Raw genomic sequence first — 56,799 nt, forward strand, 5'->3', positions numbered from 1 at the left:
AGCGAGGGAATAATCTCGTTGAGTTCGTTTGCTATTTGATTTCATTACACTCTCCAAATTAAGTTTGAAAAGTGTCAACGCTATTTAGGACGGGTCAGAAGAGTTAAAAAAAGCGCCTAACGGCGCTTTTTTATTGCTTGTCGAGGTAATCAAACACCAAATTGGTCATCGCTTTGACCCCTAATGGCAACGCTTTCTCGTCGATGTAAAAGTGCGGCGAGTGGTTGCTTGGCGCCGTTTTGGCATCCTGATCCTTTGGCGTCACTCCCAAAAAGAAGAACAGTCCAGGGGTTTCCAGGGCATAGTAGGAGAAGTCTTCAGCGCCGGTGATCAAATCTGTAGTGATGACATTGTCGCTGCCTGCGGCCTGTTGCAGCGTGGGGGTCATCATGTTTGTTAACTGCGGATCATTCACGGTGACCGGGTAACCATGGTCGATATGGATATCAGCCTTTGCCCCGGCTGCCTGGGCGGTTAACTCCACAGTTTTTTGCAAGCGCTGCTTGATGTCGGCGCGCATTTGCTGATCAAAGGTGCGAATAGTGCCCACCATCTCCACCTCATCAGGGATAATATTACTGCGTACCCCACCATTGATGGCACCAAAAGAAATCACCGAAGGCGCTTTGGTGACATCGACTTGGCGCGAAGCAATGGTTTGTGTAGCCATAATGATTTGGCTAGAAGCGACAATGGGATCGACTCCATTCCAAGGTCGTGAACCATGAGTCTGACGACCTTTGACCTTGATGTTAAATGAGTCCTCACTGGCCATCAACGGCCCTGAGCGAAAACCAATTTGCCCGGTATTAAGTGATGAGGTGACATGCAAACCAAACACCGCCTCAGGCTTTTGTGCAAATAAGCCTTCTTTAAGCATCAGTTCGGCACCGCCCTGCTCTCCCTCAGGAGCGCCTTCTTCCGCTGGTTGGAACACAAACAGTATTTCCCCAGCTAATTCAGACTTTAACGCCACCAAGGACTCAGCCACAGCCATAAGGATAGCGACATGGGCATCGTGACCACAGGCATGCATCACCCCCACTTTTTGGCCACGGTAAGTGGCACTCTGCTGCGAGGCAAAAGGCAAGTCTACTTGCTCGGTCACAGGCAGTGCGTCCATATCCGCACGCAAGGCAATCAAGGGTCCCGGTTTATCACCCTTGAGCCTGGCTACCACCCCGGTATGAGCCACGCCGGTTTCCACCTCAAGGCCCAAGCTTTGTAAGTGTTCGGCCACGTACTGCGCGGTCTTAAACTCACGGTTACTCAATTCCGGATATTGGTGAATATGACGTCGCCAAGTGATCACCTTATCGGCAACCTTTTCATTGGCTTGTTGAATTTGTTGGTCTAAATCAGCGGCCGCAACGCTTGATGTGACACTAAACATGCCTGCCAGCAATAACGCTTGACCTAAAACCGAAAGCTTTGTCATGGATTGTTCCCCTGTTGAATAATGGTCGGTGCTTACACCTCGATATTAACGCTAATGTAACACTTAGGTGAAAAACAGTGGGTTGCGACCAACGACATAAAAAAGCCTGCGCGAAGGCAGGCTTTACTCATGAGCTTAGTTATTGGCGCGCTGCCAAGGCCCGCCATTGATGGGGTCGTCACCTTGTGTCCACCATTTAGCCTGATACAGGACACCATTTTTGCTGGCTTGGTCACCCCCCACGTAGATAGTCGCCGCATCCCAGGTGATCGCCCCGTCACCGGGTGCAGGGTCTACCGGATCGCTTGGCGGTGTCGGCTCGCTTTGGCCGCCACTGTCAATAAGTTGCCATGGCCCACCATTAAGAGGGTCATCACCTTGAGTCCACCACTTGGCCTCATAGATTTGCCCACCTTGGCTCACTTGCTCACCTTGTACATAGACCATTGCTGCATCCCACGCTGCAACGCCATCCACAGGAGGCTCTGTGGGCGGCTCACTAGGCAAGGTGTCGCTGACGCGCACTTGCGGCCAGCCGGCATGAGACTGATAGAAGTTAGTAACACATTTTTCATAGTCACCGGGGACCAAGGCCGAATAAGCCGTTTGATAACCTACTAGCTTACATTCGAAGGAATAGCCACCGGGGCGGTCGGCATAATAGCCCCAATCACCTTCCCAATTGGTGTATAACACATCTGTCGCGCCCTCAAGATTAAGACTGCCATAAGGGGTTTGTTGCCAACAGGTGTCTTCTTCGTCACTTTCTATAACGATATTGTAGTGATGAGCGAGGCCCTGCCAATAACGAATACGATTGACTGGTTGGCCCTTATATTTATTTTGCTCGCCGCACTCTATACCACCATTGATAACATTAATGGTGGTGCCAAAGCCATAACCAATCCCGGCATTACGCTCACGCTGCGACGGCACCCAAGTACGGTCAATCACGTGTAACATGGCCGGTTTCGGGGCTTGCGGAGTGAGGAAAAACCAAATTGCTGAAGCCAAGTTTAACCACGAGTCCGCCACTAACGCCGGGTTATTTAGCAATACGGTGGCGTCACCATCGAACATGACTTCTGAGAATGCCCCGTAGTTAAAATGATAAGAGAGCTGTTTTGCGCCGCGACCAAAGTAACCCTGACCTGGAGCGCATGGCCAACGGCGGTTTTGCCAATCATTTTGACCGCAGCCTGTGGTGTAGCCCTCTTCGCCCTCGGACCATCCCATTTCTCGCACATGCACCAACGCTTGCTGCCACTCCTCTAACCCCAAAGGGTTATCAGAGACGTTGTCTTTACTGATATGACCGCCAGTTTCTTGGGCAAAGTGAGCAAAGGCTGTGACTATTGAGCGTTTGCAAATGGCATCGCCATCGCGACCATCGCTATAGTCGCCACAAAACGCGGGAAATTTGCCTATTGCTCTTAAAAATCGCGTGTAGGTGTACTCTGGTGCCGCCATTTGCGTAAGAAAGTCCCACTGCTGCTGTGGAAATACCCGCTGTGCGCGCTGCACGTTTTCGGGGTTAGTGGCGCTCCCTGGGACAATAGCTTCAACCACGGCATTGTCGCGAGTACGCAGTGCCTGCGCCCACACTTGATACATAGGATCGGCTGTTTTTGCCGCTGCCATGGCTTCAACATCGGCTTTGGCGACGACATAGCCCTCGGGGTTCTGTGGATCGGGTTGTACATTAATGGCGTGGGCCGCTGTGGAGACGGCTGCGCTGATCCCCAGCACGGTGAATAGTTGTGTTGTTGTAGACATATTTGACTCATTTTTTCGTTGTAAGACCGACCAGCTGCTCATGCACTGATCACTGAGCCCTCCCACCGTTTATTGTTGCCACAAAGACAGCGTTGTCAAATATATTTTTACATTGTATTTTCAATTTTACTTATATAGGGGACATTAAATTGACGGGGCACACGCTAAGTCAGCTACGCTGACCTAGCGTATTTACAACAGTTTAGTTAACAGCAATAAGCTCAACGTCGAAGATTAACAAGCTTGCTGGGGCGATATTCCCCACCCGGCGGTTACCATAGGCTAGTTTGGCTGGAATATACAGCGTGGCCCGCTCTCCAGCATGCATGGCAAGCAACCCTTGCTGCCAGCCACTGATCACTTGGTTTAATTTGAAGGTCAGGGGTTGGCCTCGCTTCTGGGAGTTATCGAATTCACTGCCATCAAGCAATGTGCCCCGATAGTGCACCGTTACTTTCGACTTAGCGCTTGGCTGCTCACCAGCCTGATTGCGAGTATGCCACAGCATTTGCACCCCACAATCAAGCTCCACAACTCCTTCTTTGTGTTTGTTCTCGGCCAGAAATAGCGCCTCGGCATCGCCATTTTCTGCTGCTGCCGCTTGATTGCGCCGATGGCCGCGAAAGGTCAGTACCAACAACACGACAATGGCGAGAATTAATAACGCATTAATCATCCTTTTCTTCCTCACCAGCAACAATGTCAGCTATAGCCCGCAAGCGTTTCATGGCTAAGTCGTGCAAGCTTCCTTCGGGATATTGGCCCTGATGAAATTGCCCGCATTGCTTACCAGTCAGCAAACTGAGGGCTTCATCGACACTCGAAACTGGATAAATATGGAACTTTCCCTGCTCAACGGCACTTATCACCTCTTGGTTGAGCACCAGGTTCAAACAATTTGACTTGGGAATAATGACCCCTTGCTGAGTGTCTAAACCGCGCATTTGGCAAAGTTTGAAGAACCCTTCAATCTTTTCGTTAACACCGCCAATGGCTTGCACTTCACCGCGTTGGTTGATTGAACCAGTCAGTGCAATGCCTTGCTTTATGGGCACTTGGGTAATACTTGAGACCAAAGCACATAACTCAGCCAGCGAGGCACTGTCACCATCGATATAGCCATAGCTTTGCTCAATTGCGATGTTGGCACTGAGAGTCAGGCTGAAATCCTGCGCGTATTTATTCCCTAAGTAGCCGGTTAGCAACATGACACCTTTTGAGTGAATAGACTTACCCAATTCGGCTTCGCGCTCAATATCAATCACCCCATCACTGCCTGCATAAACCGAAGCGCTCATACGCGCCGGAGTGCCAAATGAGGTATCACCTACGTGCAACACGGTAAGGCCATTAACAATGCCGACTGCCTCACCTTGTGTATCAATGAGAATGTGTCCTTCACGAATATCACTCAGCATGTTTTCGCTCATTTGCCCAGTGCGATACTCTTTCCCAGCAATTGCTTCTTCTACGTGGGCAGCTAGGATCTGTTCACTGCTGTCTTGACGAGCATAAAAGCTTGCTTCAGCCACTAACTCAAGTACATCGGCAAAACGTGCTGACAACTTTTGTTGATGCTCAGCCTGGCGGTGGCTAAAACGCAACAGCAGTGCCATCGCCTCATTATTAGGTTCAATTTTCAGCTTTTCTCGACAATACTCAATCACTTTAGTGATAAATTGATATTGGTATTTATCTGAGCCTGGAAGGTAGTAATCAAAATCAGCCAGAACGCGAAAATGCTCAGCAAACTCTTCGTCATATTCATTGAGGGTGTAATACAAATCCCGAGAACCCAGTAAAATCACTTTTACATCCAGCGGGATCAGTTGCGGTCGTAAGGTGAAGCTGCTACCTACCGAGCTGTCTTGGTAAGGTAAATCATTTTTTATCTGATGTGTTTTTAATGATAGTTTTAAGCCATCCCACACTTGCGCGTTGGTCATCACTTTTTCCGCATCCATAATCAGATAACCACCATTGGCACGGTGCAGTGCGCCAGGCTGAATGCTGCGATAACTGGTTACCAACGACCCTTGCGATGTTGAATATTCTATTTTGCCAAACAGATTACCAAAGGTCGGATTAGGCTCATAAATAACTGGCGCGGGATCGTCTTCTTTAAAAGACACCAATAAATTGGGAGCAAAGAATTCGGTAAGCATCTCATCACGATCATACTCATCTTTGTTATCTTCACTGCCTTGCTCTTCATCAAGCCACTCGAGTACCGTATCAACCAACTCTGAGCGTAAATCTTTTAAGTAACGCAACACCCCAACATGGGTGGCATACTTGTGCTCAAGCTCACGTAAAAGCGGTTTGATTGCCGCTTCGGCGGTGCTTTTCTTCAGCTTGCGCAGTGCCTCGCTAGACTCGCGCTTCCACTTTGGCAGCTCAATAAGGGCATCAATTAATGCGTCTTCAAGCTCTGCGATAGCGTCAAGAAAGCGCTCTTGCGTGGGCTCATCAAGGGCACTGAACTGCTCATCGCTGAGGCGCTGATTGTTGACGATTGGCACAAAACCTACGTTATTTTCATCCTCGATCAACTCGACACTGCGGGCATTGGCCAAGTCTTCCACCGCAGCCAACGCATCTTCGTACTTATCTTCAAATTCACGATCTATGGACTTTTTCTTGCGTTGGAACCCAGGGTTATCAAACGCAGCCGGAAAGGTATCGAGAATCTCATCCAGCAACGCATCAATATCGTCGACTAGGACTTGTCCTTCGCCCGGATTCATTAACAAGGCGATAGGCTCGCGGTGATCATCGTAATTATTAACATAGAGCCACTCACGCGGCGTTTCGCGCTCTTTGGCATGTTGTTGCAGTTTATGCTGCACTAACGTAAAGCGCCCTAACGCTGGCTCTCCCATCACATAAGCATTGTACCCAGGAAGCTGCATACCCAGGGCAAATTCCAAAGCACTGTCGGCACGCTGCTGGCCGATAAAAGGTAAGTCCTCGGGGTAGGGATGCGCTAAACAAGTGCGCACATGATTTGCTGAAATTTGTGGGGCCAACGCATTGGCACTAAGAGGAGTAACACCGTTATTGCTTTTATCTTTCATTCGACACATCTTGTAGTGGGCCCTAATAGAGGGCCCCAATTATTATCCGCTGAGCACTGCGTTATGGCTGCAGTGCCTGACGGCTGAAGTGAATTCCTTCGCATTGACTGCAAGGCTGAATCTCACTGGCGTGGTAAATATCCACCTGATGATGGCAATTTTGGCACACTAAGGTGCCCATGGCTATCCATTCTCCAGCGTGATAAACGCCTTTATGCTTAAAGTCTTGGCTAAGCGCTTGCCACTCCAATTGTGACTTATCTTCGATATGTGATAATTCGAACCACAGCGACTCTTTAAGTTCTTGCCATGCTAGCTCGTTGTAGTGTTTCTCGTGTTCAATGAGGTGGTCGATGTCGCGCTGTAAATATTGTTTATATTGCTCGTACTTGTCTTTACTCAGCTCCTGCAAAGCCTGCTTCGACTCCATAAAGGAGGACACCATGTCTTTCACTTCATGCTCTTTCACATCTTTGAGCCAATCACTAAACTGACCCAACCATTGACGATAATCTGCCATGTTCGCTCCTTTTGAATTTAACAGCCTCTCTCTTTGTAACTATAGCCCGCTTGCCGACAATTCAATAACAGCGATAAAAAAGCCTGTGCCTTGCTGTGATTAGATATCGATTTGGGGTATGCTATCGGCAAATTTGTCATCATTTTGCAAGAAGTCTGGAATAGTAGATGCAAGAGCAATATAACCCGCAGGAAATAGAAGCTAAGGCCCAGTCATACTGGGAAGAAAACAAGGTTTTCCAAGTTCGTGAAGACGACTCAAAAGAGAAGTTTTACTGTCTGTCCATGTTCCCCTACCCGAGTGGTCGACTGCACATGGGTCACGTGCGTAACTACACCATTGGTGACGTTGTTTCTCGCTTCCAGCGCTTGCAAGGTAAAAATGTTATGCAACCCATGGGTTGGGACGCCTTTGGCTTGCCGGCAGAGAATGCCGCAATTAAAAACAACACCGCCCCTGCCAAATGGACCTATCAAAATATTGATTACATGCGTAACCAGCTCAAACTATTAGGCTTTGGTTACGACTGGGACCGTGAGATTGCCACCTGTCACCCAGATTACTACAAGTGGGAACAATGGTTCTTCACCAAGCTGTACGAAAAAGGCCTAGTGTACAAAAAAATGTCCACTGTTAACTGGGATCCTGTCGATCAGACTGTTTTAGCAAACGAGCAGGTGATTGATGGTCGTGGTTGGCGCTCTGGTGCTGTGGTTGAGCAAAAAGAAATTCCGCAGTGGTTTATTAAAATCACCGACTACGCACAAGAATTATTAGATGATTTAGACAAGCTTGAGCACTGGCCTGAGCAAGTTAAAACCATGCAGCGCAACTGGATTGGCCGCTCTGAAGGCGTCGACATTACCTTCAAACGCGCCGATAACCAAGGCGAATTCAGCGTCTACACGACACGCCCCGATACCTTCATGGGTGTTACCTATGTGGCTGTTGCCGCAGGCCACCCTATTGCTCAAGAAGCTGCGAAGACCAATGCCGATGTTGCGGCGTTTGTTGAACAGTGTAAAAACACTAAAGTAGCCGAAGCCGACGTTGCCACCATGGACAAAAAAGGCATCGCCACGGGTCTGAACGCAGTTCACCCGCTAACCGGTAAAGAAGTGCCGATTTGGATAGCTAACTTTGTGTTGATGGACTACGGCTCAGGTGCGGTTATGGCAGTACCAGGGCACGATCAACGTGATTTTGAGTTTGCGTCAGCATACGGTCTAGAGATCAAGCAGGTTATTGCTGCCAATGAAGGTGACGAGTGTGATTTATCCAAAGCCGCTTACACAGAAAAAGGCACGCTCATCAATTCTGGTGAATTCGATGGTCTGGATTTTGATGCCGCCTTTAATGCCATTGCCGATAAGTTAGCTGAACTTGGCGTGGGTGAGCGCAAGGTTAATTTCCGCCTGCGCGATTGGGGCGTTAGCCGCCAACGCTATTGGGGTTCACCTATCCCAATGTTGAATAAAGAAGATGGCAGCGAACTGGCAGCGCCAGAAGATATGCTACCGGTGCGCCTACCAGAAGATGTGGTGATGGACGGCGTGACTTCCCCCATTAAATCAGACCCTGAATGGGCCAAGGCAAGCGTCAACGGTGAAACCGTGTTCCACGAGACCGATACCTTCGATACCTTTATGGAATCATCTTGGTACTACGCTCGGTATTGCAGCCCGCGTTACAACGAAGGCATGCTTGAGCCAGGCGCAGCTAACTATTGGCTGCCAGTCAACCAGTATATTGGCGGTATTGAACACGCAATTTTGCACCTGCTTTATGCGCGTTTCTTCCACAAATTATTACGTGATTTTGGCTTGGTCGACTCTGATGAGCCATTTGAGCGCCTACTTTGCCAAGGCATGGTACTGGCCGACACCTACTTCCGCAAAGACGAAAAAGGCGGTGATATTTGGTTCTCACCCAGTGATGTCGAAGTAGAAACTGATGACAAAGGCCGTATCATTAAAGCTTGGCACAAGGATGATGGTCAACCGGTTGAAAGCGCCGGCATGAGCAAGATGTCTAAGTCCAAGAACAATGGCATTGACCCACAAACGGTAATCGACCAATACGGGGCCGATACCGTGCGTTTGTTTATGATGTTTACAGCGCCACCAGAGCAAACACTGGAATGGTCTGACTCCGGTGTTGAAGGCGCGCATCGCTTTATCAAACGGGTGTACAAGTATGCCTATGATGTGAAGCAAGCGGGCTTTGTTGAGCTAGATGTTGCCAGCTTGACGAAAGCGCAAAAAGAACTGCGTCGCGAGTTGCACAAAGCCATCGCTAAAATCACTGATGATTTAGCCCGCCGCCAAACCTTCAATACCGCCATTGCAGCGGTAATGGAACTATCGAACAAGCTGATCAAGGCACCATTAGCTGATGACGGTGACAAAGCCGTAGCCAATGAAGCGTTAGAAGCAATGCTGATTATGCTGGCACCGATTACCCCACACCTATCACATCAGTTGTGGCAAGACCTCGCTAAGCCTGGCGATATCCTTGACGCACAATGGCCTGTTGCCGATCAATCAGCCATGGTTGAAAGTGAGAAACTGGTGGTAGTTCAAGTTAATGGTAAAGTCCGCGCCAAGCTGACTCTAGCGGCCGATGCAGATCAACAGGCCGTTGAGCAAGCAGCCTTTGCAGATGCCAACGTACAGAAGTTCACCGATGGACTCACCGTGCGTAAAGTCATCTACATCAAAGGCAAAGTGCTTAATGTGGTGGCGAACTAAGATGTTCGCTGCCAGTGCACTACGCCGTAGCCTAGTGATCAGCTGCTTAGTATTATTACTAAGCAGCTGTGGTTTTCACCTTAAAAAGGCCTCGGATCTACCGCAAGATCTCATGACTTTGGAAGTCAATGCCAGCGATCCTAATTCAGCTCTGTATGAGCAACTATTGAGTGAACTTGCACGCAGTAATGTGCAGGTCAATAAAGGGTTGCGCGCTAACTCTCCGATGTTACGACTCACCTCCGACCGCCTAGATAGACGAACACTGTCGCTGTTTAAAAACGGTCAGGTCGCAGAATACGAGCTTATTTACTCGGTGTCTTACACGCTTAAGCGAGCAGGTGAAGACCCTATCGAGCAATATTTTGAGCTTTATCGCAATTACCAAGACGATCCAGACAATGCCTTAGCTAAAGCCAATGAAATGACGATTTTGTTGGAGGAGCTACGTAAACAGGCGAGTCGCCGCATTGTTAGGGAGTTAGCACAGCTCTAATGCGCATCTACGCGAATCAACTGGCACAGCAACTATCCCGTGGGCTGGCACCTTTTTACATGGTGTTTGGCGATGAACCCTTTCAAGTTGATGAGTGTATCCGCCATATTCGCCAAAATGCGCGCCAACAAGGCTTTGATGAGGTCATTAAACTCACCGCCGGGGCGCAATTTGACTGGCAAGAGTTAGACGGCCACTACCACAGCCTGTCGCTATTTAGCTCTCGCACCTTGATAGAATTAGACTTAAACGGCCAAAAGCCAGGGAAAACCGGCGCCGAGCACCTAAAGCAATGTGCACAAGGCGTGAATCCTGATTGCATTATTGTGATCCGTGGCATGAAAGCATCGCAAGATGTCCAGCGTTCAGCCTGGTTTAAAGCGCTTGATAAAGAAGGCATCTTTGTCCCCTGCTACCCGCTAACCGGCAATCACTTACGGCGTTGGCTTGATAACCACTGTCAACGTCTAGGTCTTAATCTTGAAGGGGATGCTAAACAGGTGCTGCTCGATACCACAGAGGGTAACCTCTTGGCCTGTCACCAAGAGCTAGAAAAGCTGGCTTTGCTGTACGCAAATAAAGCCATTGATGGGCGCACCCTCACAGGCATGTTATTGAATCAAAATAAGTTTGATATTTTTGATTTGGCTAATGCGGTACTTGGTGGCGAAGGTGACAAAGCGATGCAGGTGTTAGCACGACTGCAAAATGATAACACCGAGCCCACCGCCATCGCTTGGGCTCTTGGTAAGGAAGCGCAGCAACTACTCACACTCGCAGAATTACGCCATCAAGGACAGGATTTTAATAGCGCGTGTAAAAAACTGGGGATTTGGAAGAATCAGCAACCTTTGTATCAAAGAGCCTTGCAGCGCTTAGATATGGCACGTATAGAGCAACTTTGTGATTTACTCAGTGATTTTGATAGCCAGTTTAAAAGCGGCAAGTTATCTTCGCCCTACCCCATGCTTGCACACATCAGTATGAGCTTCTGTCGCACCTTACCATTTCCTGCGCCTATCTTTTCGGAGTAAATATGCTTCTGTTCGGCGGTACTTTTGATCCGGTTCATATCGGCCATCTTAATATGGCTAATCAGTGCTTAAACCACTTCAATAGTGAGCAACTATTTTTTATGCCCAACCGCGTCCCTGCTCACAAGCAGGCGAGCAACATCAGTAATGCTGACAAACTGGCTATGTTACGCTTAGCCATCGCCTCCGAGCCGCGCTTTAAAATCGATGAGCGCGAGCTGCATCGGGAAGGTCCATCCTACTCACTACTGAGCCTACAAGAGTTACGTGAAGAGCTGGATAGTGCCGGTAATCACCAAGAGCCAATACTCTTTTTGATGGGCTTGGACTCATTCAACAGCTTTGATTCGTGGTATCAATGGCAGCAAATTACATCTTTGTGTCATTTAGTGGTCTATCAGCGTCCACAAGAGCGCCTTGATTTATCCGCCGCACTCACGCAATACTTATCACAGCATCAGTGTCAGCAAGGGGCGGCGCTCAATAACCAACGCAGCGGGCTTGTTTACTTTTTACCCGGTCCGCAGCTGGCGGTTTCATCCTCCGAGGTGCGCGCCAAATTGCAACGTCAGCAGCCTTGTGAGGAACTGCTTACGCCGTCCGTGTACCAATATATCCGCGATAAGCGCCTGTATATAGGTTGATAATAGTGGTAAAATACGCCGCTTAGAAAGCTTTAACTAACTTAGAGAGTGCATTTTGCAAACCAACAATCTTCTTGATTTTGCATTAGATAAAATTGACGATATGAAAGCGCGTGACGTCATTACCTTAGACGTTCGCGACACATCGAACATTACTGATTTCATGGTTGTCTGTTCGGGTAATTCCAAACGCCAAGTTCAATCCATTGCCCAACACCTTGCCAAAGAGGCCAAGGAACATGACTTAGATGTGATAGGCATGGAAGGGCAAGATATCGGTGAATGGGTATTGGTGGACTTAGGTGACGTGGTCGTGCATGTAATGCAAGATGAAACTCGTGACTTTTACCAACTCGAGAAGCTCTGGGGTTAACGGTGAAAATCCAACTGGTCGCCGTGGGGACCAAAATGCCATCTTGGGTAGAGACAGGGTTTAGCGAGTATCAACGCCGGTTTCCCAAGGACATGGCTCTAGAGCTGATTGAAATACCCGCTGGTAAACGTGGCAAAAATGCCGACATCAAACGTATTTTACAGCAAGAAGGTGAGCGCACCTTAGCGGCCATTCCAAAGGGAAATCGTATTGTTACCTTAGAAGTGACAGGCAAAGCGATGGACACGCACCAGCTTGCCAAGGCCATGGAAAAGTGGCAACTCGATGGTCGTGATGTCAGTTTGCTTATCGGAGGCCCAGAGGGGCTAGCCCCTGAATGCATTGCCCGCAGCGAGCAAAAGTGGTCGTTATCGAATTTAACCTTGCCTCACCCGCTGGTTCGCATTATCGTAGCGGAAAGCCTATATCGAGGCTGGAGCTTAAATAACAATCACCCCTATCACCGAGAATAGCCGTTTTTATGCTGCGTAAACGCACTCCTATCCGCGATCATTCCGCCGAGGCCAATTTGTTTGCGCGCCGTTCTTTTACGGCTTTTATTTTTGTTCTTATTCTGGTCGCCATTTTAATTTCGAATCTCTACAACCTACAGGTGGTGGCGCACAAGACCTATCAAACCCGTTCCAACGATAACCGAATTAAAGTATTGCCTGTGGCCCCTAACCGAGGCTTAATTTACGATAGGAACGGCACTTTGCTGGCCGAGAACAAGCCGGTTTATAACCTTGAGGTGATCCCCGAACAGGTGGATGACCTAACACAATCGCTGGACGATATTAGCGCGTTACTCAATATTAGCGAGCAGCAGCGTGCAGAGTTTCTCGACGATATCCGCCACAATCGCCGGTTCCAGAGTCAGGTGCTAAAAAGCCGTTTGAATGACAAAGAAGTAGCGCTATTTTCTGTAAACCAACATAAATTCCCAGGGTTCAGTGTCGAGGCTCGCTTAGCCCGGTACTACCCCTTCGGAGATACCCTCACTCATGCTCTTGGATATGTTGCCAAACTGAATAAAAAAGAGCTAACCAACCTGGAAGCGCAAGGCTTGGCCACCAATTATCGCGCCACCCGGGATTTCGGTAAGCTCGGGCTTGAGAAGTTTTATGAGTCGCAGTTACATGGTCAGGTAGGCTCGCAATCGGTGGAGATTAATAACCGAGGCCGAGTATTACGTCGCGTTGAGGAAACGCCTCCGGTGCCCGGTAAAGATTTAATGCTGACCCTCGATATTGGGCTGCAGCAAATCGCGCAAATGACATTAAAAGATAAACGTGGTGCGATTGTCGCATTAGATGCAAAAACGGGAGGCATCTTAGCGCTGTACTCTAACCCCAGCTATGACCCTAACTTATTCGTGCACGGTATTAGCTCAGCAAATTACAAAGCCCTGCTTAACCCTGATAGACCGCTTATAAACCGTGCTACCCAAGGCCGCTATGCCCCGGCATCAACGATCAAACCACATATGGCGATTTTTGGCTTAGAGCAGGGGTTAGTGACCGAAGAAACAAAAATGTGGGACCCTGGCTTTTTCCAAATTCCCAACGTTGAACACAAATGGCGTGACTGGAAGCGCTGGGGTCATGGCCATGTCGACGTTTATAAAGCCATAGAAGAGTCATGCGATACTTATTTTTACGACATCGCATACCGTGCTGGCATAACCAAAATTAGTAATTTTATGGCGCAGTTTGGTTTTGGCGATTTATCCGGTATTGATATCCACGAGGAAACGACGGCTATTTTGCCTTCCAAGGAGTGGAAAGAAGACCGTTTTCGCGAGTCTTGGTGGCGTGGCGATACGATTTCTGTAGGAATCGGCCAAGGGTACTGGACAGCAACCCCGATTCAAATTGCTAACGCCGTCAACATCATGGCCAATCGCGGCGTACACAATCCGCCCCACCTAGTTCATCAATTACGCCGTGATAGCGATATTACCACCGTTAATGACGACGAAAAGCCACCGGTAAAATTACAAAAACCAAAGCATTGGCAAATTGCCTTAGATGCCATGCATAATACCGTGAAAAAAGTCACAGGTACGGCACATAAGGCATTCAAAGGGACTAATTATGATCCAGCCGGTAAAACGGGCACCGCACAGGTGGTGAGTATTGCCCAAGGCGAGCGTTACGACGCTGATAAGCTCAAAGAGCGCCATCGTGATAACGCCATTTATGTTGGTTTTGCTCCTTTTGACGATCCGCAAATCGTTGTCACAGTCATTGTTGAAAACAGTGGCGGTGGCAGCTCGGTAGCCGCCCCAATCGCCCGCGAGGTAATGGACTACTATTTCCTTGCGAATCCCATTGCCAGCGAAGTACAGGATGAATCGCAATGACGCCATTACATCAGCACAACTCTTTATGGCAACGCGTGCATATCGACCTGCCGCTGTTTTTAGCCTTGCTCGCCATGATGTTCGCAAGCTTGTGCATCGTCTACAGTGCTAGCGGCCAAGATTGGAATATGATGATGCGTCACGGCACCCGGATGGGTGGCGCTCTAGTGGCTATGTTAGTGTTTGCACAGGTCTCTCCACCTACGTTAAAGCGTGTTGTTGTGCCTTTGTATCTGATGGGCACCTTGATGCTCATCGCGGTGTTGTTTGTCGGTGTCAGTTCCAAGGGTGCGCAGCGCTGGCTCGACATTGGTATTCGTTTTCAGCCTTCAGAGATTATGAAGCTTGCGGTGCCCATGGGCGTTGCTTGGTATATTGGCCGCAATCATCTGCCGCCTCGCTTAGGGCATTTGTTTATCGGGCTGGTTATCGTCATGGTGCCCACTTTGCTGATTAAAGAACAACCAGACTTGGGGACATCTATTCTGATCGCCAGCTCGGGGATTTTTGTGTTGTTTCTGGCCGGTGTAAGCTGGAAGCTGATTGGCTCTTTGGCTGTGCTCGTTGGCGCCGGCGCTCCCTTATTTTGGCACTATGGTATGCACGCCTATCAAAAGCAGCGTGTCCTTACTTTCTTAAACCCGGAAAGCGACCCCCTCGGTGCGGGCTACCATATTATTCAGTCAAAAATCGCCATTGGCTCGGGCGGCATAGAAGGCAAGGGCTGGTTGCAAGGCACCCAATCACAGTTGGAGTTTTTACCCGAGCGTCATACCGACTTTATCTTCTCAGTACTGAGTGAAGAGTTTGGCCTAATTGGCGTGTTAATCCTCTTAGGAGTGTATTTATTCATTATCGCTCGCGGCCTCTATATCGCCGTGAATGCCCAAGAAGCCTTTGGTAAGTTACTCGCAGGGGCTTTAACCCTAACTTTCTTCGTTTATGTGTTTGTCAACATCGGTATGGTGTCTGGATTATTACCTGTCGTAGGCGTCCCCTTGCCACTGATCAGTTATGGCGGCACCTCAATGGTGACTCTGATGGCGGGTTTTGGCATTATTATGAGTATCGCCACAGAAAAACGGATGTTAAATAAATAATGGCAGTTCGTGCGCTTTTTCTTACTCTTATAACACTTTTAATAAGTGCCTGTAGTACGCCATCGGGGCGCTATCATATGCGCCATGATGCCGCTCCTTTACGCCAGCCTACCACGCTGGAGCTGCAAGACGCGGTGATCACCGATGAACCCAAAAGTGCCGCTGCAAATCGTCCTTATGAAGTTCGTGGGCGCCATTACGTGCCTATTTTTGACGAACGAGGGTTTACACAGCAAGGTATTGCTTCATGGTATGGCCGCAAGTTTCATGGCTATCACACCTCCAATGGCGAGACCTACAACATGTTCGCCATGACCGCAGCCCATAAAACCCTGCCCTTGCCCAGCTTCGTTCGAGTGACCAACCTCGATAACGGCAAAAGCGTGATCGTTCGCGTCAATGATCGCGGCCCCTTTCATGACGACCGGATTATTGATTTATCATACTCAGCAGCCTACAAACTGGGCTATCACCGCCAAGGTACAGCGCGGGTTAAGCTCGAAGCAGTTACCCTTGCCGACGCAAAACCTCGTACTAAGTATATTCAAGTCGCTGCGGGCTCAAAACTCGCTAATATTGAAGCTTTGGCTTATCAATTGGAGCAGCGGTATCACGTACCAACGAATATTAAAAAGCAAAATGATGGAATTTTTCGCTTACGCTTAGGTCCAATAACTGATGAAAATCAGGCACAGTCGCTATTGAAGCAATTAAAAAGTGGCCAATTCGCCCAAGCTTTCTTGCTTTATGATGACCATGCCCTTTAAGATATTAACCAATTCGCATTTTCACCTAAAATATATTTAAAAGCATAATGAAATCAATTAAACACTCTCTTCTCAAAGGCCTAGGCGGATTACTGTGTGCAAGCTCAGTGTTTGTCGCTCAAGCGCAGATCATTCCGGCTCCACCTGAAGTTAACGCTAAGGGCCACTTTCTTGTCGATTTCACAACGGGCAAGGTGATCGCCGAAGGCGAAGCCGACACTAAATTGGCACCCGCTAGCCTTACGAAAATGATGACGAGCTACGTCATCGGTACAGAAATTAATGCCGGTAACATCTCTCCTTCAGATATGGTGACCGTCAGTGAAAATGCATGGGCGAAAAATTTCCCAGAGTCATCAAAAATGTTTATCGAAGTCGGTAAGCAAGTAAGCGTTGAAGATTTAAATCGCGGTATCATCATTCAATCGGGTAACGATGCGTGTGTAGCGATGGCCGAACATATTGCGGGAAGTGAATCGGCATTTGCCGATCTCATGAATGCCCACGCGCAGAAGCTTGGCATGGATAACAGCCACTTTATCAACAGCCATGGTTTAGACACCAACGAGCATTTCACTACCCCTCGGGATATGGCGACCTTGGGCGCTGCACTTATCCGTGATGTGCCAGACGAATACGCACTGTATAAAGAAAAAGACTTTACCTACAACGGTATCAAACAATTTAACCGCAACAGTTTGCTGTGGGATCAAGGCCTCGACGTAGACGGCATTAAAACTGGTCACACTAGCGAAGCCGGATATAGCCTTGTGTCTTCTGCCACTAAGGGTGATATGCGTTTAATAGCCGTGGTCATGGGTGCCAGCTCTGAGCGTGCACGTAAAGTGGAAAGCAAAAAACTGCTTAACTACGGCTTTCGTTTTTTCGAAACCATCACACCGTATAAAGCTGGCGACAAATTTGCCGACCAACGCATCTGGATGGGCGACAAAGAAACTGTGGCGTTAGGCATTTTAGAAGACACCCCTATCACTATCCCTCGTGGCCAACAGAAGAACCTAGAAGCGAACTTTGAGCTCGATACGACACTTGAAGCGCCACTAGAGAAAGGCACCAAAGTAGGCACTTTGTACTTACAACTTGACGGTGAAGATGTGGCTCACTACCCACTGGTAACACTGGAAAGTATTGAAGAAGGTGGCTTTTTCAGCAAGATCTACGACTATTTGCGCTTACAAATCATGTAATCGCCGCTGATTTGTTACAGCGGATCACGCATTACCGAGCGCCCCACTTGTTGGGGCGTTTTTTTTACCTTAAAAAATGCTAGAATACGCACTATTAAGAGCTTTGCTCCGTATACTTTAAACACACCGTCGTCTGTAGTTAAGAGGGTTTATTGTCGTGGTCAAACCGGTCAAAAATACCAAATTTGATGAATATCTAGAGTTTCCTTGTCCTTTCACATTTAAGGTGATGGGTCTTGCTAACGTGAGCCTGACGGAACAGGTATTAACGGTTATGCAAGAGCACGCCCCTGGCGACTATGCACCAAAAACGAAACCGAGCAGTAAAGGTAATTATGAGTCAGTGACTTTAGTTGCCACGGTGACATCAAAAGAGCATATCGAAGTGATCTATACTGAATTAGGTAGCATTGATGATGTACGCTACGTTCTGTAAGCCTTTTAAGGACTGACATTGAGCACCTTAATAGTACGCCAATTGGGCTCTCGCCCATACATGCCTATTTGGCAGGCAATGCAAACCTTCACAGACACCCGTGACGAGGCCAGTGCCGATGAAATTTGGCTGGTAGAACATGAACCTGTATTTACGCAAGGCCAAGCAGGCAAAGACGAGCACTTGCTAATGCCCGGTGACATTCCAGTGGTCAAAGTAGACCGTGGCGGACAAGTCACTTATCACGGCCCAGGACAGCAAATGCTGTACGTACTTTTCAACTTACGTCGATTGAAAATCGGTGTACGCGACCTGGTTACCTGGCTAGAAGACAGTATCATCGACAGTCTTGGTGAATATGGAATCGACGCTTACGCCAAAAAAGATGCACCTGGGGTCTATGTTAATGACGCCAAGATTGCCTCCTTAGGTTTGCGCGTGCGTCGAGGCTGCTCCTTCCATGGTTTGGCTTTGAACGTCAATATGGATTTGGAGCCTTTCTTGCGCATTAACCCGTGCGGCTATGCGGGTATGCAAATGGTGCAATGTAAAGATTTAAATGGGCCTCAGTCCACAGAGCAAGCCGGTCAAGGGCTTGTCGAGCAATTAATTAAACGACTCAACCCCGAACACGTTGAGTATCAACAAGGGTTAGCGAAAGAATGACGAAATCATCAGTAAGAATGCAACCGGGTGTAAAATTACGTGACGCTGAGAAAATGGCGCTTATCCCGGTCAAAGTCCTACCGACTGAAAAAGACGAAATGCTACGTAAGCCAGAGTGGCTGAAAATACGCTTACCTAAATCTAACGAGCGCATTGATGGCATTAAACAGGCAATGCGTAAGCACGGCTTGCACTCCGTGTGTGAAGAGGCGAGCTGCCCTAACCTTTCTGAATGCTTTAATCACGGCACCGCCACATTCATGATCTTAGGAGCCATTTGTACGCGTCGTTGTCCGTTTTGCGATGTCGCTCATGGTCGTCCACTGAAACCTGATGCTCAAGAGCCAGAAAAGCTGGCACTGACTATCAAGGACATGAAGCTCAACTACGTGGTGATCACCTCGGTAGACCGCGACGATTTACGTGACGGAGGGGCCCAACATTTCGCCGATTGTATTCGCGAAATTCGTAAGCACAACCCGGGCATTACTATTGAGATTCTAGTGCCAGATTTCCGTGGTCGCATGGACCGAGCATTAGCGATCCTCAGCGAGACACCACCAGATGTCTTTAACCACAATTTAGAGACAGCCCCACGCCTTTATAAATTGGCTCGTCCAGGCGCAGACTACAAATGGTCTTTAGAGCTATTAAAGCGCTTTAAAGAAGCACACCCTGAGGTGCGCACCAAGTCAGGCCTAATGGTAGGGTTAGGTGAAGAAATGAGCGAGATCGAAGAAGTGCTGCGCGACTTACGTGAGCACAATGTCGATATGCTCACAGTAGGCCAGTATTTACAGCCTTCGAAACACCACTTGCCGGTAAAACGTTACGTGCCACCAGCGGAATTTGACGCTTTAAAAGCGTACGCAGATGACATCGGCTTTACCCAAGCAGCCTGTGGTCCCTTTGTACGCTCTAGCTATCATGCTGACCAACAAGCAGCAGGTAAAGAAGTCAAATAAGCGATTACGACGCGTCATGCCATGGTGGCGCGTCCCTTCTTTATTCACATCCCTAATACAAATGTGCTAGTATCCGTTGCAAGTCGTTAAGATAAGGATAGAGATAAATGACTTCAGCGCACGTCAAGGACACGACCACCCAACTAATCAGCAGTTACCCGCAATTCAATACTCTATTACTTGATTATCAGGTAATCAGTGATTTAGTTGACCCAACCTCCGTCACCCGCTTTATGCATCAAAACAAGTTAAAGCACTTAGTCATAGCCAATGTGCCCAGCGATATGAACTTCGGCCACCTTAAACGTTGGCCTAATCTGCGCGGTGCTTTTATCGCCCCAAGTACTGATGAACAAGTGATGCAAGGCCTGCAAGCCATTGCTGAAGGAAAACTGTGGTTTCCACGTAAAGTAACGGATCACTGGATGCGCCATTACTTAGCCACAGAAGAGCACCAGCAAAGCCAAAAGTCTTTATTAACCGAAAAAGAAATGACGGTACTTAAGTTACTGGCCTCTGGAATGCCGCTTATTAGCATTGCCGAGCGATTATTCATCAGCGATGCGACCGTGCGTGTTCACCTACATAAGATTTATCAAAAAATCGGTGTAAAAAACAAACAGCAAGCCATGCTTTGGTCGCAGCAGCATCTGACCTGAACAATTACAACTCGCGAGGCTCTACTCGAAAGTAAATAATATCGCGGTATCGGCCTGCCACTTGACGTTCAAAATCTTGTAAGCGAATGGCCAGTGGCAGCAATTGAGTAGACTGCTGTGCAGCGATTGGCAATTGTCGCACATGTTGTAGGTCGTACCAACGCCCAGCCACAGCTAGCGAATAGCCAATACGCCAAGCAGGTTTTTGCGTGTCATGCAGTAAATACCCTTGGTTTTGTGAGCGCATCAATAACCGCAAGTCAGTGTTGCTACGCACCTGTAAACTAGGAAGGTGATGATACTCTTTGTTACTGCGCAGCTCACCAAGATTGACACTCGCTTGGCGCGCATTGTGTCCTAACCAGGTCAACGAAAAGCGCTGTGGCAGATGAGTATCAACCACCACATTTGCTTGCGTTATTAGTTGCCCTTGGAAGTGCCCGGTAATAAGCAGAGTGTCTTCGTAGAACCCAGCAAGTGCTGATTGTTGACGCCTTAATTTGAGATTGATAATGGTGCTTTGAGCGCCGCGCACATGTATAGGCATCGCCAGTGCCTGACCTTGGTCGTTGTGCACATCGTAACTAAGGCGCGCCTTATCCCCATGTAGGCGGAACTGCTGCTGAGAGTGTAAGCTAAGTTGAAATTCACAGCCTTCATGTTGCCTAGGCGTAATACGTAATCGATAGCTCGCTTGCGCCGTGCTCTGAGAGCGATAGCTTGCCAAGGTGTCGCTGAGCTCTTCAATGTGCAGTTGCATATCCGTGCAGCTTTGTTGTGCTGTACTTGGCAAAGCAGCAAGCGCTAATACTAAACACACCCATTTAACGCACATAAATCACCCCTTTTCTTTGCAATTGTTGTTCACCCTCAACTTCCAGCGAAACACTCGGTAAGTGAGTATCATCAAAACGAATGCGATAGTGGCACGGTCTCATGCCGGTGATAGCAAAACGTCCTTGACGATTAGTAAAAAAAGCTTTCACATCATCACCACATATCGCTTCACCCACGGTTAAAGCAAGGGGCGTCTCATCGTCATCAATAAGTGTTCCCATCACGGTAATATTGGCACTGGAGCCGACCTTGATGTAATGACCGGAGCGATAGTGCGGATAGAATCGCAATAACCCTGTGCCAATGTCATAGCCAATGGGCAAGTTAGGGATATCTACCGCTGCTCCGCCTTGGCTATAGGCATTAAGATCAGGCAGTAACATGTTCCCTAAGCCATCATTTTTAACGCGTATTGCTTGACCTTGGTCGGTCAAACGTACCTTCAACCCATCTAAGCTCGAGTGCGTATCGACTAAAGCGAAACTATCGTTAATTGTACGCCCCACCCCCCACTGATTTTGCGCGAACGCCAGGGCCGTTGAGAGTGAGAGACGGGTTTGATGCCGCCCTTCATCAGCCTGTAAACGCTTATAAAAGCTGCCATGATCCAGTGCACTACCAAAACGGTTGCCATTGTATCGCATGCTCACATCGACGGCGCTTTGATAATCAATGCTGTTTTCAATGCCAGCCGTGAATTGGCTCACACCAATATGTTGAGCACTCCCCTGGAAACTGTATTCTAAGCGCTCAAGGTGTTTTCGCTGTTGTGCGTACAAACGTAGGCGCTTACCTTGAGCAAATTGATAACTGATGTTGAAACCTAAGTTGTAATCCCGCTGACCCTCATCACGAACTCCAGTAAATACTCGCCAAGACCAACCTTGCTGCCAACTATGCCCGCCTACACTCAAAGTGGCACTGCGCTGCCAAGATTGTTTCTTGCTACCTTGTCGATGACGTTTTTGCGCATTGAGGGAGAAGTTAACTGTGTTGGCGTTATCGAATACATAGCTGTAGTCAAACTGCCACTGGTGCTGCACTGGCAATGAGCGAGCCGCTTTAACAGTACTTATCTGCAGCGGAGTGTAGGCTTTCGCTACATATTCGTAACCGAGCTGAAATTCGCTGCCAGAGTTAGTTCGGTAGCTGCGTAAAGATGCTCGGTAGGCCTGTGCAGCTTCTAAGTGAGAGTGATGACTCAACGCATATTCGCTGGCGGCAATAAACCACGGCATTGCATAGGTAGCTCGAGCGCTCAGTTGCCTACTTTGCTCATGCCATTGCAGCCCAGCGCCTAGAGTTAGATTAGGCGACCACCCATAGTCAAAGCTCGCGCTAATAAAGGGTTGCTGCCAAAGGTAGTCATACCCCGTTGCTGAGGCTTGACTTAATACACCAGCAAAGCTTTGCAGTTGCAAATCGCCTTGGGCGAGCAAATCTAAGCCGGTGGTAATATCAAACTCGATCACCTCCACTTTACCCGCATCATCCGTTATTTTTAACGACACATCATTGCTGCCTTCTTGCAACGGAATATCGGCAAGCGTGTAGACTCCGGGGCCAAGCTGTAAACGTTTTACGACTCGCTGTTCAACGATCACATCAATGCTGGAGGGGCGCTCAAGAGTGAAGCTCTGTGAAGCGGAGGGACGTGGGGAGTGGCGTGTAATTTGCGCAAAGTTTTTAACAAAGGCAACGCCTAAACTCGACTCACTGCCCTGAAAGTAGCCACCGAGTACGTAGTTATCACCAAGACTAAGGCGCGCTCCTATATCCGCATAGTCATAGCTGACACGAGTTCCTAATCGACTCGCCCGAGCCGAGCGTCCGTGTTGAAGTTGCTGCTCCGACTCCAACAGCCAACCATGGGCACGCAGCGCAAGCTCGGTGCGCCAGGTAAATTGCTCCTCACTGAGGCTCTCTTTGGATGCTTGCTCTTTAATAACGCTCAGATAGTTATTGAGATAACCACTGTAGGGAGCCATTTTATGCGCTTCCAAGAACGGTTGCTGTTGCGCCGCTGACACCGTGCGGCTTTGCAATAGCTGACGATCAATAGAGGTCACGAGCAGAAACTGACTCATATCGAATTGCACGCGAATGCCCTGCTCACGTAATGCAAGCAACGGTAACCATTTTTGCTGTGGCTGCGCTAATGAGCCTGTGATTGTCGGCAGTACGAGTGGTGTTAGCGCGTGTGTAAACTCATCACTATCAACATAAATGGTGTCATCTGCTGCAATGCGAATATCAACCACACTCAAATTAGCACCATTTACGACAAGCTCCACACTCAAATCCAGGTCTTGGCCTGTTGGATTCAGCGCCCCATGAGCAACGGAGCAACAGCAGCCAATCAGTAACAATAAGCACAGGCTAATTACTGGCGCAACGCGAGCCGCCATGGCGCCTTCCCTACTGCCTTTGAAAGTAAATACTGATGCCATTGCGAGCTTAAGCTAATATTGCGGCTGCTCTTGGCGGGCAATAAGCTGTCTTCAGAGAGCCGCGCAATATCACTGTCGCGTAAAAGAACTTTTTCACCATCAGCGCTGATAAGTACCAGAGGTAGTGAACTAAGATATGCTCTCGCGTTTCCCTGGTTATGAAGCGTTAAGCTTGCCTTGTGCGCAGTAATGTTCGAGTCCACTATGCGCACATCACTGCCTGCACCCGCTACATCCAAGTGCACAACAACATTAATATCTAATAACATCTGCAGTTGTGGCTGCGATAATATCAGCGGCTGCTGCAATAACCGCACGAAGTAACTAGCCTCTACACCGTTAGCTGGCATGTTGTCGACCACTATCTGAACACGCTGCGACTGCCCTGGCTTTAAAATCATTGCTGGCGGAAAAACCATCAGGTCATCACTTTCGCTCGAACTATAACCTTGATCTTGAAAGTGAATACGCTCAACACCCAGCTCAAACGCAAACTCACGATTACTTGGGTTATGAATAACAAAATAACCACGGCTCCCCGGCTTATGGCTAATATGCTGCACCATGGGTGTGACCTCGACAGCACCTAGCAGGTGGCTGGTGATCAGAGTGCCAAAGAACAACAACCACTTAGCCATACTAGTTACTCAAGGGCTCTATGCGCACTTTTGTGGTTTCAGCTTTAAACCCAGGAGGAGGCGTAAACCCAATCACGCGCGCGCTATTGGGAGGAATAAAGCTGGTTTGCAAAGCCGCAGACAGCGCCGGACCTTGTACTATTCGTTGTTCTTCACCTTGTTGTAGTATCCATTTGGTTTTAATAAGGCGAATATACTTGTTACCTGAGTTGCTGATATTGACCTGCCACGCTTTTTCGTCGCTACGAATGTCAGTAATCGCAAGATTTGCTTTAGCGTCTTCAGGAGCCACATTAAATAAAGTACGAAAGCTCAGAGCCATACCTACAGAGGACTGCGTTTGATTTGGCAGAGCCACTTGGTCAATAACAATACGGTATGCTTTCGATGCGGCTAGCGCCGGCTCACCAATGTAACGCACGACGATTGTTTGCGCTTGCCCTGGTGGAATCACCGCTGTCATTGGCAGAATTAAGAAGTCGCTGTCATTATTGGTGAGTTGCTCTTCACCTTGACTGTTAATGACCAAGTTCTTAGCACTGACTTCCACCGTCAGAGGCGTATCCTCAATATTTACGATACGCATATTACGCTGCGCTTGCTTGCCCATAGGCGCAAGCTCGGCCACCATAGGCTGTACTTGGAACGCGTAAACTGGGGCGGCTATCCAAAGTAAAAGAGTAAGCAGTACAATTCTCATAACATAAACCTAAAAAGGCAGCCCGAAGGCTGCCCAACTCAACATGGAAATTGGATTAACGCGCGGTAATAGCAATTTGCAGCGTGTCTGAATAAGTGCCTGCATACAAGGCATCTTCTAATAGCTCTAGCTGAATTTGACCATTGACGCCGCGAGCAAGCTCTTCTGAACCGTCAACATCAACGCTAACACGCTTCTCGTTTTCACCGGTGTCGGCCATTAACTGTAGGGCAACGGCGCCAGCACTAAGAGAGGCTTTGTAGTCAATACCACGGTTTTCATTGTCGGTATTTTGCAGATTCCCTTCTGCTGAAGTCAGGCTCACAGTCGCGCCATCAGCATCGTTACATAGCAATGTCACGTCTGACATCGCTGTGGCACCAGAGCTTAAAGAAGAGAAGGTTTGGCTGTTGGTCAAGTTAGAAACGGTGCATACCGAATCAACTTGTCCATTAAGATTCAGGCTACTTGAAGCATGCGCCGTTGCGCTAAGAGTCAGAGCAATCGCAGCAGAGATAAGTACTGTTTTCATGTGTAATGTCCTTTTGCTTAAATAATAATCGTTATAGGCCTCGACCATATAGATCAGGCGTGATTTCAAGACGAATTTCGTCGCTGTAGCGCCCGGCAAAAACCAATTGCTGCTGCAGCTGTACCGCGAGAGAAGCGCGTTCAGAGAACAGCACCTGCTCGAAGTGAATCGCCTTTCCTTGCTTTAATTGCAAGGCTGAAAATACTGTTTCCCGTTTGGCTTTCGGCACGGTCAACGTCACTCGGTAAGGCACTAACACATCATTGTTATGATGGCTTAACCCCCCATTTTGAGAATAAAGCGTTAGGGTCATGGGTGAATTACAGCGTAAATCCAATTCAGCCTGAGAGGACCTTGTATTGCTCAACTCAACATCATGTTGATGAAACGCAACAGAACAACGGGCTTTTATATATCCATACATGGCTAGACTAACTTCATTTGCGGTGGCTATGGAGCCATCTAAACTTGCTAGCATTAGCGCCAACTTACAGATTTTTATCACGTTTTGCTTTCGCATCCTGACCCGTTATTGGTGTGCTTCAAACAACGATGAAAAGACTAACTGAGATTTGGGGATTTAAAACGTTTGTTTATGATGAAGCACGTTTATGAACGTTAAACATTTCCCTAAACGGCCGTTTACTTGGGTGTATAACGGGGATTTTTCGGGCTTATAAATATCGATAAATCAGTCTTCTAGTTGCCTGTTTTTAAAATTTTGTAAGACATTCGCCACAAAGCAGACTAAGCAAAACTAATTCAATTTAATTCAAAAATTAGAATAACGCTCTAGGTTATAATTTGTTGTTCTTTAAACGTTCAGCAAGTGTCTGCTAAATTTGCGCCCAAATTTTGCATATTTGATCTTATTTTTTTATAGTCGCAAAGGGTTATTTGGGGTACAGAGATGGAGTTCACCGAACAAGAGCTGGCTTTTTTCCAGCAGGTATTTAGCGAAAACACGTTGCAAGGCGACGATGTTAACACCACCGGCTTGTCCCTTCGTTCGGAGTTACCGGATTATGTTGCCTCCCTATTTGAGCAGCCTGGGTTATGTATGTTGGCAGAGGTCGGGCACTTTGAACTTTGGTTTCCACTGTCGCTGTCATTAACCGCAAACGGTGATTTACAGCCCGCGCTGGAAGCACCTGAAATTTTCGAGGCTCTCGGGCAGCACCGCAGCTGGCGCTTTGATAATCCCACGAGTATTTACTTGCTCACCGACGACGGACGAAAGCTTCCTATTCATTCTTTATCCTCTACAGGCGCGGTGATTGATGCCGAGCAAATCAAGCATGCGCCACAAAGGGCCACAGCCAAGTTAATCCTGCCAGACTATCCGCCAATGCAATTGGAGATGCAAAAAGCGCGGCAACAAGGCTCACTCATTGCTGTCACATTTATACGTAACACCAACAAAAAACAGCTGCGCCAGTTCCTGTTTGATAACCACAAGCAAGGCTATCAAGAAATTTATCACTCCCTCGCGGCACACAGTTAAAACAGTGTTCAGGTAACTTTGCTACGCTCGATAAGTGGGCAATCTGACGGAGTACATTTAATGAATAAACTGATTCTTGCGAGTGCAATTAGCGCCGTTTTACTTAGTGGCTGTGGGAGTTCGGACGATAATGACGACAACATCACCAACCCAGAGCCGACACAAGCAGAGTTCTCGTTAGGCGTATCTGATGCGCCAGTAAGTAACGTTAAAGCAGTGTGGGTTGCCTTTGACAGCATTACCTTAAACGCGGGCGATGGTGAGATGCCAACCTTTGAGACCCGCTCTGAAGAGAACCCAGATCAACCCGTGATGGTAAACTTACTGGACTACACTGGTGATGATGTGTTTGCGCTTATCGATGATGAGCTTGTTGCTGCCGGTGACTACGAATGGCTGCGCGCTGATATAGTCAATGGCGACATGGCCAATATCGAGATGACTTCACATCTGGTTTATAACGATGACACTGTCGTGCCACTTGTTGTCACCCGTAAGGGCAATGACGGCATCGGTGAAATTCAAATTAATGACTTCACTTTGGTCAGTGGTGACAACGACTTCGTGCTTGAGTTTGACCTGAAAAAATCTTTGGTCAACCCAAGTAACAGTAACGAAGTTAAGCTTAAACCCACAGGAATTCGCCTAGAAAACCTTGCCCAGGTGGAAGATATCGAGGGTGTAGTTAGCCAGCAGTTGGTACAAAACTGCGAAACTGACAATGCAGATATCGCGCCTGCCACCGGGGGGTTTGGTCATGCCGTATATCTCTATTATAGCGATGTCAGTGAGCCTAAAGATTTGTACCTTGATGGCGAAACGGTTGCGGCTGATGCACCTATCGCGACCGGTGGCGTGAGCTACGATGAGGAAGATGAACGTTATGAGTTCGAAATCGGCTTTGTCGCTCCAGGTGAATATCAGCTAGCCTACACTTGTGCTGCACACATTGATGACGCCGAAATCCTCGATCAGTCGTTTACGCTGTATCAGCAACAGACAGTCACGGTGACAAGCGGTGAAGACGCTCAAGTTACCTTTGATATAGCCCAATAAGCTATTGAAAATTAAAGACTAAAAATATTTTAAATTTTTGCTTGCATGGCGCGATAATTTAACTATTATTGCGCCACTTTAATTCGATAGCCAATCCTAGTACAGCCCTCCAGCCAAGGCGAAGAGTAACTATCCAAATTCAATTTTGGAGTTATTATGTCTGTTTCTTCTTTGCGAGCTCCTGCTCACTCATTTACCGAGCAATTCGTACAAGCCGACCAACTTGCCAATCAATACGGTACCCCTTTACTGGTGCTGGATATTGACCGTGTTCGCGAAAACTATCTAGCGCTTCATGCTGCGCTTCCGGGGGTGACTTTACACTATGCTCTAAAGCCCCTACCTCATGCAGATGTGGTACGCGCCTTAGACGCGCTGGGCGGCAGTTTTGACCTTGCGACCAATGGTGAAGTGGATTTGGTGGCTCAGTGTGCTGTGCCAGCAAGTAAAACCATTCACACTCACCCGGTCAAGCGCATGGCCGATATTGAGCATGCCTTGGCTTATGGGTGCAATACCTTTGTATTCGACGGTGCCAATGAGTTACATAAGTTTGCGCCTTATAACCATGAGGTTGAGCTGTTACTGCGCTTAAGCTTCTTAAATGAAGATGCGGCTGCTGATTTGTCGAAAAAGTTTGGCGTAACACCAGCACAAGCTTTGCCATTGTTGCAACAAGCTCATAGCATGGGTATTCGCGTGCGCGGGCTGTCATTCCATGTAGGCTCACAAACGCGCGATCCTCATAAATACGTGGCAGCAATAGAGCAATGTAAAGAAGTCTTTGAATTAGCTCGACGCGCGGGTTTGCCTGCCATGAATACATTGGATATTGGCGGTGGCTTTCCGGTGAGTTATCAAAACGACAACATTGATATCGATAGCTATTGTGCACCCATTCGCGAAGCGTTGGCGCAGTGGCCGCAAACCACCCATTTTATTGCAGAACCTGGTCGTTATATTGTTGCCTCGGCCATGGTGCACGTAATGAGTGTAATGGGCCAAAGCCTGCGCGACGGTAAGCCTTGGTATTATATGGATGATGGCGTATATGGTGCGTTTAGCGGCCGCGTGTACGGCGAGCCTGCGCAACGCTTTTACACTTTGCACCAAGCCCCAGAGCAGCCGTGTGTTTTAGCGGGGCCAACCTGCGATAGCATAGATGTCATTACAGAGCATGTGAATATGGCGCAACTGCAGGATGGCGAGCGAGTATTTACCGCTAATATGGGCGCTTACACATGGACAACGAGCACTGATTTTAATTTCTTCGCCAAAGCGCCTGTTATTAGTGTCGATAGTGCACTGAGCATGGCGCAATTGGGTTAGCCCTCTAGAGCTGAAGTTCAAAAGCTAACCTTACTCCACCAGCGCGAGTCTCAGAATCGCGCTGGTGGACATCAGTTCGTGTCTTTGTTTTCCTTGGCTTTTTGCATTAATTCGGCACGCTCTTGAGATAGGCGCGCTAACCCTTTTTGTTCAACATCAATCAAGGTGGTGTACTTAGCCGTCACTGCTGACATACGTTGCGACAAGGCATTGTCATAAGTAGCATCAACGAGGTTATCCGGTGTTTGCGCCGCTTCCTCTTGCAGCGCTTCTAATTCATTGTCTAGACGCGTGTGGTAGGTGTCAATTTTATCCAGGTGCTGGCGCATATCGCGGTCAATTTGCTGCAAGCGAATAAAACTGTCGATGCTGTCTGGGGCATTTGCTGCACTGTCTTTAAAGATCTCTTTTTGGGCCAGCAAACGGTCAATATGCATTTGTTCCCGATCGATCAACGCTTGATAACGCTTACTCACCGCCTCCATTTCTTTGGCAATGGCTTGATCTTTTTCAGCTCCAGTGAGGTTATTAACTTGGGCATCTGACTGATCTTTCAAGCGCGCAATTTCTTCTTGCATTTGACGTGTGTAAGTCTCAATTTTATCGCGGTGTTGGGCAATTTCTTTATCCGCCTGCTGATTGCGTATATACCCCTCAATATCACTGTCGCTTTGCGGCTTATCTGCGCTTGAAGTGTCGGCGGCAATGGTATTAACCACCACTGTCTTGGCATCTTTAGAGCAAGGGAGCTGCGAAAATTCTACAGTGCCATTTTTGGTGCATTGATATACTGTGGTGCCAGCACTCACCGGTAAAGCAGCGGTAAACACGGTTATAACAAACAAGCGAATCATTTTTTCTCCTAAGCGCCAGAGCGCGTACCTATCTCAAGTCTAGCTGATGCATAGCCACATGCGAAGGATCCATGTGCGGCGTTCAAACGTACCACAGCGGTATTCGTAATAACCGAGGTGCACCATGAAAACGGGGCTCTATCTTTTTTATCACGATCTGAGATTAGAAGACAATCAGACACTTAGGCGATTATCTTCACAAGTTGATCGGCTTATATTGGCGTATTGTCCGTTGCACACACTCACTGTGCCATCGCGCGCCATTTACAATGCTCGCGAGCAAGGGCCTGCGCGCACTGCATTTGTTGAGCAAACACTACACCACCTGGGCCAAGCACTAGCGCCTTATCATCACTCACTTTGCTGCATTGATAATCTTAAGACACTCGACGAACTGGTTGGCGTTCATGACATCACTCACCTAGGCGTAGGGCATCAGCATGGCTGGGATGAGCGAATGGCTATCGCTCATATTAAAGAGCGCTACAAGGCTATTGAGCTGATTCAAGATCATGATCATACGCTGTTCACCTTGGCACAACTCCCAGGTCCTGTGGATGAGTTACCCAGCACCTTTAGTCAATTCCGCAAAGCCGTTGAGTCTGAGCTAAGTGCCGATGAACCGCTTGCAGCGCCAACACAGCTTGCTCCTAGCGTCCCCGTTAGGCAAAACCTTTATGTCCAAGGTGATGCATCCACCTCTGTACTCACGCCTTGGTTTGCACAAAGCGCTGCACACGCGCTTGAGAACTATTTTGCTACGGATGCACCCAGTCGCTATAAAGAAACGCGCAACGCGCTTCAAGGTCAGCACTTTTCGACGGCACTGTCACCTTGGTTAGCAAACGGCGCTTTAAGTGCACGCCTGATGCTAAGCAAATTGCGTGACTATGAAGCACAGCACGGTGCCAACGAGTCAACGTACTGGATTTACTTTGAACTATTGTGGCGCGAGTACTTTCAGTGGCTGGCAATCAAACAAGGTAAACAGCTATATTGCTTTCAAGGCAACCGTAGCACCAGCCCACAAACTAGTTTTTACGCCCAACGCTACCAAGCGTGGTGCCAAGGCAACACCCCCTATGCGTTGGTTAACGCCCTGATGCATGAACTTAATACCACCGGCTGGATGTCCAATCGGGGCAGACAAATTGTTGCTAGCTGCTTTGTCAACGAACTCAATCTTGATTGGCGTTATGGCGCCGCCTATTTTGAGCGTATGTTGATTGATTACGACAGCGCCAGCAACTATGGCAATTGGCAATATATCGCGGGCGTAGGGGCCGACCCTCGTGGCGGCCGTCATTTCAATCTAGCGAAACAGCAACAGCAATTTGATCCCGATGGCGAGTTTATTAGCCGTTGGCAAGGCGAAGCGAGCCAAAGCGATATCGACTATCAAGATTACACCGGCTGGCCCCAACAAGGCGTGACTCATGAGTGAAAACTACAAAGAAATCCGCCTTATTCTCGGCGATCAGTTAAATGCGCAACATAGCTGGTTTGAGCACAAGAGCGACGATGTACTGTATATAATTGCTGAGCTACACCAAGAAATGCAGTATACCCAGCATCATATTCAAAAAGTGTGTGCTTTTTTTGCTGCCATGGCTCGCTTTGCCGAAGCCCTGGAATTAGCTGGACACCGTGTTCTTCATCTGACTCTCGATGATACACAGGATTACGATGATTTAGCGCACCTACTCAAGACGCAGGTGCAGCGCTTTAATGCCAATACCCTTAGCTACCAACTTCCTGATGAGTATCGTTTATATGAGCAACTGCGCGACTTAAACCTCGGAGCAGACATCACCTTGAATGCCTATGATAGCGAGCACTTCTTGTTGGGCTTTAATGAGCTGAGCGATTACTTTCAGGCCGATACGCATCACACTATGGAGCAGTTTTACCGTAAAATGCGCCGACGCTTTAAGGTGTTGATGCAGGGCGACAAGCCTTTGGGGGAGCGGTGGAATTTTGATAAAGAAAATCGCAATAAGCTAACCCAACAAGACCTCACCGAGCTGCCACAGCCACTATGCTTTGACAACGATGTGCGCAGTATCAAAGAGCGCATCACCCGCCATAAGGTAAGTACTATAGGCCAAGGCAGCGACACGCTATTATGGCCTGTGAGCCGCAAACAGGCCAAGCAGTTACTGCGCTATTTTTGTGACCACTTACTGCCTTGTTTTGGTACCTTTCAAGATGCCATGACCTGTCAAAGTGATAGCCAGTGGAGCCTTTATCACAGCCGCTTATCATTCGCGCTTAACAGTAAAATGCTGCACCCCATGCAAGTGATCAACGAGGCCACTTCGGCCTATGAGCAAAGTGATGGCGCTATCACCCTGGCTCAGGTAGAAGGCTTTATTCGACAAATCCTAGGTTGGCGTGAGTATGTGCGTGGGATTTATTGGGCTAACATGCCCAAATACAGTTCGTTAAATACTTTAGAGGCCTCGTCGCCGCTGCCAGAGTTTTTCTGGCATGGAAAAACCAATATGGCCTGTCTTAGCCATGCTATTGGTCAAAGCCTTGATTATGCCTACGCCCACCATATTCAGCGCTTAATGATCACCGGCAATTTTTGCTTACTACTTGGCGTTGACCCCGATGCCGTCGATGCCTGGTACTTAGGTATTTATGTAGACGCCATTGAATGGGTGGAAATGCCCAACACCCGGGGCATGAGCCAATTTGCCGACGGCGGCATTATTGCCACCAAACCTTACAGCAGTGGTGGCAACTACATCAATAAAATGAGCGATTACTGCAAACACTGCCACTATAACGTTCGCGAAAAAGTAGGCGAGAAGGCATGCCCATTTAACAGTCTTTACTGGCACTTTATGGTTCGCCACCGTGAGCGCTTTGGTAATAATCACCGCATCGGCATGATCTACCGTAATTGGGATAAACAAGACAAGCGCCAGCAACAGCAGGTGTTAGAACGAGCGCAGTGGTGCATCGATAATGTGGAGAAATTATAAAGACATAAAAATAGATCAAATAATTAACTTTTATGTAACCTCAATGTAAGACGTTCCCATTTTAATACACTTACCATTTAAAAAACGGGAACATTATGAAAAAACAACACCTTATTGCCGCACTACTGATAGCAAGTGCGGCCACCAGCCAAGCACATGCTTTTAGCCAAGAGACCCATAAGCGTATCGTTATCGATGCCGTTGCTTATATGCAGCAGAACCCGAATACCACAGCCTATGCTGAGCTTGAGCAGTATGCACAACAAAACAATATGTCGGTGGACATTCTCGCCGATTTACTGGGTCAGTCAGCTTATGATGTGGATGACTTTGAAGATACCTTCTTTTGCGGTGCAATAACCGGGTCGTGCGTACAAGCGCCACTTTGGGGTGCTGCGAAAAGCATCGTTAAATACACCAGTTATTGGCACTTTCAAAATCACAGCCAAGGTGCCGATGTGCACGGCAATGATTTTGGCGGCTACAATTACCAAAAGCTCACTGTCTGGGGTGATGTTGATAAACTAGCCGCCACATGGCTCAAGGGGGACTACCTCGATGATGGTCAAGGTGGTGAGACCGGTTGGTTCAATGCCGACAGTAGCAAATACAATAGCTATGGCGTCACCGAGCGCAACTACCGTATCGATAGCCACTCACAATACAGCATGTACGATGACTTTGAGGATATGCCCTTCCAACCTTTAGATAATCTGGGCCAGTACTGGTATCAAAGCTATCTGCAAAGCGGCAACCCGCAGGTGCTAGGGTTTGTCTTTCACACCACAGACTTATTACAACCACACCATACGTGGACAACCTCAGCACTTAACCATTCTAGTTGGGAGGGTTGGGTAAAAGACTATTATGACCAAGAGCAGCTCAATGATATGCGCCTAGTGCGTGATGCCATGGATAGCTTTAGCGCCCTTGACCCACAACAACAAGATATTCGCCCACTCCTCACGCAAGGGGGGGCGTTTAGTTACGCTCAAGGCGGCATCGTACTTAACTCTGAAGATCACTACGATCGGGTCAACACCGGACGCCTTGTTATTCCTCATGCTATTGCCATGGTCGTGCACCTGCTTAACCATGCCATGGAGCAGCGTTAATGGGGTTCAGGATTTTTATCTGGATAGGCCTTATTGGCCTATCTTTTTCGTCATTCTCGCAACTGCCGAGCAATGCTGAAGTGCGCTTTATGCGCACTGTATACCAACAACACAGTGCCGATTTAGCGGCGCACACCCGTCAAAGGTTGGTGGAGAATGCTTTTTTGCTACACCAAGCACATCAGCGTTTTCCATCGTTAGTGATTCGCCAAGCTACCGTGGGCTTCAACAATCACTATCATGTGCGCCGCTACTTACTGAGCGCTTGGCAGGCTCAAGGCTGGTTAGACGACAATGCCATAGCGCCGTTGGCGCTTAACCCTGCTTACAATGATAATTGGTTACGCCGCACACTGGGCCACTACCCAGCCGATGGCGCACTCAATCAAGTCACCGTGAATAAGCTTACAGGCATCAAGCTACTGGATGCCACGGCATTATCCAACACCTTGAACATGGCAGATTTTTACCAGAGCATGTCGATGCAGATAAAATATAAGTTGCATCAAGGTGACATGTCCGTATTTCACAGCGAGTTGCAACGTTGGCATCGATTTCGTCAAAGCGCCCTATTGGTGAGCCCTCTGCTCAAAAGCCATCAGCTCAGCCTTGAGCGCCTACAAGACATCGCTTTGGCAGATATTCTTCGCCCTAGCCTATTAACCGAGCTCGGCGTACAACGAACCATGCACGGCAGCAGTGGTGAGCTGGAGCGCCTCAAACAGGACATCAAAGAGCAAGATATCGTTGCCTATTATGAGCGTCACCGCGAGCGCTTTCGCTATATTGCCAAAGTACGAGCTTACGGAGTTCAGTTTGATCAGCATGAGCAAGCGCAAAAGTTCTATCAACAAGCCAAAAGTCAGGGTTTTATTAGCGCAATGGGCGACAAAGAAAACGTATTCGGCAAACAAAATAGCGTATTAAGTCGCGATAACGACAGCGCCCCGGTATTTGCCAAGCAACTGGCATTCACGTTGCCAACAGATACCTTATCGCGCCCAGTACGCACGCCTGCAAACAAGTGGCTAGTACTAATGAGCACGGAAAAAGCCTATGAATACTATGCTAAAAACAGCGAAACGGTGCGTTACCAAGCCATTGAGGCACTCGCTAAGGAGCAGGCACAGCAGAACTATGAAGCACAATTTAAGGCGTGGCGCGCGCACATGGAGGCAGCCGGATGAAACGAGTCATAGTGCTTTTAATACTGCTCATAGGCGCTCTAGCCTGGTATTTGAGCGCCGATGTTGGGGCTATCAAAGCCCGCAGCGACTCGCCCACCTTGCTGTCAGTGCGTGATACCCCCGCAGTGGCAGCCGAAGAAGCGGTCTCTGCTCGCCAGAGTAAAACACAGTATTCGCAAGCCGTTGACCCCCCTAAACAGATAAGCGCTCAAGCGCCTATCACAGAGCCGGAATATGTGCCTCCTATCGCCAAAGACCGGCAACAAGATGACGCTTATCAAGGTGATTTGCACGATCACCAAGCTTATCAGCGCTACCAACAGCGCCAACACAACGACTTTAAACGCGCCTATATCAGTGCCGCAAAAGATAAAGTCGCGCTCCTTAAAACTTGGCTAGCGCGGGGGGAGCGAGAAGGCATCTCGCCGGAACAGCTGCAGTTTGCTCGGGATAAAATTGCCGCCTTAGAGCAAGCCAAGCAACAGTTGGAAGAGCAATTAGCCCAACAATAGCGTATCGTCTATAGCGCGGAAATGGCTGGCGGCATTGATCAAAGATGTCGCCGTCAACGGTGCACAACTGTACACTTCGACGCGCTTATTACGTTCATGACGTAGTTTGGCGACGAGCATATCGAAATCACCGTCACCAGAGAGTAAAATGGTGGTATCCGTTTGCGTTCCATGCTCCATAGCATCAAGGGTGATACCCACATCCCAATCGCCTTTAGCCGAACCATCAGCACGCTGAATATAGGGTTTCAGCTTGACCTCAAAGCCAATGGCTCGGAGGATATTTTGGAATTCTCGTTGTTTGCTATCGCCACGATCAATGGCATAAGCGATGGCGGTGACTATTTCGTACTTAGCGCTTACCTCGCGCCAAAAGGCGTTGTAGTCAAAATTGCGCGTAAAACTCTCACGGCAGGTGTAATAAATATTTTGTACATCTACAAAAATGGCCGCTGTAGGCATAGATCCTCTCTAAAGGTGGCTTAATCGCCGTGCCCAGTTACCATTGTGGCCTACTTTGCACTGCTGTTCAGTGTCGTAGACTATCTGTTTTTTCGGGTTGTGCATAGCTAAGTCCTCGGCCTTGAGCACCGCCATCAACTGCGCTTCCAATTGCGGGCGCATTTGTGAGCCTAAAAAGGAACGTAACTGTTCATCGGTGGTGAACACCACAATCACTTTGATGTTGTCGGTTCGCTGCCAATCAATAACGTGGGTCAGCCACTCAAAACCTGACAACGGCTCACAATGTTCATTACAAAAGCGGGTCAGCGCTTTGCGCAGTGTGTTGTCTTTTTTCTTATCAGTTTTACGCATCGGTTTATCCACACAAAAACGCCGCCCGGTTGGGCGGCGTAAACACAGGGAGAATGACTAGAAATTATTTGCTCTCAAGCAAATTGCCAGAGCCTATTTCAATTTTACGTGGCTTCAAGGCTTCAGGGATCTCTCGCTCTAAGTCAATGACTAGGAGCCCGTTTTCAAGCCCTGCGCCGAGCACTTTAACGTGGTCGCCAAGCTGGAACTTACGTTCGAAGTTGCGCTCAGCAATACCTTGATGAATGAATTTTCGCTCTTGCTTGTCGTCTTTGTCAGCCTTTATACCGGCGACTTTCAGAGTATTGTTCTCTGACTCAATACTCAGCTCATCTTCGCTGAATCCAGCCACCGCCATGGTGATACGATACTGGTCTTTACCCAATGCCTCGATGTTGTAAGGTGGGTAGCTTGGCTGCTTATCGGTGCGTGCCGCCGCATCCATAAGTGATGCAAGGTGGTCAAAACCGATGAATGAACGATATAGTGGTGATAAATCTACTGTACGCATAATGATATCCTCATAATTAAGCGATATTAGTTGCTACTTTTCACGATGAACAAGTAACATTTACGTTTTAAATCAATAAGTTTACTTAGTTTGGGACCCTTTCCGGCGTCCTCACTAACTGATGTATGGACAGCGTCTTTATTTTCAAGAAAAAGATGCAAAATTTTTTCTGCCACTATCCGGTCTAATTTATTAAGCCTATGAATTTTAAGTTAAATATGAAAAAAATTTTATTGCAGATTATTATTATTGCGATCGTTTTCTTTGCTGTCAGTGCATTTCAACAGCGCAATCTGCTAAGTACCGATCACACCCCCGCGCCTTACTTTGCCTTAACACAACTCAATGAACAGGGGCGATACAGCATCAAAGAACTCCAGGGGCAAACTACCGTGGTGTACTTTTTTGCGCCATGGTGCTCTATCTGCAAGGTGTCCATGCCTAACTTACAATCGGCAATGGATGATGGCGATATTAACGCTGTGGCCGTTGCCCTTGATTATCAAAGTGAGCAACAAGTACAAGATTTTGTCGCTGACCTCTCTTTATCCATGCCCATACTTTTAGGTAGCGCACAAACCGCTAAGCAATATAAAATATCTGCATTCCCAACCTATTATGTTATTGATGAATCACTGCGCATAACTGCCCGCTCTATGGGCTACTCCAGTGAATTAGGCATTAAATACCGAGGTAGAGATGAATAAACGACATTGCTTTGTCGCCGCGCTGAGCATGCTCTGCGCGCCAACGTGGGCCACAAAAAACCTGCCAGCGTTACCCGAGCCAGTGACCAATAATGCCGTCGCCCAAGTGACAACGGAACAAGGGCCTTATTTTATTAGCTTCATGGGGTTAGGTGCTGGGAAAAGTCACGAGGACGTGCACAATAAAGTGTGGGCATTAAAAATTGGCCAGGGGCAATGGCAAGGTAAAAAAAGTGTTCCCGCCAGTACCGAATTAAAAGGCCGATTGGCGGCGACTGCTGTGGGGGTCGGTCCATACGCTTATGTTTTTGGTGGCTATACCGTGGCCGACGATCACAGTGAAATTTCAGCGCCCGACGCCTATCGTTTTGATGTGCTAACCAACAGCTACCAGCGCCTAGCGGATATGCCGGTGCCTGTCGATGATAGCGTTGCGTTGAATTACCAAGACAAGTTTATCTACTTGATCAGTGGCTGGCACAATGATGGCAACGTGAACTTAGTACAAGTCTATGACATTGCTAATAATACTTGGCAACAAGCGTCGCCATTTTTAGGCGAGCCGGTATTTGGTCACGCCGGTGCAATTAAAGGTAATATCATGGTGGTGTGTGATGGCGTAAAAACCGTTGCTTATATTGATAAACGCCGAGGCTTCGATGGCAAAGCCCAATGTTTTAAAGGGATCATCCACCCCGACAAGCCAACAAAAATTGATTGGCGTATGATTAGCCATCCCACCGGCAAGAGTCATTATCGTATGGCAGCGGGAACAATCAATGGCCAGCTGGTGTTTATGGCGGGCTCCCCTAACCCTTATAACTACAACGGTATCGGCTATAATGGTAAACCCAGTTCGCCGTCAAATCAGGTATGGCGTTTCGATACTGATACTAATCGTTGGCAACGTTTAGAGCATGCCCAACAGGGCACCATGGACCACCGGGGTTTACTGAGTCACCAAGGCACCGCCTATCGCATTGGCGGCATGGGCGAAAAGCAAAAGGTGCTCGACGTGGTCACCCCTTATCGATATTCATTTTAGGACGCAGTTATGGCAAAAGCGTGTGCATATCACATATTAGTGAAGAGCAAAGAAGAGTGTTTGGCTATTAAAGCCAAGTTAGACAAAGGCGGCGACTTTAATAAACTCGCGAAACAATATTCCACCTGCCCATCAAAAAAACGTGGCGGCGATTTGGGTGAATTTCAGCGCGGCACTATGGTCAAAGCCTTTGACGATGTGGTGTTTAAAAAACCGCTATTGGAAGTACACGGGCCGGTGAAAACCAAGTTTGGCTATCACCTAATTAAAACCGTTTATCGTAGTTAATCGCTTTTAGCGAATATAGAAATCGCTTTTGCTTATTTTACCCCAGCGACGAACCTCGCTACACTGCAAACCTAACGTTATTAACTGCACTGGAGAGAACTATGCTAACTGTTATTTTTGGCCGTGAAGGGTGCCCTTTCTGCGTACGCGCAAAAGATGTTGCCGAGCAACTGACGCAAAGCCGCGATGACTTCAAATACCGCTATATCGATATCGTTAAAGAAGGGATCAGCAAAGCGGATTTAGAAAAATCAGCTGGCAAACCATGTGAAACAGTGCCGCAGATCTTTATCGATCAGGCGCATATTGGTGGATTCACTGAGTTCGAAGCTTACGCGAAAGAAAATTTAGGTCTGTACCAAGACTAATACGATAAGAAAGCCGGGATCATACTCGGCTTTTTTTGCCTCCTGCGCACCATTTTTGCGCTGAAAAACTCACTTTGGCCCGCCAGTTTTTAATGCGTTTTTAACAACAAAACATGCTTAGTACACATGCGTTAAACCGTTAATTTTACGTAATTTCTCCGTGATTAAATCTAAGCGCAACGAACACCACTGGTTAAATTTCATACAAAACCAAGCACATAGGAAATAGTTGTAATTTATACAAGCAATTACTGCTTCATTCCTGTACAATGCGCGCCTCTTTGAATTCCCTGAGGCGTTTTAATGTCAGAACCAGTCACCTTTGAGTCGTTACACCTTTCTCCTGCTACTTTAAAAGCAGTGAGCGAATTGGGTTATGAGACTCCTTCCGAGATCCAAGCTCAATGTATTCCTCTTTTACTCGACAAAAAGGACGTATTGGGAATGGCACAAACAGGCACGGGTAAAACCGCCGCCTTTGCCTTACCATTGTTGAATAACTTGGATGCGGATGCAAAATATCCGCAAGTGCTTGTGCTTACTCCCACCCGTGAACTCGCAATCCAGGTTGCAGAAGCATTCGAGCAATACGCAAAATTTACTAAGGGCGTAGAAGTGCTCGCGCTTTACGGCGGCCAAAGCTACGGTATTCAGCTCAGCGCCCTACGTCGCGGTGCGCAAATCATTGTCGCGACTCCGGGTCGTCTACTTGATCACATCAGTCGTAAATCTATCGACCTATCACGCTTAAGCGCATTGGTGTTGGATGAAGCCGACGAAATGCTACGCATGGGCTTTATCGATGATGTAGAAAGCATCATGGCGCAAACCCCGGAAGACAAGCAAACTTGTTTGTTCTCGGCGACCATGCCAAAACAGATTCAGTCTATTTGCAAAACCTATTTGCAAGACGCAGAGCAAGTGCGTATTACGCCACGCAACAGCACAGTATCCACTATCGAGCAAGTGTACTGGCAAGCGCGTGTACACAAAAACAAAGCCATTGTGCGCTTTTTAGAAGCCGAAGACTTTGATGCTGCCATTGTATTTGTGCGTACTCGTAACGACACTGTGCAGTTGGCTGAGCTCCTTGAGCGCGAAGGCTTCTCTGCCGCACCATTAAACGGTGATATGAACCAGCAGGCGCGTGAGCGCACCGTTGACCGCCTTAAAAATGGTTTACTTGATATTGTTATTGCCACCGACGTGGCAGCACGAGGCCTAGATGTTGAACGCATCAGCCTAGTGGTTAACTATGATATCCCACAAGACAGCGAAGCCTATGTACACCGTATTGGTCGTACCGGCCGTGCAGGTCGTCAAGGTAAAGCTATTTTGTTCGTTAAGGGTAATGAGCGTTACCTACTTAAGAACATTATGCGCCACACCAAGAGCGACATCGCTCAGGTAGAATTGCCGAGCGCTAAAGTCGTTGAGCAAAAGCGTATTGATGGCCTAGAGAAGAAAGTGGCTGCTGCGCTGGAGCACAAAGACAGTGAGTTCTTTGCGCAAGTAGCCAATACCCTAGGTAACAAGTTGCAATTGAGCCAAGGTGACTTAGCCGCCGCGCTACTTTATCTGGCACAGCAACAGTCGCCGTTGAAGGTCGAGGAAATCAAAGCGAAGGAACGTCCAGAGCGTGGTGAACGCAGTGAGCGCAAAGGGGATCGTCGTCGCGACGGTGATAAGCCTCGCCGCGAGCGTCGTGATGCTAACACGCCAATGGATACGTACCGTATTGAGGTGGGTCGCGAGCACGGCGTACAAGTTAAAAATATCGTCGGTGCCATTGCTAATGAAGCGGATATCTCCAGCAAGTTTATTGGCGACATTCGTTTATTTGACGCTCATAGTACCGTTGAGCTACCAAAAGGCATGCCTGAGGACAAGCTGGCGCACTTCCAAAAAGTGTATATCTGCAAGCGTCCTATGAAGCTGACGCTTAGCCAAAGCGAAGCTCGTGCACCGCGTGAGGCACGTGAACCACGAGGTGAAGGCAAAAAGCGTAGTTTCCGCGACCCTAACGCTAAAGGCCGTGGCCAGCGTAAAGAGCGCAAAGCAGTGAGCTTTCAATAAGCCTTACATGACATAAAAAACCGCCGTTATGGCGGTTTTTTTGTGCCTGGATTTCAGCCTAGCAACAACCCCTAGTTGCTGCGCGTGTCAGGTTCACGCTTTGGCGGTGACAACAAGGCTGGCCACAAAGTAGCGCCGTCACTGTCGATGGGGGTCAGTATCTCTAAGCCGAGGATATGTGCCACCACAGGGTAAATATCAAGATTACGCACCTGTGCCAGCGTTTTCCCTTGGTGGAAACTTGGGCCCACGGCTAAGAACACAGCGTCCATATTGTCATCATCGATAAAACCATGGGTGCCCAGATAATGATGATCAGGCTGCGTAAACACCACCGGTGGGCGCGTTTGCAGCACAATATCAGCCTGTCTCGGCCCCATAGTGACACCATATTGAGCCAGTTGCTCCTTACTCATCACCTGATATTGATCCGCTGCCTGCTTGTGTAGTCGCTCTCGAAGTGCCTGTAAAGCGCGCGTAGACGCCTTATGTTGATAAATAGCCACCCGAGTACCAGAGTTAATAACTTTAAATCCATCATCGATGTTGAGCGATGCTAAAGGAATGCCGGCATCGGGATTTACTTCGCTCATGCCATGATCAGAGACCACAATTAGGTTCACCTCGGTGTCTAACTCGGTATTTATTCTGCGCCACAGCTCACCAATAAGGCGATCGATTCCTAAAGCTCCTGCCTTGGTTTGCGGCGCGTTCGGCCCATACTTGTGGCCGAGGCTGTCAACCTCAGAAAAGTAGCTCATAATGAGTTTGGGGCGCTGCTGCTTGGGTAACTTAAGCCATTGAATGATTTGCTCTACGCGATGGGACTGCTTGCCGTGGCTAGAATACGGATAAAAGTAAGACGCTGTGCGGCCATTGAAACGCGCATCCGATTCTGGCCAGTAATAGGTAGCGGCTTTCACCCCTTGTAGCTCAGCTAGGTTCCACAGTGGCGTGCCTGATACCCAGCTAGTATCAGCCTGCCCTTTGCCCATGGCATAGCACTGTTGCCGCTGTTTATCACAAAAACGGTTACCCACGATACCATGGTGACTGGGCAGCAGACCTGTGGCGATGCTGATGTGGTTGGGGAAAGTTTTGCTCGGATAAACCGTTTTCATTCGCAGCGCCCGCACTCCTTGACGGCTTAATTTAGCTAGCGCCGGGGTATCGAAATGCTCAATGTAGTCATGACGAAAACCATCGATGGAAATGATGACCGTGGCGGGCACCGTGGCGGGATTTTGAGTAGCCGACTGGCCGTAAGCCGCCCCACTACAAAACAGAATGAGCATCATAGAAAATACTGCGCGCATGTCACATATCCTTGTTATAAAAACTAAAATCTTAGTTGAGAAGAATGAAGTTATGATGAAGGTACCGATTTTAGTTATTGTAGTACAGGCTTACAGCTGTTTTCAGGCATAAAAAAACCGCGCTAAAGCGCGGCTTTTCTTGAAACCTTGGGTCGACTTATAGGTCGCCTTCGTTTTCAGATAGGAACTTAGCAACACCTTCAGGGCTTGCGTCCATACCTTTTTTACCTTCAGTCCAACCAGCTGGACATACTTCACCGTGCTCGCTGTGGAACGCTAGAGCGTCGACCATGCGCAGCATCTCGTCGATGTTACGGCCTAGCGGTAGGTCGTTAACTACTTGGTGACGTACTGTGCCTTCCTCGTCAATTAGGAAAGAACCACGGAAAGCAACGCCCGCTTCAGGGTGCTCTACGTCGAACGCTTGACAAATTTCGTGCTTCACGTCAGCAACAAGGTCATATTTAACTTTACCGATACCGCCGTCAGCAACAGCAGTGTTACGCCATGCGTTGTGTGAGAACTGTGAATCGATAGAAACACCGATTACTTCAACACCACGCTTTTGGAACTCTTCATAGCGCTTGTCGAAAGCAATAAGTTCAGAAGGACAAACGAATGTGAAATCAAGTGGGTAGAAAAAGATAACCGCTTTCTTTCCTTTGATTTTTTCGTGTAGGTTGTAGTCTTCAACGATCTCGCCGTTACCTAGCACTGCAGCTGCTGTGAAATCTGGTGCCTTGCGGCCTACTAATACACCCATTGTAATCTCCAATAGTTTGAGTTTATCGTTAACACAGTGGCTCTGACGGCAAATGCGTCAAAGCATTTTATGTATGTGCAAGTAAATATAGTGACGAAAAAGCAAAAACCAACCCCATCACGTAAAATTCACGTTGCACCTAATTCTGCGCAATATGGTACTGACCCTGCGCACAAAAGAACAATCGCATTTAGCGATAGCTATCATCGATAAAACTGATTGACACCAACGCCTTTGTCTTAGGCACAAAAAAGCCCGCTAGTGCGGGCTTTTAAGCTATTTAATCCATAATATCTTCGGGCATATTGCCACGAATCTCTTGCCATATTTGGCCACTCTTATGGCCGTAGCGACGCATCAGGGCAATTGCGCCATCGTGGTCTTGCTGCTCGGCAAGCTCGGCTAAGTCTGAATAGAACTGACGCGCCAGCTCTCGAGTACGCGGGTCAGAAAAATAGTGGCAGCCAATTTTAGAGTAAAAACCTTTAAAGCCATTTAAAATCAATACATAGATTTTATTGTTCCCTGCCCCAGCTAACTGGTGATGGACAAGGTAATCATAATCGGCGAAGGCCTGCGCTGTGTCTTCTACAGTTTCTCTATCTGCAACAATTTCTTTTACACGTTCTGGGTCTATCTTAATCGCTGCGCGCATGTAAATGGCGCTGATGTTCGTACGCGCAGAAAGCAGCTGGTCGGTCAGCTCTGGCATTTTGTCTTCATCAAGACGGGCCAAGGTCTCAAGAATGTTCAGCCCTGAGGTTTCCCAAAAGTTGTTCACGCGCGTCGGCTTACCGTGTTGAATAGTCAGCCAGCCATCGCGGGCTAGGCGTTGTAACACCTCACGCAAGGTAGTGCGAGTGACGCCAATCAGTTCCGATAGCTCACGCTCAGCTGGAAGAATTGAGCCAGGCGGAAACTCGCCATTCCAGATGGACTCAACTATGTACTCCTCAGCAAATCCAGCTGGGCTTTTGGCTTTGAATATTCTCATCTAACGTCCACTTCACTACTAAAAATATTATTATTGATCTTAACATACTGATTGTACCAGATGCGAAGCAACTAACAAGCACACTCGCCCAGTCACGGTTTTGTGATCATACACAGCAAAGGTGAGATTGTTACACAGTGTGAGATCTTAAATTCGACGCTCAGAGATGGGGTAAATGTGGGAAGCGCCAAAAGCTTAAAAAGAGCTATTGACGCCATAGCCTCTTGTTATAAGCCGTTTGCAACAATGATATATATGAATAAGCCAAAAAACGATCCTGATGCTACGAACAATGAAATACGTACCCTTTTAATATGACTGTCTAAACCTTCATGGTACAGGGGGAAATTTTTAGGGTTACCAAACAACATACCCCAATACTGATCTTGGTAGCTTAGGTATTCGACTAGCCTATTTTTCCGTTCTTCTGTACCTTTATGCGCAGCTTTTTTGTATGCTTCCATCTGGATGCTAAACACAATAAAGCTAATCGCTACTACCCCAAACAGGATGATAAATACCATTACTTCCCTTAGGCTTATAACATATTTATAGCGAGCGAATCGCGCGTTTTTTACTACGCTACCACTCACTTTTCTGAGTGATATATTTTTAACAGACTAGTTAACTCATTGCTAGTATTATTAAAAATAGCTATTTCTCGTTTTTATCTTGCGACAAAAGCTTGCAATTGAGCCGTTTCCTTGACTATGTGAGCGGCTGCGCTGCAACTGTTTTAATATAAAGCACTTACATGTTTTCAAAAGAATGAAGACTCGCTCGCCTTATTTAAATTACATCGCAGACTACATGTTGATTCGACAGTATTCACTGAAAACGGTTAACGCTTATCTTAGTCCCAGTGAACGTGTTTAGCGCTTTGGTATGTGAGCCTGTCAAAACATCAACCTTGGTCAAGACCTAAATCTAAATAAGCAATCAAATAACCGTATTGCTTATCTGTGAGTTGCTCTTTTTTATGCATTGATTTCGCCAATTCAAAAGTCCAGTTTTGACCAGCCGGTGGCGCAGGAATAGATAAGTCTAGATTTAGCAGATTCGTATTGACGACTGTATTTCCAAGTTGAGCAGCCTGCTTGGCACAGTAACTTAGGATGTACTCTACTGCGTATTTGTCTACGCTGGGTTGCCACGTGTATTCAGTCTCGCATCCGTACTTCGTTTGGCCTTCCGGGGTAACGTATTCCAACCTGCCTGTCGTGCAGCCAATAAGCAAAAAAATAGAAAGTAAAGAAACTAAAAACTTCATCCTAATTAAAATGTCCTTGTTCGCTTAACGCTCGTTTAATGGGCGGGTTAAGCTTAGCTAAAATTACCGAGGAACGAGCACCGGCCTAACTTTAGGGACCCATTCATTATTGCCTTTGATAAATGAGCTTTACAGCTCATTTCTTTGAATTATTGAGCACTTCAAGGACAAGGCCTTGCGCCTTTTTATGATCCGCTCCCGGCCATCTGATAGTGCCGTCATCAGCAAGCTCGTATTTAATGTTTTCGGCTTCAAATCGTTTCAATAAAAGGGCTCTAGGCTGCCCGCTTAAATTGGTACCAGGCTTCGTAGGTTCAGAACAAGCAAGCAAACTAAGCAAAGCTAAAAGTATAAATAATGACTTCAATTTAACTACCCGTATAGTTTCGCGTTAAATGGTGTGCAGTGCCACTGCCCAATCTAATTCAGTGTGCCCTAAACACGAAAGCTGATCCAAACTAACATTGCCAAGCGTTGTGAATCTGTCTTAAATATTTATGTTCTGTATTTTTCTTGGTGTACCAGGTTGAGGTTTTCACTTGCTACTGGAGCTTCAAAATACTGGGTCACATGATGAAATACAGCTTCGGTATTAAAGGTAGCCCTCTTTGGTTGTTCAACTCGACGTTTAGCAATTTGAGATAAGCATTGCTCATCTGTTAAGTCTAAATACCAAAGCTCATGCTCGCTATGCACTTCGCCACACAAAGACACGAACCAAGCTCTTTGCCTAATAGTGTTAGCCGGAAAATCCATGACAACGTTCACCCCAACATTCAGCAAATTTTGAACATGGGTTTTAACGAAAGGCTTAATAAGGTTTGAGTACTTTATGTAGTCGTCAAATATTTGAATTTGTGAAGGGTAATGAGCTGATAACCAATCGTCTTCTGAAATTAAAACAGCATTGTTTTTAGCAGCCAGAACTCTAGATTTAGTTGATTTCCCTGCTCCCATTTTGCCACAGAAAAAGAATAGCTTTCCCTGATTTTCCATGTTTCCTCCGCTTACTTAAAACGCCGCATTTACTAGTGAGCAACGCCACCACCGAAATTCGGTCACCGTGCCGTAACCATTGAAGCTGATTCAAACGAAAACGAATCTGCCTTAAACGACTTGCTAGGCTTGTGTATGTTGCAGCTAGATTAGTGCCGTATAAAGCAAACCATTACGGGATTAATAATGCAAATGCTATCGACCCACCAATAAACATGGTTGGGATGCTTTGAAACACTAATTCAAAAGCTTTGTCGTATTGCTCTGGACTCAACGTTGGTTTAGTTAGATATAGCTCATAAGAAAAGCAAATTGGCTGGTATATAGGCACTCGTAAAAACCAAGTTAGCGCACTAACTGGAATTAAAAACAACAACGATCTCGTCCATACTGAAGGGACGACAAAGTGAATTGCAGGAATAATGTACAGGAATGCCACATACAAGGCATTTGCCGATATACTCTGGGTACCAACGTTATAGTACTGACCTTCATACATCATCAAGACAGTGACACCAAGAACACTAATTATAAACAATTTCCCAAACTCTTTGGTGCGTGCAACGCGCAGAAAAAATAGCCTATAACTAACAATAATACAGTCAACCAAGCAAAAGCTTCCCAGTTCGTTTCCAGGAAACGAGGGCTAGATGTTTGGATAAGTATAAAAAACGCATACGCTACGGGTAGATAAAGAAATAAAGTAATTCCGGGGCGTAGAGATGCCCAAGCTATTTGCCTTACCATTTGTAGCTCCCTCCAAGAAGCCTAACAACTTATTAGCGAGAGCTTGCAAGGTATACTGCCCCGTATGGTAGTGTCCACTTCCTCGACACATAACACGCAGGCACCGCAGCCTATCCACTGAAAGTGTTTTTTATGTAATTTAATTGTGCTCTTGTTTTACGGTAGAAAGTATGAGGCTATCAATTTCATTGTTCACAGCACCGATACTACTATTATTTAATATCACGTAACCAAAATTTAGGTCTGTGACAGAACGTGATAGAGAGACCCAACCTCGATTAAATCCAGCAAATCCGAGACTGTTGTTTTCTGTGTCCACAACATAGCTCATGCTCCAGCGCCCGTTAGTATTTGGAGCTGGCTTAATCATTAGATCTATGAGCTTTTCTGGCAACAAAATTGAACCATTATAATGTCCATCGCTATTACGCAAAACTGCCATATTGCAGCGAGCTAAATCTACAGCCGTTGTTTGTAAGCCCGCCGCTGCTTGTTCATTGAAGTACACCATACCCGTGACTTTACCGGTATCATCATAAGGTGTTGCCGACTTACTCATTACTATCTCAGTAATATTGAACGTTGAATCCTTCATATTCAGAGGTTCGAATACATTTTTCTGCATATAAGCTTCAAATGTCATGCCGGATACATCTTCAATTAACAGTTGTACCACTGAATATCCACCACCGGAATAAGACCATTTTGTATTTGGCGCATGGATAAGTTCAACGGGTCCAGCGCCGTTGCTATTACCATTTAGTGAGTCGACAATAGAGGATAACTTTTCGCGAGACTCCCACCCTGTATAAGGTCCCAAAGATAGGCCGGAAGTGTGAGACAGAATATTTCTTAGTGTGACTTTTTTTACATCAAAATCAGATTGGGGAATTTGCCAGCGTTTAAGATATTGATTAATTGGTGTATCGAGATCTACTTTGCCTTGAGCGACTAATTGCATTGCTCCCCAAGCAGTAACCAGCTTAGAAATAGAGCCTACATTGAACGAATTCCTTTGAGTAATTTCAGTTTTAGCCGCAACGTCAGCAAAACCATAGGAACGAAAGCCCACAACTCTACTTCCATTAACGAATGCCAGAGCAACGCCGGGAGCTTTGTGCTTTTCTAAAATTTGCTGTACACCATCGTCCAAACGCTTTGTGAGCTCAGATATATCTTTAATTTCTTTAGCAATAGAAACGTTGGCAAAAAAAGCCCACGATATTATCAAGATAGTTCTAATCATAACTTTCCTTGTGTGTTCTGCTCCATGATACGAGCCGTGTTAAGCTTGAACGAGAAGCGAGTGTCAGCCAAGCTTACAACGTCGTTAACGTATTTATTCTGTTAGGCGTTTGTAATGACAAACTCGTGAAAGCCTTCTGTTTCAGCAGGCTCCACTTTCTCAACAAGAGCCACATTTAATTGAGTAAACAAGTTACTCCAAAACTTCAACGCCAAGCTGTCGTTTATATAAACTGCTACATGCCATTGTTCGCTCACAGCTTGCATCAAGTGTTGAACGACAAATTTCCCGACACCTTGCTTTCGATATTTAGGGAGGATAAATATATCAGCCAATTCCGGCATTTCTTTACCCCGAATCTCGGTCGTCTCAACAGTGGCAAAGCCTGCAACCTGGTCAGAAACAAAAATTAGATAAGCGGCACACTCTTGTTCACCGCAAACAACGGAATTGAGGTATTGTTCATCAATATCAAAGCGCCCGTCAGTACCTACATCCTCTTGATCAAATGAACTTTGGTGATATTGGTAAAACTGCCACAGCATACACAATGTGCCACTGTCAGTTGTTTTAGTTTTCCTTACTTTGATTTCCATTTGATGCTCGTTCTTATTAAGGCTCAAATCCATAGCTTCCAACGGTGAAGGCTACCTTGGGTTTCTGATGCCAAATCTACATAACAGCCCGTTAGGTGTTTAACATAGTTGGCATTTAATTCTATTTCAGTCTTAAAGCCCAAGAAACATTCACCGTTAAGTTGATATTTAATCATCCCATCATGATGTTCCCAGTGATAGATTTTTCTGAAGTATTCTTTGGCCGCCTCTTCAGTAGGGAAAGAAAACATTAGTTCGAATTTACAAGATTCTATTTCCGGATAAGCTTTTCGAAGTGACTCAACTAACGTTGCGATTCTATTCATGCTCACCTAGATATAATCCCCCGCATACAACCTCCTTATTACATTCACTTGCAAATCGAATATAACACTAATTGATTCTGAGAATACTATGCTCTCCTATAAGTACTTTCCAGAGATTAAGGACTTATTTAGTCAAAAGCCGAGACTTTGATTCGTTCAATATCGGCATTAGCTCCGCACTGCGTATAGCTCTTCGAGCAATTCAATATATAATTTTTTTATTCATTTTCACTGGTTCACAAACCCAAATGAAAACCAGCCTACCGCTTTAAATGATTCATTCGCTTTTTTGTTCACTTAACAACGCTAGCCTGTACACAAATGGCGCTAAATTAAGTGCTTAGGCACGCCACTGAGCTTACCTTTAAGGCCGTTAATACGCTTGCATAGAGCCAAGGGCGTGGCATAATCAGCCCATCAACAACGACGTGAGTTAACTATGAGCTGGTTAGGTAAGCTATCGCACCAACGTGCGCCTTGGGTACTGTTAGCGGTGATTGCCACCGTATTCGAAGCAACTGCTTTGTATTTCCAATATGCCATGGACTTAGCGCCATGCATTATGTGCATTTATCAGCGTACAGCAGTCTTGGGTGTGCTCTTTGCGGCCTTACTAGGCTGTATTAATCCACAAAATATGTATTTACGCCTAGTGGCGCTAGCGAGTTGGCTGGTTGCCAGTATTTGGGGTTTCTTGCTCGCCAAAGAACATATCATGATGCAAACCACCACAGACCCGTTTGCCTTCGTATGCGAGTTTGAACCTAACTTCCCAAGCTTTATGCCTTTACACGAGTGGCTGCCGAGCTTTTTTGCTGCTACCGGTGATTGTGGCAACATTGATTGGCAATTTATGGGGTTATCAATGCCTGGTTGGATGCAAGTGATCTTTGCGGTGATGGCAGGCGTTGCAATTATCGTTACCTTAAGCAGCTTTTTTTATAAACCTAAGGCTTCATGATTTACTTTCTTCCCAGTCAAATTCCGAAACTCAAGTCGCTCAGTCACAATGAGCGACTCGCTATAGTGGCGGATTCATTAAACAGGCTATCAGCGCAGCGCCGAGTCATGCTCAATATTATTAAACTGCTGCTGATCACCCCACTATTTCTGCTGCTGGTGCGCTTTGAAGGCTGGCACATGTTGCCATGGCTGCTCTTAGCCGGCATCGCCTATCCTATTATTGTGCTCCCAGTGCGCCATGCATTCGCGCTGTTTCACCTTGATGAAGCCATCGCCGCACATAAAAAGGGCAACTAAACGTTGCCCTTTGGTTTATCAGCAATACTTTGCCACTATCTTACCTTCACCAATTCCCGAATTTGCGCCAACGTACTTGCACCAATACCTGGCACAGCGTCTAGCTCATCAACACTACGAAAATTGCCTTGCACCTGACGATATTCGATGATGGCGGCTGCTTTAGTGGGGCCAATTCCCGGCAGCGATTGCAGCTGTTCTTGGGATGCTTGGTTAATATCAAGTTTGGCTGGAGTTACCTGCTCACTCGCTTGTTGAGGTGCCTCAGCAGCGACCACTGCTGGGGTAAGTACAAGCGCACAGGCGGTGTAGAGTGCGGTTAGTAGCTTCATGCTTCTCTCCTTAGAAGTTAAAGTAAAAATCCGTGTTACTTCAATAGTAAATAAAGAATAATTACTGAGATGTGTCAAATAAAACTAACGATAAAGTCGTGCTTTTTTGTGGTAAAAATGCTTAACCCTTTAAAAGGAATGATTAAAACCCTTGACGGGCGAATCGCCAACCACTACCCTTACTGTATAAAAAAACAGTACCCTTGAGGAGAAGCCATGGCTGTTGTAACTAAATACGTTGTAGAACGAGACGGAGTCGAGCGCATGACCTTTACTAGCAAAAAAGAAGCCGATGCCTATGATAAGATGCTCGATATTGCCGAAAGCTTAGAAGAGTTATTAGGCGGCGTTGATGTTCCCTTAAGTGAGCAACAAGTAGAAAGCCTGTCGTTGGAAATAGCAAAACAAAAAGACGACTTTATGCATGTACTTAAAGGTACTAAGCCTGCAGCAAAGGCCACAAAAAAAGCCAGCAAAGAGCCAAGTGATAAGGAAAATGTTACTGAGCTCAAAGCCAAAGAGGCGTAAAGCTATTTCTTAGACATAAAAAAAGCCAGCATTGCTGGCTTTTTTTATCATTCGCGTTACTTAGTAACCGCTGCAACGGCATCGGCAAAGTAATTGATATTATCTTTGCTTACCCCTGCCACGTTTACACGGCTAGAACCGACGATGTAGATTGAATACTCTTTTTGTAGGCGTTCGATCTGTTCTTTGTTAATCCCTAGGAAAGAGAACATACCGTGCTGGCGTTCAATAAATGAGAAGTCCATGCCTTCGCATTTGTCGTTTAACTTATCCTTAAGCAATGAACGCAAACCATTGATACGAGAGCGCATGTCATCAAGCTCTTGGTGCCACATCGCAGTTAGCTCGTCGCTACTAAGAATAGTATTAACAATATCTGCACCGTGTGCCGGCGGCATCGAATAAATACTGCGTACCACACTGAGCATCACTGAATTAGCAATATCGGCAGTGGCTTGATCTTTTGAGATCACTGAACAGGCACCAATACGCTCACGGTATAAGCCGAAATTTTTCGAACATGACGAACAAATGATTAGCTCATCTACCTGCGAGGCCAAATGGCGTAAACCCGCAGCATCCTCATCCAAACTCGTACCAAAACCTTGATAGGCGATATCAACCAGTACTGTAAAGCCTTGAACTTTAGCGATCTCAGCTACTTTTTGCCACTGCGCAAAGTTCAAGTCCATGCCGCTTGGGTTGTGGCAACATGCATGTAACAGCACCACATCACCCGCAGGCACTTGGCTGAGCGTGTTCACCATGTCATCAAATAACAAACCTTTGTTATCATAGTCATAGTAAGGGTACTCTTTCACATTCAGGCCAGCCGCTTCGAATAGGCTGATGTGGTTGGCCCATGTTGGCGTAGTCACCCACACCGTGGCTTGCTCATTACAACGCTTAATGAACTCTGCCGCCACCCGTAACGAACCTGTGCCACCTGGAGCCTGAGCTGTACGCACACGATCCGCTAGCAAAGCCGGGTGAGCATCGCCAAGTAGCAGTTGCTCCATTTTCTGACAATATTCCAAATTACCGGCCAGCCCAATATATGACTTAGTGGTTTCATTGGCGAGACGAAACTCTTCAGCCTTTTTGACGGCCTTCAATACAGGGGTTTGCCCTTGTTCGTCTTTGTATACTCCAACACCTAGGTCAATTTTTTTGTCATTGGTGTCGGCTTTAAACGCAGCCATAAGCCCAAGAATTGGATCTGTCGGTAAAGGTTTTAATTGTGAGAACATGGAACTCTCTTTATTATCTCAGGTTAGGTTAGTCCTGACGGCTGGTTGGTAAGTGCTCGCTAATCTCTAAACACGCAGCTATTAGCAACGCAACCTGATCAGGGGTAAAAAACTCGTCGGTAAATGCTTCAGCATCAATAATGCCCACTACTTTACCTGTCTCGTCATAAAGCGGCAAGCAGCTTTCTGCTTTCACTTTGGGGTCACATGTATAGTATTCGCCACCGTTGGCAACATAGTCTTCCACATCATTTATCACCCGAGCAACCCCGCTGAGCGTAACCTGCACATTATTGCTGGTTGTTGCAAAGTCAGGGTTAATAGGAAAAAGAGGGCGACTAGGTGCGCCGTAATAAGCGAGCTTAAGTAGCTGTGGCTGACCTTCAATATGTTGACTTTGATAAATACCAAACCAGTCTACGCCACTTTCTTGAACAACAAAATCGACAATCGCTTGAAGCTTTCTCAACTTTGCTTCACTGCTTGAGGGCAAATGTTCGCGTAAATTGAAGGGCTGCTCTTGCAGATGACCAAATAAACTACACGCCCCACCCTCGCCCAACTCCGGAATTTGATATTGCCAACGAACATCGGCACTCGCATTGTTAAGGTATTGCTGTAGCGCCTGTTGTTTATTCGCCACTAACTTGGGCTCAGCGCTAAGTTGTGCATTTTCTAAGTAGCTTAAAAGCATTTAGCCATCCAAACATCTAAACATTTAGCCGGATGCTAGCACACCTTTTTATTACCGTGCAATACAAAACCGTCACTTCGACACTAAGCCAGTCATTTAAGGGCAAAAATAGGGTTCGGAGGCAATATGAGAGGGTTAGTCGATATGGTAGCGAATGCGTATTTCATTTCCCGCTTGATTGTATTCCACATCTTCAGCCAGCTCTTTAAGTAGCTCAATACCACGGCCATAGCTTTGCTGGAGTTGGCTACCTGCTGCGGGCTCGAGGGAAAAACCAGCTCCCGAGTCTTTAACGCTTAAAAGCAATGTTCGTTGCTGTGGCTGATAACAAACACGCAGGCATATCTCACCTTCGGTGAGTTCGCTTAGGCGTTGTTCACGCTCACTGTAGTATTGTAAAAAGCCGTCGTCATCGGCCTTCAAAGCAGAGTCTAACCCTAAAATACCGTGCTCTAAAGCGTTGTTATAGGCCTCTGATAACAATATAAACAGTGTCGATTTGTGGGTGTTCAGCCCAGGCAAGTGACCAACTAGGTCCATCAATTGCGCCACTGGGTCCACCGTTTTTAACTCCTCGGCACTTAACACGACCTCAAGCTCAATGGGGAGCGGACTTATGGTGTGATTAATGGGTTGTAATGGCGCTTGAGGTTGTGGGTCGATAATAACCACGCTGTAATCGTCTTGTTGATCTTCATTACCGGTAAAATAATGCACAGCGGCAATGATGTTGTCAGTACGGATCATCGCTTGCGACGCCAAGGTGCGTAGCAAACCGCTGTAGCCAAATTGGTGCTGTTGCGCATTTTCGGCCTCAATGATGCCATCGGTGTAAACCACAATACGACTATATTCATTAAGCGTGACATGGCGCACATCACGCTCAAACTCCTCATCATCCAAAATACCCAATGCCATGTGTTTTGATTCGAGCTGACTAAGCATGTAGCCCGAATGATCAATAAGGTAACCATCAGGCAAGCCGCCCATCCAAAACGTCGCACTTTGTGCATTGGCACTAATTTCGAAAATAGTTGCAGCGCAAAACATATGCGCCGGCAACAAATCGTATAAAGCGGCATTTAACTCTCTGGCTATATCTCCTACGGCCAAGTTTTTTTCCACCATAGTGTAGAAAATACGCGCCACTGGCAGCGCCCCGGTGGCAGCGGCTAACCCATGCCCAGTGAAATCGCCTAATAGATAATATTGCGAGCCATTTGGCCCCAAGGCATTGAGAAACACGTCGCCATTAAACATAGAAGCGGGCGACAAGTGTGAGTCGACCCCCTTGGGTTTATCCTTATGTTGCAGGGCATTATTGAAAATATGCTCGACTAGTTCGTGTTCGCGTTCGGTTTGATTTTGATAATAGGTCAACGCGTCCGTTTGCTTATTTGACTCGCTGACTAAATGGCGAATACGCAGATGCGCATGTAACTTGGCTCGCAGTATCTGTAAATCGAACGGTTTGGGCATAAAGTCGTCACCACCTACGTCCAAACATCTTGCCAATGAGGGGTTATCTTCCAAAGCGGTAATAAAAATAATGGGGGTATAAACTCGTGTATTGGTGCGTTTAAGCTCCGCTGCCGTTTCATAGCCATCCATTTCGGGCATAAGAATATCCAGCAGTACCACATCAACATCGTGAGCCTGACATTGCGCTAGCGCCTGAATGCCATTTTCAGCTTCGATGACGCGATAGTTGTCACGCTGCAGCATCGCTCGCAGAATACGCCGGTTCATGGACTCATCATCAACAATGAGCACTAAGGGCAAGTCTTCGCTAAGCCCATGTGAAGGAAAGGAAATGTACTTTTCAGTCAATGGTAAATTTCTTATCGAAACGCGAAATTTGGAGAATCTTTTTTAACTGCGGGTTTGCATGGCTGATGGTAATGCCCTCTACCTGCCCCTTCAGAGCTTTATGCATATTGAGCAACATACCCAACGCTGAGCTATCCATATAACTGGTTTCTCGCAGGTCAACTTCCACGTGCTTAGTGTCGGCATGCACGTCTGCATAGGCTGTACGAAAATCTTGCACAAGATTAAAGTCAAACTTTTCCTTTATCACTATCACTAGTTTTTGTTTTTCCTCAACATAATGCTGTTGTAAACTCATACCCGCTCCTAAGCCACTGATAATCTACCTGTTTAAAATATAAACCTTGCCAGCCATTTCGCAATGACAACACCAAAATATGTTAGGATGACACTTTATGTTTATTAATTGGAGCAACCCATGAGCGATAATAACTTGGTTTACTCTACCGACTCTGGCCGCATTCGACCTGAAAAACAAACTGAACAGCCGGATGTTAAGCTTTTTAAAGACGGTGCACTGCGTATTGAGCGTCAAACCAAAGGACGCAAAGGTAAAGGTGTCATGCTCGTTGTGGGCATTGATCCGAGCGAGCATGATATGAAAAAGCTGGCAAAAACCCTGAAATCAAAAATGGGCCAAGGCGGCGCCGTTAAAGAGGGAGTGATTGAGATTCAGGGCGACGATCGCGACAAGCTCAAAGGTTTGCTTGAAGCTCAGGGCTTCAAGGTTAAAATTGCTGGCGGTTAAGCTCTAGTTAGGGCTATATAACGCCTGCCAGCGCGCTCTCATGGTGGCCGGATCATAGTCAATATGAGCCACCCCACAGGTTGCGAAAATGGGCATTTGCTCAGGGCAGAA

The 56,799-nt window shown here is 47.1% G+C and carries 62 protein-coding genes (1 of these 62 only partly in view); 31 read left to right on the forward strand and 31 right to left on the reverse strand.

All coding sequences use genetic code 11. The features are described 5' to 3' along the window. Positions 1-130: 130 nt before the first annotated feature. The 5 genes from MHM93_RS14870 to MHM93_RS14890 form a co-directional block, all read right to left on the reverse strand. A complete protein-coding gene (locus MHM93_RS14870) occupies positions 131-1,438 on the reverse strand; it encodes an amidohydrolase (RefSeq protein ID WP_239449625.1) in 1,308 nt (435 codons plus the stop codon). A gap of 135 nt (positions 1,439-1,573) precedes the next feature. After that, positions 1,574-3,214 carry a chitinase gene (locus MHM93_RS14875; protein ID WP_239449626.1) on the reverse strand — a complete coding sequence of 547 codons (1,641 nt, stop codon included), beginning with the start codon at positions 3,212-3,214 and terminating at the stop codon, positions 1,574-1,576. A 202-nt stretch (positions 3,215-3,416) separates the two neighbouring features. Further along, positions 3,417-3,890 (reverse strand): FKBP-type peptidyl-prolyl cis-trans isomerase, encoded by a 474-nt coding sequence (locus tag MHM93_RS14880; RefSeq protein ID WP_239449627.1) that lies wholly within the window; start codon positions 3,888-3,890, stop codon positions 3,417-3,419. Further along, a complete protein-coding gene (locus MHM93_RS14885) occupies positions 3,883-6,291 on the reverse strand; it encodes an ATP-binding protein (RefSeq protein ID WP_235419935.1) in 2,409 nt (802 codons plus the stop codon). Before MHM93_RS14885 ends, MHM93_RS14880 begins: the two co-directional genes overlap by 8 nt. A 61-nt stretch (positions 6,292-6,352) precedes the next feature. Next, a complete protein-coding gene (locus MHM93_RS14890; protein WP_022946374.1) occupies positions 6,353-6,811 on the reverse strand; it encodes a hypothetical protein in 459 nt (152 codons plus the stop codon). A gap of 167 nt (positions 6,812-6,978) precedes the next feature. On the opposite strand from MHM93_RS14890, the gene leuS reads away from it, so the two are divergent. From leuS to MHM93_RS14960, 14 genes are all read left to right on the forward strand, one after another. Next, positions 6,979-9,561 (forward strand): leucine--tRNA ligase, encoded by a 2,583-nt coding sequence (leuS, locus tag MHM93_RS14895; RefSeq protein ID WP_239449628.1) that lies wholly within the window; start codon positions 6,979-6,981, stop codon positions 9,559-9,561. Between the two features lies 1 nt (position 9,562). Beyond that, a complete protein-coding gene (lptE, locus tag MHM93_RS14900; protein WP_239449669.1) occupies positions 9,563-10,057 on the forward strand; it encodes an LPS assembly lipoprotein LptE in 495 nt (164 codons plus the stop codon). Further along, positions 10,057-11,091, forward strand: a complete 1,035-nt coding sequence (holA, locus tag MHM93_RS14905; RefSeq protein WP_239449629.1) for a DNA polymerase III subunit delta — start codon at positions 10,057-10,059, stop codon at positions 11,089-11,091. Before lptE ends, holA begins: the two co-directional genes overlap by 1 nt. A 2-nt stretch (positions 11,092-11,093) precedes the next feature. Further along, positions 11,094-11,735 (forward strand): nicotinate-nucleotide adenylyltransferase, encoded by a 642-nt coding sequence (gene nadD / locus MHM93_RS14910; RefSeq protein ID WP_239449630.1) that lies wholly within the window; start codon positions 11,094-11,096, stop codon positions 11,733-11,735. A 55-nt stretch (positions 11,736-11,790) separates the two neighbouring features. Beyond that, positions 11,791-12,108, forward strand: a complete 318-nt coding sequence (rsfS, locus tag MHM93_RS14915; protein WP_022946379.1) for a ribosome silencing factor — start codon at positions 11,791-11,793, stop codon at positions 12,106-12,108. A gap of 2 nt (positions 12,109-12,110) precedes the next feature. Further along, positions 12,111-12,581 carry a 23S rRNA (pseudouridine(1915)-N(3))-methyltransferase RlmH gene (gene rlmH, locus MHM93_RS14920; protein WP_022946380.1) on the forward strand — a complete coding sequence of 157 codons (471 nt, stop codon included), beginning with the start codon at positions 12,111-12,113 and terminating at the stop codon, positions 12,579-12,581. A gap of 8 nt (positions 12,582-12,589) precedes the next feature. Further along, the gene (gene mrdA, locus MHM93_RS14925; protein WP_239449631.1) at positions 12,590-14,473 is read left to right on the forward strand and encodes a penicillin-binding protein 2; all 1,884 of its coding nucleotides are present in this window, start codon (positions 12,590-12,592) and stop codon (positions 14,471-14,473) included. Then, a complete protein-coding gene (gene rodA / locus MHM93_RS14930) occupies positions 14,470-15,573 on the forward strand; it encodes a rod shape-determining protein RodA (RefSeq protein ID WP_022946382.1) in 1,104 nt (367 codons plus the stop codon). Before mrdA ends, rodA begins: the two co-directional genes overlap by 4 nt. Then, complete coding sequence (locus MHM93_RS14935; protein ID WP_239449632.1) at positions 15,573-16,340, forward strand: septal ring lytic transglycosylase RlpA family protein; 768 nt, start codon at positions 15,573-15,575, stop codon at positions 16,338-16,340. Before rodA ends, MHM93_RS14935 begins: the two co-directional genes overlap by 1 nt. Before the next feature lie 47 nt (positions 16,341-16,387). After that, positions 16,388-17,548 (forward strand): serine hydrolase, encoded by a 1,161-nt coding sequence (locus MHM93_RS14940; RefSeq protein ID WP_239449633.1) that lies wholly within the window; start codon positions 16,388-16,390, stop codon positions 17,546-17,548. Between the two features lie 157 nt (positions 17,549-17,705). Next, the gene (gene ybeD, locus MHM93_RS14945; protein WP_022946385.1) at positions 17,706-17,984 is read left to right on the forward strand and encodes a DUF493 family protein YbeD; all 279 of its coding nucleotides are present in this window, start codon (positions 17,706-17,708) and stop codon (positions 17,982-17,984) included. Positions 17,985-17,996: 12 nt separating this feature from the next. Beyond that, positions 17,997-18,650 carry a lipoyl(octanoyl) transferase LipB gene (gene lipB, locus MHM93_RS14950; RefSeq protein ID WP_026111315.1) on the forward strand — a complete coding sequence of 218 codons (654 nt, stop codon included), beginning with the start codon at positions 17,997-17,999 and terminating at the stop codon, positions 18,648-18,650. After that, positions 18,647-19,615 (forward strand): lipoyl synthase, encoded by a 969-nt coding sequence (gene lipA / locus MHM93_RS14955; protein ID WP_022946387.1) that lies wholly within the window; start codon positions 18,647-18,649, stop codon positions 19,613-19,615. The genes lipB and lipA overlap by 4 nt, the downstream gene beginning before the upstream one ends. Positions 19,616-19,722: 107 nt before the next feature. Next, positions 19,723-20,274, forward strand: coding sequence for a LuxR C-terminal-related transcriptional regulator (locus tag MHM93_RS14960; protein ID WP_239449634.1), 552 nt, complete (start codon positions 19,723-19,725; stop codon positions 20,272-20,274). A 4-nt stretch (positions 20,275-20,278) separates the two neighbouring features. Here the strand turns inward: MHM93_RS14960 and MHM93_RS14965 are convergent, their stop codons facing one another. From MHM93_RS14965 to MHM93_RS14990, 6 genes are read right to left on the reverse strand one after another with little or no spacing between them, the layout of a single operon-like run. Beyond that, positions 20,279-21,109: a hypothetical protein gene (locus MHM93_RS14965; protein WP_239449635.1), complete on the reverse strand. Its 831-nt coding sequence runs from the start codon at positions 21,107-21,109 to the stop codon at positions 20,279-20,281. Next, positions 21,099-23,519 (reverse strand): fimbria/pilus outer membrane usher protein, encoded by a 2,421-nt coding sequence (locus MHM93_RS14970; RefSeq protein WP_239449636.1) that lies wholly within the window; start codon positions 23,517-23,519, stop codon positions 21,099-21,101. Before MHM93_RS14970 ends, MHM93_RS14965 begins: the two co-directional genes overlap by 11 nt. Further along, positions 23,495-24,199 (reverse strand): hypothetical protein, encoded by a 705-nt coding sequence (locus MHM93_RS14975; protein ID WP_239449637.1) that lies wholly within the window; start codon positions 24,197-24,199, stop codon positions 23,495-23,497. Before MHM93_RS14975 ends, MHM93_RS14970 begins: the two co-directional genes overlap by 25 nt. A 1-nt stretch (position 24,200) precedes the next feature. Further along, positions 24,201-24,899, reverse strand: coding sequence for a molecular chaperone (locus MHM93_RS14980; RefSeq protein ID WP_151172445.1), 699 nt, complete (start codon positions 24,897-24,899; stop codon positions 24,201-24,203). Between the two features lie 55 nt (positions 24,900-24,954). Beyond that, entirely contained in the window at positions 24,955-25,431 is a 477-nt protein-coding gene (locus MHM93_RS14985; protein WP_151172444.1) for a hypothetical protein, read from the reverse strand. Positions 25,432-25,462: 31 nt separating this feature from the next. Further along, complete coding sequence (locus MHM93_RS14990; protein WP_138547593.1) at positions 25,463-25,909, reverse strand: hypothetical protein; 447 nt, start codon at positions 25,907-25,909, stop codon at positions 25,463-25,465. Positions 25,910-26,341: 432 nt separating this feature from the next. Between MHM93_RS14990 and MHM93_RS14995 the strand changes: the two genes are divergently transcribed. The 3 genes from MHM93_RS14995 to MHM93_RS15005 all read left to right on the forward strand — a co-directional run bounded on the left by MHM93_RS14995 (position 26,342) and on the right by MHM93_RS15005 (position 29,320). After that, on the forward strand, positions 26,342-26,935 hold the full coding sequence (locus tag MHM93_RS14995) for a hypothetical protein (protein ID WP_022946395.1): 594 nt from the start codon (positions 26,342-26,344) through the stop codon (positions 26,933-26,935). 60 nt (positions 26,936-26,995) lie between these two features. Then, a complete protein-coding gene (locus MHM93_RS15000) occupies positions 26,996-27,991 on the forward strand; it encodes a DUF4382 domain-containing protein (protein ID WP_239449638.1) in 996 nt (331 codons plus the stop codon). A gap of 156 nt (positions 27,992-28,147) precedes the next feature. Further along, on the forward strand, positions 28,148-29,320 hold the full coding sequence (locus tag MHM93_RS15005; RefSeq protein WP_239449639.1) for a type III PLP-dependent enzyme: 1,173 nt from the start codon (positions 28,148-28,150) through the stop codon (positions 29,318-29,320). A 71-nt stretch (positions 29,321-29,391) separates the two neighbouring features. Here the strand turns inward: MHM93_RS15005 and MHM93_RS15010 are convergent, their stop codons facing one another. Further along, on the reverse strand, positions 29,392-30,174 hold the full coding sequence (locus MHM93_RS15010) for a DUF4124 domain-containing protein (protein ID WP_239449640.1): 783 nt from the start codon (positions 30,172-30,174) through the stop codon (positions 29,392-29,394). 124 nt (positions 30,175-30,298) lie between these two features. On the opposite strand from MHM93_RS15010, the gene MHM93_RS15015 reads away from it, so the two are divergent. The 5 genes from MHM93_RS15015 (at position 30,299) to MHM93_RS15035 (ending at position 35,981) form a co-directional block, all read left to right on the forward strand. Continuing rightward, positions 30,299-31,618, forward strand: a complete 1,320-nt coding sequence (locus tag MHM93_RS15015) for a DASH family cryptochrome (RefSeq protein WP_239449641.1) — start codon at positions 30,299-30,301, stop codon at positions 31,616-31,618. Beyond that, positions 31,611-33,167, forward strand: coding sequence for a cryptochrome/photolyase family protein (locus tag MHM93_RS15020; protein ID WP_239449642.1), 1,557 nt, complete (start codon positions 31,611-31,613; stop codon positions 33,165-33,167). Before MHM93_RS15015 ends, MHM93_RS15020 begins: the two co-directional genes overlap by 8 nt. Before the next feature lie 95 nt (positions 33,168-33,262). After that, a complete protein-coding gene (locus MHM93_RS15025) occupies positions 33,263-34,282 on the forward strand; it encodes a phospholipase (RefSeq protein WP_239449643.1) in 1,020 nt (339 codons plus the stop codon). Next, a complete protein-coding gene (locus MHM93_RS15030; protein WP_239449644.1) occupies positions 34,282-35,469 on the forward strand; it encodes a peptidylprolyl isomerase in 1,188 nt (395 codons plus the stop codon). Before MHM93_RS15025 ends, MHM93_RS15030 begins: the two co-directional genes overlap by 1 nt. Beyond that, the gene (locus MHM93_RS15035) at positions 35,466-35,981 is read left to right on the forward strand and encodes a hypothetical protein (RefSeq protein WP_239449645.1); all 516 of its coding nucleotides are present in this window, start codon (positions 35,466-35,468) and stop codon (positions 35,979-35,981) included. Before MHM93_RS15030 ends, MHM93_RS15035 begins: the two co-directional genes overlap by 4 nt. Here the strand turns inward: MHM93_RS15035 and MHM93_RS15040 are convergent. From MHM93_RS15040 to MHM93_RS15050, 3 genes are all read right to left on the reverse strand, one after another. Next, a complete protein-coding gene (locus MHM93_RS15040; protein ID WP_239449646.1) occupies positions 35,967-36,443 on the reverse strand; it encodes an NYN domain-containing protein in 477 nt (158 codons plus the stop codon). The genes MHM93_RS15035 and MHM93_RS15040 overlap by 15 nt on opposite strands. Positions 36,444-36,452: 9 nt before the next feature. Further along, positions 36,453-36,797: a Fis family transcriptional regulator gene (locus MHM93_RS15045; protein ID WP_239449647.1), complete on the reverse strand. Its 345-nt coding sequence runs from the start codon at positions 36,795-36,797 to the stop codon at positions 36,453-36,455. Positions 36,798-36,861: 64 nt separating this feature from the next. Beyond that, positions 36,862-37,308, reverse strand: coding sequence for an Hsp20 family protein (locus MHM93_RS15050; protein ID WP_022946406.1), 447 nt, complete (start codon positions 37,306-37,308; stop codon positions 36,862-36,864). A 218-nt stretch (positions 37,309-37,526) separates the two neighbouring features. Here MHM93_RS15050 and MHM93_RS15055 point away from each other — a divergent pair, with 218 nt between their 5' ends. The 5 genes from MHM93_RS15055 to MHM93_RS15075 all read left to right on the forward strand — a co-directional run bounded on the left by MHM93_RS15055 (position 37,527) and on the right by MHM93_RS15075 (position 41,792). Further along, on the forward strand, positions 37,527-38,015 hold the full coding sequence (locus MHM93_RS15055; protein WP_239449648.1) for a TlpA disulfide reductase family protein: 489 nt from the start codon (positions 37,527-37,529) through the stop codon (positions 38,013-38,015). Between the two features lie 22 nt (positions 38,016-38,037). Next, complete coding sequence (locus MHM93_RS15060) at positions 38,038-39,060, forward strand: galactose oxidase (protein WP_239449670.1); 1,023 nt, start codon at positions 38,038-38,040, stop codon at positions 39,058-39,060. 9 nt (positions 39,061-39,069) lie between these two features. Further along, positions 39,070-39,348, forward strand: a complete 279-nt coding sequence (locus MHM93_RS15065; protein ID WP_022946409.1) for a peptidylprolyl isomerase — start codon at positions 39,070-39,072, stop codon at positions 39,346-39,348. A 101-nt stretch (positions 39,349-39,449) separates the two neighbouring features. Next, positions 39,450-39,716 (forward strand): GrxA family glutaredoxin, encoded by a 267-nt coding sequence (locus tag MHM93_RS15070; protein ID WP_022946410.1) that lies wholly within the window; start codon positions 39,450-39,452, stop codon positions 39,714-39,716. A gap of 303 nt (positions 39,717-40,019) precedes the next feature. Then, positions 40,020-41,792, forward strand: coding sequence for a DEAD/DEAH box helicase (locus MHM93_RS15075; RefSeq protein ID WP_152441031.1), 1,773 nt, complete (start codon positions 40,020-40,022; stop codon positions 41,790-41,792). 71 nt (positions 41,793-41,863) lie between these two features. Here the strand turns inward: MHM93_RS15075 and MHM93_RS15080 are convergent, their stop codons facing one another. From MHM93_RS15080 to MHM93_RS15125, 10 genes are all read right to left on the reverse strand, one after another. Continuing rightward, the gene (locus MHM93_RS15080; RefSeq protein WP_053911178.1) at positions 41,864-43,108 is read right to left on the reverse strand and encodes an ectonucleotide pyrophosphatase/phosphodiesterase; all 1,245 of its coding nucleotides are present in this window, start codon (positions 43,106-43,108) and stop codon (positions 41,864-41,866) included. A 157-nt stretch (positions 43,109-43,265) separates the two neighbouring features. Next, entirely contained in the window at positions 43,266-43,871 is a 606-nt protein-coding gene (locus tag MHM93_RS15085) for a peroxiredoxin C (RefSeq protein WP_022946413.1), read from the reverse strand. Positions 43,872-44,151: 280 nt separating this feature from the next. After that, positions 44,152-44,865, reverse strand: coding sequence for a fatty acid metabolism transcriptional regulator FadR (gene fadR / locus MHM93_RS15090; protein WP_022945083.1), 714 nt, complete (start codon positions 44,863-44,865; stop codon positions 44,152-44,154). Between the two features lie 227 nt (positions 44,866-45,092). After that, positions 45,093-45,389: a hypothetical protein gene (locus MHM93_RS15095; protein ID WP_239449649.1), complete on the reverse strand. Its 297-nt coding sequence runs from the start codon at positions 45,387-45,389 to the stop codon at positions 45,093-45,095. A 380-nt stretch (positions 45,390-45,769) separates the two neighbouring features. Continuing rightward, the gene (locus MHM93_RS15100) at positions 45,770-46,135 is read right to left on the reverse strand and encodes a hypothetical protein (protein ID WP_022945079.1); all 366 of its coding nucleotides are present in this window, start codon (positions 46,133-46,135) and stop codon (positions 45,770-45,772) included. Between the two features lie 136 nt (positions 46,136-46,271). Beyond that, positions 46,272-46,502, reverse strand: coding sequence for a hypothetical protein (locus tag MHM93_RS15105; protein WP_239449650.1), 231 nt, complete (start codon positions 46,500-46,502; stop codon positions 46,272-46,274). Positions 46,503-46,630: 128 nt separating this feature from the next. Next, entirely contained in the window at positions 46,631-47,131 is a 501-nt protein-coding gene (locus MHM93_RS15110; RefSeq protein ID WP_239449651.1) for an ATP-binding protein, read from the reverse strand. An 886-nt stretch (positions 47,132-48,017) separates the two neighbouring features. Continuing rightward, entirely contained in the window at positions 48,018-49,124 is a 1,107-nt protein-coding gene (locus tag MHM93_RS15115; RefSeq protein WP_239449652.1) for a serine hydrolase domain-containing protein, read from the reverse strand. A gap of 101 nt (positions 49,125-49,225) precedes the next feature. Then, positions 49,226-49,720, reverse strand: a complete 495-nt coding sequence (locus MHM93_RS15120) for a GNAT family N-acetyltransferase (protein ID WP_239449653.1) — start codon at positions 49,718-49,720, stop codon at positions 49,226-49,228. A gap of 23 nt (positions 49,721-49,743) precedes the next feature. Beyond that, positions 49,744-50,046 carry a hypothetical protein gene (locus MHM93_RS15125; RefSeq protein ID WP_239449654.1) on the reverse strand — a complete coding sequence of 101 codons (303 nt, stop codon included), beginning with the start codon at positions 50,044-50,046 and terminating at the stop codon, positions 49,744-49,746. 439 nt (positions 50,047-50,485) lie between these two features. Here MHM93_RS15125 and dsbB point away from each other — a divergent pair, with 439 nt between their 5' ends. Beyond that, positions 50,486-51,007: a disulfide bond formation protein DsbB gene (gene dsbB, locus MHM93_RS15130; protein WP_239449655.1), complete on the forward strand. Its 522-nt coding sequence runs from the start codon at positions 50,486-50,488 to the stop codon at positions 51,005-51,007. Beyond that, positions 51,004-51,306, forward strand: coding sequence for a DUF6170 family protein (locus tag MHM93_RS15135; protein ID WP_022945072.1), 303 nt, complete (start codon positions 51,004-51,006; stop codon positions 51,304-51,306). The genes dsbB and MHM93_RS15135 overlap by 4 nt, the downstream gene beginning before the upstream one ends. Before the next feature lie 35 nt (positions 51,307-51,341). Here MHM93_RS15135 and MHM93_RS15140 read toward each other — a convergent pair whose 3' ends face one another. Further along, positions 51,342-51,638: a ComEA family DNA-binding protein gene (locus tag MHM93_RS15140; protein WP_239449656.1), complete on the reverse strand. Its 297-nt coding sequence runs from the start codon at positions 51,636-51,638 to the stop codon at positions 51,342-51,344. Between the two features lie 216 nt (positions 51,639-51,854). On the opposite strand from MHM93_RS15140, the gene MHM93_RS15145 reads away from it, so the two are divergent. Further along, positions 51,855-52,166 carry a YebG family protein gene (locus tag MHM93_RS15145; RefSeq protein ID WP_053911165.1) on the forward strand — a complete coding sequence of 104 codons (312 nt, stop codon included), beginning with the start codon at positions 51,855-51,857 and terminating at the stop codon, positions 52,164-52,166. Between the two features lie 56 nt (positions 52,167-52,222). Here the strand turns inward: MHM93_RS15145 and MHM93_RS15150 are convergent, their stop codons facing one another. The 4 genes from MHM93_RS15150 to MHM93_RS15165 form a co-directional block, all read right to left on the reverse strand. Continuing rightward, positions 52,223-53,416 (reverse strand): amino acid aminotransferase, encoded by a 1,194-nt coding sequence (locus MHM93_RS15150; protein ID WP_239449657.1) that lies wholly within the window; start codon positions 53,414-53,416, stop codon positions 52,223-52,225. A 28-nt stretch (positions 53,417-53,444) separates the two neighbouring features. Further along, entirely contained in the window at positions 53,445-54,110 is a 666-nt protein-coding gene (locus tag MHM93_RS15155) for a GAF domain-containing protein (protein ID WP_022944740.1), read from the reverse strand. Positions 54,111-54,245: 135 nt separating this feature from the next. Then, a complete protein-coding gene (locus tag MHM93_RS15160) occupies positions 54,246-55,940 on the reverse strand; it encodes a fused response regulator/phosphatase (protein ID WP_275444272.1) in 1,695 nt (564 codons plus the stop codon). Continuing rightward, positions 55,933-56,238 (reverse strand): STAS domain-containing protein, encoded by a 306-nt coding sequence (locus MHM93_RS15165; RefSeq protein ID WP_022944742.1) that lies wholly within the window; start codon positions 56,236-56,238, stop codon positions 55,933-55,935. The genes MHM93_RS15160 and MHM93_RS15165 overlap by 8 nt, the downstream gene beginning before the upstream one ends. Before the next feature lie 120 nt (positions 56,239-56,358). Here MHM93_RS15165 and MHM93_RS15170 point away from each other — a divergent pair, with 120 nt between their 5' ends. Further along, positions 56,359-56,688 carry a stress response translation initiation inhibitor YciH gene (locus MHM93_RS15170; RefSeq protein WP_239449658.1) on the forward strand — a complete coding sequence of 110 codons (330 nt, stop codon included), beginning with the start codon at positions 56,359-56,361 and terminating at the stop codon, positions 56,686-56,688. 3 nt (positions 56,689-56,691) lie between these two features. Here the strand turns inward: MHM93_RS15170 and sixA are convergent, their stop codons facing one another. Continuing rightward, positions 56,692-56,799 carry the 3' portion of a phosphohistidine phosphatase SixA gene (sixA, locus tag MHM93_RS15175; RefSeq protein ID WP_022944744.1) on the reverse strand. 360 nt of this gene lie beyond the right edge of the window, so 108 of the gene's 468 nt are visible here — the last part of the coding sequence; the start codon falls outside the window, past its right edge; the stop codon is at positions 56,692-56,694.

The sequence above is a fragment of the Pseudoalteromonas sp. MM17-2 genome (genome assembly GCF_022347945.1).
Lineage (GTDB): Bacteria > Pseudomonadota > Gammaproteobacteria > Enterobacterales > Alteromonadaceae > Pseudoalteromonas > Pseudoalteromonas ruthenica.

Bases quoted from the DNA above. Each gene is read 5' to 3' on its own strand.
- MHM93_RS14870 (WP_239449625.1), bottom strand. From the start codon at position 1,438: ATGACAAAGCTTTCGGTTTTAGGTCAAGCGTTATTGCTGGCAGGCATG.
- MHM93_RS14875 (WP_239449626.1), bottom strand. From the start codon at position 3,214: ATGTCTACAACAACACAACTATTCACCGTGCTGGGGATCAGCGCAGCC.
- MHM93_RS14880 (WP_239449627.1), bottom strand. From the start codon at position 3,890: ATGATTAATGCGTTATTAATTCTCGCCATTGTCGTGTTGTTGGTACTG.
- MHM93_RS14885 (WP_235419935.1), bottom strand. From the start codon at position 6,291: ATGAAAGATAAAAGCAATAACGGTGTTACTCCTCTTAGTGCCAATGCG.
- MHM93_RS14890 (WP_022946374.1), bottom strand. From the start codon at position 6,811: ATGGCAGATTATCGTCAATGGTTGGGTCAGTTTAGTGATTGGCTCAAA.
- leuS (WP_239449628.1), top strand. From the start codon at position 6,979: ATGCAAGAGCAATATAACCCGCAGGAAATAGAAGCTAAGGCCCAGTCA.
- lptE (WP_239449669.1), top strand. From the start codon at position 9,563: ATGTTCGCTGCCAGTGCACTACGCCGTAGCCTAGTGATCAGCTGCTTA.
- holA (WP_239449629.1), top strand. From the start codon at position 10,057: ATGCGCATCTACGCGAATCAACTGGCACAGCAACTATCCCGTGGGCTG.
- nadD (WP_239449630.1), top strand. From the start codon at position 11,094: ATGCTTCTGTTCGGCGGTACTTTTGATCCGGTTCATATCGGCCATCTT.
- mrdA (WP_239449631.1), top strand. From the start codon at position 12,590: ATGCTGCGTAAACGCACTCCTATCCGCGATCATTCCGCCGAGGCCAAT.
- rodA (WP_022946382.1), top strand. From the start codon at position 14,470: ATGACGCCATTACATCAGCACAACTCTTTATGGCAACGCGTGCATATC.
- MHM93_RS14935 (WP_239449632.1), top strand. From the start codon at position 15,573: ATGGCAGTTCGTGCGCTTTTTCTTACTCTTATAACACTTTTAATAAGT.
- MHM93_RS14940 (WP_239449633.1), top strand. From the start codon at position 16,388: ATGAAATCAATTAAACACTCTCTTCTCAAAGGCCTAGGCGGATTACTG.
- lipA (WP_022946387.1), top strand. From the start codon at position 18,647: ATGACGAAATCATCAGTAAGAATGCAACCGGGTGTAAAATTACGTGAC.
- MHM93_RS14960 (WP_239449634.1), top strand. From the start codon at position 19,723: ATGACTTCAGCGCACGTCAAGGACACGACCACCCAACTAATCAGCAGT.
- MHM93_RS14965 (WP_239449635.1), bottom strand. From the start codon at position 21,109: ATGTGCGTTAAATGGGTGTGTTTAGTATTAGCGCTTGCTGCTTTGCCA.
- MHM93_RS14970 (WP_239449636.1), bottom strand. From the start codon at position 23,519: ATGGCGGCTCGCGTTGCGCCAGTAATTAGCCTGTGCTTATTGTTACTG.
- MHM93_RS14975 (WP_239449637.1), bottom strand. From the start codon at position 24,199: ATGGCTAAGTGGTTGTTGTTCTTTGGCACTCTGATCACCAGCCACCTG.
- MHM93_RS14980 (WP_151172445.1), bottom strand. From the start codon at position 24,899: ATGAGAATTGTACTGCTTACTCTTTTACTTTGGATAGCCGCCCCAGTT.
- MHM93_RS14985 (WP_151172444.1), bottom strand. From the start codon at position 25,431: ATGAAAACAGTACTTATCTCTGCTGCGATTGCTCTGACTCTTAGCGCA.
- MHM93_RS14990 (WP_138547593.1), bottom strand. From the start codon at position 25,909: ATGCTAGCAAGTTTAGATGGCTCCATAGCCACCGCAAATGAAGTTAGT.
- MHM93_RS14995 (WP_022946395.1), top strand. From the start codon at position 26,342: ATGGAGTTCACCGAACAAGAGCTGGCTTTTTTCCAGCAGGTATTTAGC.
- MHM93_RS15000 (WP_239449638.1), top strand. From the start codon at position 26,996: ATGAATAAACTGATTCTTGCGAGTGCAATTAGCGCCGTTTTACTTAGT.
- MHM93_RS15005 (WP_239449639.1), top strand. From the start codon at position 28,148: ATGTCTGTTTCTTCTTTGCGAGCTCCTGCTCACTCATTTACCGAGCAA.
- MHM93_RS15010 (WP_239449640.1), bottom strand. From the start codon at position 30,174: ATGATTCGCTTGTTTGTTATAACCGTGTTTACCGCTGCTTTACCGGTG.
- MHM93_RS15015 (WP_239449641.1), top strand. From the start codon at position 30,299: ATGAAAACGGGGCTCTATCTTTTTTATCACGATCTGAGATTAGAAGAC.
- MHM93_RS15020 (WP_239449642.1), top strand. From the start codon at position 31,611: ATGAGTGAAAACTACAAAGAAATCCGCCTTATTCTCGGCGATCAGTTA.
- MHM93_RS15025 (WP_239449643.1), top strand. From the start codon at position 33,263: ATGAAAAAACAACACCTTATTGCCGCACTACTGATAGCAAGTGCGGCC.
- MHM93_RS15030 (WP_239449644.1), top strand. From the start codon at position 34,282: ATGGGGTTCAGGATTTTTATCTGGATAGGCCTTATTGGCCTATCTTTT.
- MHM93_RS15035 (WP_239449645.1), top strand. From the start codon at position 35,466: ATGAAACGAGTCATAGTGCTTTTAATACTGCTCATAGGCGCTCTAGCC.
- MHM93_RS15040 (WP_239449646.1), bottom strand. From the start codon at position 36,443: ATGCCTACAGCGGCCATTTTTGTAGATGTACAAAATATTTATTACACC.
- MHM93_RS15045 (WP_239449647.1), bottom strand. From the start codon at position 36,797: ATGCGTAAAACTGATAAGAAAAAAGACAACACACTGCGCAAAGCGCTG.
- MHM93_RS15050 (WP_022946406.1), bottom strand. From the start codon at position 37,308: ATGCGTACAGTAGATTTATCACCACTATATCGTTCATTCATCGGTTTT.
- MHM93_RS15055 (WP_239449648.1), top strand. From the start codon at position 37,527: ATGAAAAAAATTTTATTGCAGATTATTATTATTGCGATCGTTTTCTTT.
- MHM93_RS15065 (WP_022946409.1), top strand. From the start codon at position 39,070: ATGGCAAAAGCGTGTGCATATCACATATTAGTGAAGAGCAAAGAAGAG.
- MHM93_RS15070 (WP_022946410.1), top strand. From the start codon at position 39,450: ATGCTAACTGTTATTTTTGGCCGTGAAGGGTGCCCTTTCTGCGTACGC.
- MHM93_RS15075 (WP_152441031.1), top strand. From the start codon at position 40,020: ATGTCAGAACCAGTCACCTTTGAGTCGTTACACCTTTCTCCTGCTACT.
- MHM93_RS15080 (WP_053911178.1), bottom strand. From the start codon at position 43,108: ATGCGCGCAGTATTTTCTATGATGCTCATTCTGTTTTGTAGTGGGGCG.
- MHM93_RS15085 (WP_022946413.1), bottom strand. From the start codon at position 43,871: ATGGGTGTATTAGTAGGCCGCAAGGCACCAGATTTCACAGCAGCTGCA.
- fadR (WP_022945083.1), bottom strand. From the start codon at position 44,865: ATGAGAATATTCAAAGCCAAAAGCCCAGCTGGATTTGCTGAGGAGTAC.
- MHM93_RS15095 (WP_239449649.1), bottom strand. From the start codon at position 45,389: ATGGTATTTATCATCCTGTTTGGGGTAGTAGCGATTAGCTTTATTGTG.
- MHM93_RS15100 (WP_022945079.1), bottom strand. From the start codon at position 46,135: ATGAAGTTTTTAGTTTCTTTACTTTCTATTTTTTTGCTTATTGGCTGC.
- MHM93_RS15110 (WP_239449651.1), bottom strand. From the start codon at position 47,131: ATGGAAAATCAGGGAAAGCTATTCTTTTTCTGTGGCAAAATGGGAGCA.
- MHM93_RS15115 (WP_239449652.1), bottom strand. From the start codon at position 49,124: ATGATTAGAACTATCTTGATAATATCGTGGGCTTTTTTTGCCAACGTT.
- MHM93_RS15120 (WP_239449653.1), bottom strand. From the start codon at position 49,720: ATGGAAATCAAAGTAAGGAAAACTAAAACAACTGACAGTGGCACATTG.
- MHM93_RS15125 (WP_239449654.1), bottom strand. From the start codon at position 50,046: ATGAATAGAATCGCAACGTTAGTTGAGTCACTTCGAAAAGCTTATCCG.
- dsbB (WP_239449655.1), top strand. From the start codon at position 50,486: ATGAGCTGGTTAGGTAAGCTATCGCACCAACGTGCGCCTTGGGTACTG.
- MHM93_RS15135 (WP_022945072.1), top strand. From the start codon at position 51,004: ATGATTTACTTTCTTCCCAGTCAAATTCCGAAACTCAAGTCGCTCAGT.
- MHM93_RS15140 (WP_239449656.1), bottom strand. From the start codon at position 51,638: ATGAAGCTACTAACCGCACTCTACACCGCCTGTGCGCTTGTACTTACC.
- MHM93_RS15145 (WP_053911165.1), top strand. From the start codon at position 51,855: ATGGCTGTTGTAACTAAATACGTTGTAGAACGAGACGGAGTCGAGCGC.
- MHM93_RS15150 (WP_239449657.1), bottom strand. From the start codon at position 53,416: ATGTTCTCACAATTAAAACCTTTACCGACAGATCCAATTCTTGGGCTT.
- MHM93_RS15155 (WP_022944740.1), bottom strand. From the start codon at position 54,110: ATGCTTTTAAGCTACTTAGAAAATGCACAACTTAGCGCTGAGCCCAAG.
- MHM93_RS15165 (WP_022944742.1), bottom strand. From the start codon at position 56,238: ATGAGTTTACAACAGCATTATGTTGAGGAAAAACAAAAACTAGTGATA.
- MHM93_RS15170 (WP_239449658.1), top strand. From the start codon at position 56,359: ATGAGCGATAATAACTTGGTTTACTCTACCGACTCTGGCCGCATTCGA.